The organism is Sphingomonas epibiotica (genome assembly GCF_039615155.1).
Classification (GTDB): Bacteria; Pseudomonadota; Alphaproteobacteria; order Sphingomonadales; family Sphingomonadaceae; genus Sphingomonas.
Map to the genome: position 1 here is coordinate 225,558 of NZ_JBDGHY010000007.1, position 56,527 is coordinate 282,084.

Here is a 56,527-nt window from a genome sequence, read left to right on the forward strand (position 1 = left end):
GCAGGCCGACGATACCGCAGCGAAAACCCACTTGGCGCAATCCCGGTGATGATGGAAAGTTCGCCCCTTAGCGGCTGCGGCCGGGCTTTGCAAAAGCTACCAGCGATAGTTGAAGCTGACGCTGATCCGTTCGCCCTTGCCGGCGTGCGGCATGACCTCATGCCGGAGCCAGCTTTCCCAGAGCAGGAGCGTGCCGGGCTGGGGCGCAACCGTCTCGAACGTGCCGGGGCGGGTGGGGGCGGCCATCAGCAACGGCAGCCGGGGATCCTCGAACCGGATGCCGCCCGCGCCCTCGGGCACGGCGACATAGATGGTGCCCGACACCACGCTGTGCGGGTGAAGATGCCCCGAATGGCCGCCGCCGGGCTTGAGCAGATTTACCCACAGGCTGTCGAGCTTCAGCTTGCGTCCGCCCAGTTCCATGCCGCAGGCAGCAGCGAACTTCGCGACATGGCGGTCGAGCACGCGCTTCAAATCGGTGAAGACCGGGTCGCGGAGCGGCAGGTCGTTCAAGGACGCGTAGGAGGTATAGCCGCGATAGCCATGCTCCTTCGACCAGCGGCGGCCGGCCATGTCTTCTTCCGCCAGCGCGCGGACCGAGGCGTCGAGATCGGCGACCAGCGCTTCGTCGGCAAGGGCGGCTTCGTAGAGCTGGGTCGGGAAGAGGGTGCGGACGGTCATGGGCGCGGCTTGGCCGATCGAACGCGCTTTGGGAAGGGTCAGCGGCGATGCTGCGACAGGAACGTCCAGAGTGCGTCGTTGTCGACGACCCAGCTATGCCCGCCGCCGACGGTCACCCGCCCGACCACGTCCGCGCCGTTCCTGCAGGCGGTGTAGCGTTCCTCATAGATTTTTGCCGCGACCCAGCGGGTTACGGGAGCGGCGATGCAGCGGTTGAGCGCGGCCCAGCGCTGTTCGGCGGCGTGCATGGTGTAGGACCAGTATTTCGCGCCGCCGCCCTGGATCGGGTTGGTGGTGTCGGCGTCGCCGGCAAAGGCGATGACCGGCACGGGGCGCGAGGGTCGGCAGGTGGCCGGATCGGGACGGCTGGGGTCGCTGGTTAGCGGATTGCCGGCGCGCAGGCCGACGACCGGGGCGATGGCGGCGAAGCGGTCGGCGGCGACGCAGCCGAGCCATGACGTCATCCGCCCGCCGCCCGACAGGCCGGTGGCATAGACGCGGCTGGGGTCAATGCAGCCGGCGCTGGCAAGTTGGTCGATCAGGGCCCCCAGGAAGGCGACATCGTCTGGGGCGTCGGGGCCAGGGATGGTGCCGGCGACGGTCGGCACACCGGGGATGTTCCAGACGAAGCCCTGTTCATGCCGGATGCCGGCATCGGGGGCGGCAACGACGAAGCCGTGCCGGTCCGAAGCCGCGGCGAGGTTCGAATCACGCAGCATCGCCGCACCGGTGCCGCCGCTGCCGTGGAGCAGGATGACCAGCGGGGCAGGGCGTGCCGGATCGAAGCCTGGCGGCAGGTGCAGCAGCACCGAACGCACGCCGTCGCCGATCGCAATTGTCTGCGTCGTTCCCGATGGCGCGGCGACGCAGCGCGGCACCGCCTGCGCGACGGTGCCGGTCAGCAGCAAGAACAGGAATGCGAGCCATTGCAACGGTTTGGGCATGGTCCTCCCTTTACTGGACCGACCGGCGACGGGGCAAGTCGGGCCCAAAGTTCACGAAGTTCACACTCGTACCATGTTTCTCGCCTTTCTCTTCCATCTCGTCCGGACGGCAGTGACAGGATGGGCGAAGAGACTGGCGACCGGAAAGCATGACGACCGCAGCGGGTGTAGGAAAGCGGTTTCGCCGGCATCGGTGCGGTCGCTCCGGCGACCCTGCGCGTGCTAGCGTAACGGGAGGAACAGGTCGGTGATCGCTTCGGCCTCCGGCACGTCGGGAAAGAAGCTGACTCGCTGGCAGAATAAGGGGAAGTCGCGCAGTTCCTCTCCGCTGTCCGGCAGCCAGTCGCGGTAGAGGTGGAGGGCGGCGGCCTCCAGATCGTCGCTGCGCCCGGTCACCCGCAGCACCGCGCAGCGGCCGGCGGGTATGATCGAACGGGTCATGCCGTCGCCTTCGGGAAAGGCGCGATCGGTGCCGACGCACAGGTCGATGCGGACCGGCTCCGCCGCCGGGTCGGTGGGATCGCTGTGGAAGATATTGAACGTCGGAGTGTCGGCGGGCGACAGGCGGTTGGCGCGACGCCAGGCGATGAAGCGGCGGATGGTGTCACCGATCAGGGCCATCTCGCCATCGTGGCGCAGGACCGCGACCGGGGTAGCGGGGAAGTCGCGGATGGCAACGGGGGCGAAATGCTGCATCGTTCGGTTCCTCAGATCGTCGAGCGGCAGGAGCGCCGCGCGCCATTGCGCCCAGTCGGGCGCGGAACGGAAATCGGACGGGGACTGGCCGAAGCGCTTGCGAAACGCGCGGGCAAAGGCGTCGGGCGCGTCATATCCCGCGTCGATCGCGACGTCGGTGATCCGATCGGCATCGCGATAGGCGAGTCGATACGAAGCGCGTTTCAACCGGGCGAGCTGGACATAGCGATGCACCGACAGGCCGAAGCAGGCGGCGAACTGCCGGTGGAAATGATATTTGGAGAAGGCCGCGACCGCGCTGACGGTCGCCAGGTCCAGTTCGTCGTCGAGATGCCGTTCGATATGGTCGAGCGCGCGGCGCATGCGGTCGTGATAGTTGCGCTGTGCCGGCGTCATGTCCGTTCCTTGTCTTGGCGGGCCGTGGGTAGCCGGGACTCGGGTGCGGTGCTCGACCGATATTGCGATTTGATGGAGCCTGGCGCTCCCCTCCCGTCCAGGGCGGGGAGTAAGGAATCACCCCATCCGGCGCGCGACCTCGTTCATGAAGCGCACGTCGTCGCTCGCCGCCAACCATGGCGCCTCGGCGGCGACCGCGCCGAGCAGGTCCGTCAGGTCGTCCAGCTCGGCCTTGGCGAAGTTGCCGAGGACATAGGGGCTGACCCGGTCCTTGTGGCCCGGATGGCCGATGCCGAGGCGGATGCGGCGGAAGTCGGGGCCGATATGCGCGTCGGTCGAGCGCAGGCCGTTATGCCCGGCATGCCCGCCGCCGGTCTTCACCTTCAGCTTGAACGGGGCGAGGTCGAGTTCGTCGTGGAAGACGGTGACGTCGGCGGCCGTCAACTTGTAGAAGCGCATCGCTTCGCCGACCGAGCGGCCGCTTTCGTTCATATAGGTGCCGGGTTTCAGCAGCAGGATTTTCTGCGTGCCGATCCGTCCTTCCTGAATCCAGCCTTGGAAGGCGCGCTTCGGCGCGGCGAAGCCATGGACCTCGGCGATCGCGTCCACCGCCATGAATCCGATATTGTGGCGGTGCATCGCATATTGCGGGCCGGGATTGCCGAGGCCGATCCAGAGTTGCATCGCTTGGGTCCTTCGGAATGGGGGTGGCGGCGCTATAAACGTCATTCGGGCGTAGGCGAGACCTCTGCGAAAGTCGCTCGATCGCCTGAAATCTGCCGTACCCCGGCGAAGGCCGGGGTCCAGTTGGGAAGGCTTTTCCATACCTTGCCGACGTCCCCCCAACTGGGCCCCGGCCTTCGCCGGGGCACAAGAAGGGACTTTCGCAGAGGTCTCGCGCATGGGGGAATCCATATGCGCCGGCGTCGGGAAAAGAAGCGCAGGCGTTGCGTCTATGGATCCCCGCCTGCGCGGGGACGACGATGGGGAGGAGCGGGAAAGCCCCCAAACGCAAAGGAGCGGGACGACCTCGGCCATCCCGCTCCTTCGTAACGCCGGACAGGCGGGGCGGATCAGCCCTCGGCCTTGTCCTCGGCTTCGTCGGCCTCGGCAGCGGCTTCGGCCGACTGCGCTTCGGCGACTTCGGCGTCGAGCGCCTCGTCCTCGGCGGTCAGCGTGGTCGGCGGCGTGATGGTCGCGACGGTCACGGCGTCTTCGGCGGTCGCTTCGGCGCCGTTCGGCAGCGTCACGTCCGACAGGTGGATCGATTCGCCGACTTCGCGGCCGGTCAGGTCGACGACGATCTCGGTCGGGATGTTCGACGCTTCGACGGTCAGTTCGATCTCGTGGGTCACGACGTTGAGCACGCCGCCGTCACGCTTGATGCCGGGCGCGTCGTCTTCGTTGGTGAACACCACCGGCACGGCGACGGTCACGGTCGCATCCTTGGCGATGCGCAGGAAGTCGACATGGATCGGCTGGTCGGTGACGACGTCGAAAGCGACGTCCTTGGCCAGCGTGCGCACCTTGGTACCACCGACGTCGACCATGATGACCGAGTTCATGAAGTGGCCGGTCATCAGCTGCTTCATCAGTTCACGGGCGTTCAGGTGGATGCCCTGCGGATCCTGCTTGTTGCCATAGATCACGGCGGGGACGCGGCCATCGCGACGCAGGGCACGGGAGGCTCCCTTGCCTGCCCGATCGCGCGTCTCGGCCGACAGGTGCAGCGTGTCGCTCATCATGTCTTCCTTAGAAACGGTGTTTGTGTGTCTTGCGCGGCCGGGCCTCCAGGGATGACCCCGGCACGAACAAGCGCGGGCCCTTAGGGGAGTTCGGGGGGAAAGGCAAGGTTGGTTGCTCCTGTTCCCCAGCTCCCCGTTTGCTTCGAGCGGAGGTTCGAGCCTGTCGAGAACCGTAGTCTAGAAGGGGGTGCCGCAGGAGACGCCTTCTCGACGGACGCTTCTCGACAAGCTCGAAGCTGCTCGAACCGAACGGGGGGTGGGGAAGCGGGGGGATTACTGCACGCGCTTCACCTCGATCCCCAACCCTTGCAACCTTTGCGGCACGCTGCCCGGCCCGGTCAGATGCCCCGCGCCGACCGCGACGAAGCGCGTGCCCGGCTGGCGCATCCACTTGGCGATCGTCTTCGCCCATGCCGCATTGCGCCGGTCGAGCAGCGCGGTGCGGACCGCCGGGCCGGCTTCGGCCATGTCGCTGGCGAGCAACCGATTGAGCGTGGCGACGTCGCCCTTGCCCCAGGACGCGACCACCCGGTCCATCACCGGCACCGGATCGCGATCGTCGAGGACGCGCGTGAGCATCGTGCGCTGGGCCGGTTGCGGCAGGGCGGCGAAGATGCCGAGCTGGCCGTCGAGCGTTTCCAGCGGCTCGATCGCGGTGCCGCTGCGATCGGCGAGCCGCGCCAGCAGCGTTTCGGGGGCGGGGCCGGGACTGTAACCCGCGCGGGAGAGCGGTTGCGCCGCCAACGTGGTCGCCGCGAACCAGGGATCGGTCGCGTCGAACGCCTGCGCGGGAAAGCCGAGTTCGTGCGCCCGCTTGCGCAGGCGGCGGTCCAGCTCGGGCGGCAACGGGGCCGGTTTGACCGGGGTGACCTTCACCAGCGCTTCCGTCATCGCGTCGGGCGTGGTCGGTGCGATTTCGAGAGTCAGTACGTCGCTGTCGGCGAACGCCTTTGCGACGGGGCCAGTGAGCCATGGCGTACCCCGCCGCAACTGATGCACCGTGCCGAACAGCCAGATCGTCGTATCCCCATCGCGCGCGACCCATAGCGCCGGGGCAAGCGCCGCCGGGGCGGCGACCGGGCTGGCGAGGGAGAGCCAGCACAAAAAGGCGAGGAACGCGCGGACCGACATGCCCCCGGCTTAGCGGGGCGGAGCGCCCGGCGGCAACCTTGACCCGCGCTCCACCCAAGGGCTAGGCGCGGTGGCTCTTGCACCAATAGGCGAAACCATGTCCGCCCCGCTCAGCTTCCAGAAAATGATCCTGACACTCCATGACTATTGGAGCGATCGGGGCTGCGTCATCCTGCAACCCTACGACATGCGGATGGGGGCGGGGACGTTCCACCCAGCGACCACGCTGCGCGCGCTGGGGCCCGACCCGTGGAATGCGGCGTTCGTCCAGCCCTCGCGCCGGCCGACCGACGGGCGCTATGGCGAGAACCCCAACCGGTTGCAGCATTATTATCAGTATCAGGTAATCCTGAAGCCTTCGCCGCCGGATCTGCAGGAACTGTATCTCGGCTCGCTGGCCGCCATCGGCATCGACTTCACGCAGCACGATATCCGCTTCGTCGAGGATGACTGGGAATCGCCGACGCTGGGCGCGTGGGGGCTTGGCTGGGAAGTGTGGTGCGACGGGATGGAAGTCACCCAATTCACCTATTTCCAACAGATGGGCGGGTATGACTGCAAGCCGGTCGCGGGCGAGCTGACCTATGGGTTGGAGCGGCTGGCCATGTATATCCAGGACAAGGACAGTGTGTACGACCTTGCGTTCAATGACGCGGGCGTCACCTATGGCGACGTTTTTCTCGAAAACGAGCGGCAAATGTCGAAATGGAATTTCGAGGTCGCCGATACCGATAGCCTGTTCGATTTGTTCAAGAAGGCGGCGGCCGAGTGCGAGAATGCGCTAGCCAACGACGTGCCGATCGCGGCCTATGAACAGGCGATCGAGGCGAGCCATGTCTTCAACCTGCTGAACGCGCGCGGGGTGATCTCCGTGGCCGAGCGGCAGGCCTATATCGGGCGGGTGCGCGATCTGGCGAAAGCATCGTGCGCGAAGTTCATCGAGACGCAGACGCCGGCCTGGCAGGCCAAGTTTCCGGGGTGGGTGGCATGACCGATTTCCTGCTCGAACTGCGGTCGGAAGAGATTCCCGCGCGGATGCAGGCCAAGGCCCGCGAAGACCTGTCGAAGCTGTTCGTCGGTGAGCTGGGCAAGGCGGGGATCGCGGCGGGGCGGATCTCGACCTATGCGACGCCCCGGCGGCTGGTGCTGATCGCGCACGATCTGCCCGAGCGTACCGAGCCGGTGCACGAAGAGGTGAAGGGGCCGCGTGCCTCCGCCCCGCCCCAGGCGCTGGAAGGGTTTCTGCGCAAGACCGGGCTGACGCGCGAGGCGCTGACCGAACGTGACGGCGTGCTGTTCGCGGTGACCGAGATGCCGGGGCGCGAGACGGCGCAGGTGCTGGCGGCGGCGATCCCGGCGATCGTGCGCGCCTTCCCGTGGCCCAAGTCGATGCGCTGGGGTGCGGCGTCGCTCAGCCCGGAGTCCCCACGTTGGGTACGGCCGTTGCAGGGCATAGTCGCGCTGTTCGGCAGCGAGGTGGTGCCGTGCGAGGTCGCGGGCGTGACGAGCGGGGCGGTGACGCTGGGCCATCGTTTCCACCACCCAGGTGCGATCACCATCGGGTCGGCGGCGGACTATGTCGAGAAGCTGCGTGCGTGCCATGTGATCGTCGATCAGGACGAACGCGCGGCGATCATCGCGGTCGGTGCCAAGATGGCGGCGCAGGGGGCGGGCCTTTCGCTCGTCGAGGATGAAGGGCTGCTGGCGGAAAATGCCGGGCTGACCGAATGGCCGGTGCCGTTGATCGGGCGCTTCGACGAAGCGTTTTTGGCCGTGCCGCCCGAGGTGATCCAGCTGACCGCGCGGGTGAACCAGAAATATTTCGTGTGCCGCGATGGCGACGGCAAGCTGGCGAACGCGTTCGTCTGTACCGCCAATATCGATGCGGCGGATGGCGGCGAGCGGATCGTCGCGGGCAATGCCAAGGTGCTGGCGGCGCGGCTGTCGGATGCGAAGTTCTTCTATGAGACCGATCTGAAGACGCGGCTGGAGGACCAGTTGCCGAAGCTCGACAAGATCGTGTTTCACGAGAAGCTGGGCACGGTTGCCGACAAGGTCGAGCGGGTCGCGAAACTGGCGCGGTGGCTGGTCGAGAGTGGCGTCGTAAAGCCCTCTCCACTTCAGGGGAGAGGGTTGGGAGAGGGCGCTTCCACTGAAGCTCCGTCGCCTGCGGACAGTCCCCTCTCCCCGACCCTCTCCCTTGAAGGGGAGAGGGAGTTGGCCGACATGGCCGAGCGCGCCGCGCGGCTCGCCAAGGCCGATCTGGTCACCGGCATGGTCGGCGAGTTCCCCGAATTGCAGGGGCTGATGGGCGGCTATTACGCCGCCGCGCAGGGCGAACCCCGCCAAGTCGCCGAAGCGGTGCGCGATCATTACAAGCCGGTCGGGCAGGGCGATGACGTTCCGACCGCGCCGGTGACGGTTGCGGTGGCGCTGGCCGACAAGCTCGACAGCATCGTCCAGTTCTTTGCGGTCGGGTTGAAGCCGAGCGGATCGAAGGACCCGTTCGCGCTGCGTCGGTCGGCATTGGGCGTGCTAGCGTTGCTGCTCGACAATGGTGTTCGCGTGTCGCTGTCGAAGGCGACGGCGGCCGCAGGTGCGACCGCGCATGAGGATGTCCTCGACTTCTTCGCCGACCGCCTGAAGGTCCAGCAGCGCGAGGCGGGTGTCCGTCACGACCTGATCGACGCCGTGTTCGCGCTGGGCGGCGAGGACGATCTCGTCCGCCTCCTCGCGCGCGTCCATGCGTTGCAGGCGTTCGTCACGACCGAGGACGGGGCGAACCTGCTTGCCGGGTACAAGCGCGCGGCGAATATCCTGAAGAAGGAAGCGCCGGGGACCAGCAAGCACATCCCCGAAACCGGCGAGGAAGACCCGCTGGCTGAGGTCGAAGATCCCGACTTCGCGCCGATCGTCGCCGAATATGCCCGGACCGAGCGCGAGAAGCGCGACTATGACCGCGAGCCGGCGGAAGCCGCACTGATCGCGGCGCTCGACGCGGCCGAGCCGCGCGCGGAGACGGCGATCGCGGCCGAGGATTTCGCCGGGGCGATGGCGGCGCTGGCGTCGCTGCGCGCGCCGATCGACGCGTTCTTCACCGACGTGACGGTCAACGATGCCGACCCGCACAAGCGCACTGCGCGGCTCGCGCTGCTGGCGCGGGTGCGCGATGCGGTACACCGGGTTGCCGATTTCTCGAAAATTGAGGGCTGACCTGTCGGTTTAACCCGTTTAACGGGACGTAAGGGCGACGCCCGATCGAATCAGATACCCCGACGCGGGACCACCCGCGCGGAGAGCATGGGGAACGAGCAATGACGCAATATGTCTATCGCTTCGGCGGCGGGGTTTCGGACGGCGGATCGGGCGACAAGGTGTTGCTGGGCGGCAAGGGCGCGAACCTCGCCGAAATGGCGTCGATCGGGCTGCCGGTGCCGCCGGGCTTCACCATCGCGACGACGATGTGCACGCGCTATTACGAGGAAGGGCAGACCTTTCCGGAAAGCGTACAGGACGAGGTGAAGACCGGCATCGCCCATATCGAGGGTGTGACGGGCAAGCGGTTCGGTGACGCTGCCGACCCGCTGCTGGTCTCGGTCCGCTCGGGCGCCCGCATTTCGATGCCGGGCATGATGGACACCGTGCTGAACCTAGGCCTGAACGACGAGACGGTCGAAGGGCTGGCGACCGTGTCCGACGACGCGCGCTTCGCATGGGACAGCTATCGCCGCTTCATCCAGATGTATTCGGACGTGGTGCTCGAACTCGACCATGGCCGGTTCGAGGAAGCGCTGGAAATCGCGAAGGAAGATCGCGGTTACTATCTCGACACCGACCTGACCGCCGATGACTGGCGCGCATTGGTCGCGCAGTACAAGGACATCGTCGTCGAACTGTGGGGCAAGCCGTTCCCGCAGGACGTGCATGACCAGCTATGGGGCGCGATCGGCGCGGTGTTCGGGTCGTGGCAGGCGGACCGGGCGAAGGTCTATCGCCGGTTGAACGACATTCCGGGCGACTGGGGCACGGCGGTCAACGTGCAGGCGATGGTGTTCGGCAATATGGGCGATACGTCGGCGACCGGCGTCGCCTTCACCCGCGACCCTTCGACCGGCGACAATGCCTATTATGGCGAATTCCTCATCAACGCGCAGGGCGAGGACGTGGTCGCGGGCATCCGCACGCCGCAGTACCTGACCACCGCCGCCCGCGCGGCAGCGAACGCCAAGCCGCTGTCGATGGAAGAGGCGATGCCCGACGCCTATGCCGAACTGGCGGCAGTGTTCGACCGGCTGGAGCGGCATTACCGCGACATGCAGGACATCGAATTCACGGTGCAGCAGGGCAAGCTGTGGATGCTGCAGACCCGGTCGGGCAAGCGCACCGCGAAGGCGGCGCTGAAGATCGCGGTCGACATGGCCGAGGAAGGGTTGATCTCGCGCGAGGAAGCGATCGCGCGCGTCGACCCGCAGGCGCTCGACCAGCTACTCCACCCGACGCTTGATCCGAAGGCGGCACGCGACGTGCTGACCAAGGGGCTGCCGGCCTCGCCCGGTGCGGCGAGCGGCATCGCGGTGTTCGACAGCGACACGGCGGAACGGCGCGCCAATGCCGGTGATGCGGTGATCCTGATCCGCACCGAAACTTCGCCGGAAGACATTCACGGCATGCACGCGGCGCGCGGCATCCTGACGGCGCGCGGCGGCATGACCAGCCACGCGGCGGTCGTCGCACGCGGCATGGGTCGGCCGTGCGTGTCGGGCGCAGGCAGCATCTCGATCGATGCCAAGGCGGGGGTGATGAAGGTCGCCGGCCGCGAGATTCGCGAGGGCGATATCGTCACCATCGACGGCGCGACCGGCGAAGTGATGGCGGGTGCCGTCGCAACCGTACAGCCCGAACTGGCCGGCGATTTTGGCACGCTGATGGAATGGGCCGATGGCGTCCGTCGCCTGAAGGTGCGTACCAACGCCGAAACCCCGCTTGATTGCCGCACCGCGCGCGATTTCGGTGCCGAAGGCATCGGGCTGTGCCGCACCGAGCACATGTTCTTCGAACAGTCGCGGATCACCGCCGTGCGGCAGATGATCCTGGCGGAGGATGAGGCCGGGCGGCGTGTGGCGCTCGACAAGCTGCTGCCCGAACAGCGCAGCGATTTCGTCGAGATTTTCGAGGTGATGGTCGGGCTGCCCTGCACCATCCGCCTGCTCGATCCGCCGCTCCACGAATTCCTGCCGCATGCCGAAGCCGAGTTCGCCGAAGTGGCGCAGGCGGCGGGAATCGAGGTCGAGCAGTTGAAGCGCCGTGCCGCCGAACTGCACGAGTTCAACCCGATGCTCGGCCATCGCGGCTGCCGGCTGGGCGTTACATACCCTGAAATCTACGAAATGCAGGCCCGCGCGATCTTCGAAGCGGCGGTGATCGTCGCGGAGAAGTCGGGTGAGGCGCCGATCCCAGAGGTCATGATCCCGCTGGTCGGTACCAAGCGCGAGCTGGAACTGATGAAGACGGTCGTCGACAAGGCGGCGCAGGCGGTGTTCGCCGACAAGGGGCGGACGATCGAATATCTGGTCGGTACGATGATCGAACTGCCGCGCGCCGCGCTGAAGGCCGGAGAAATCGCCGAGGCCGGGCAGTTCTTCTCGTTCGGGACCAACGACCTGACGCAGACGACGCTGGGCGTGAGCCGCGACGATGCCAGCCGCTTCCTCGGCGCCTATGTCGAAAAGGGCATCTATGCGCGCGACCCGTTCGTCTCGATCGATGTCGAGGGCGTGGGTGAGCTGATCGAACTGGCCGCCGAGCGCGGGCGCAAGACGCGGCCCGAGATCAAGCTGGGCATCTGCGGCGAACATGGCGGCGATCCGGCGTCGATCGCCTTCTGCGAAAAGGTCGGGTTGGACTATGTGTCGGCCAGCCCCTATCGCGTGCCGATCGCCCGATTGGCGGCGGCACAGGCCGCGTTGCAGAAGTGAGAAGCATATGACGAACGATGCGGCACGGGTGACGAAGGACGGCTATGACCGTATCGGCCCGTTCCATCCGGCGTTCGTCTGGGGCGCGGTGATCGTGTTCGACCTGCTCGTCGTGCTGGCGCTGCTGCTGGCAGTGACCAAGATCGGCGACAAGGTCGAGGATGTGGTGTTCCCCGGCGGTCCGGAGTGGGTGACGTTCTGATCGCTACCCGCCCCGGCCGGAACCGGGGCGGGTGGCAACATCAATAGGCGGCGGTAAAGCGGGCGCGGGGGTGGCGATGCGCCTCCAGTTCGTCGACCATCGCGATGGCATAGTCCGCGAAGCTGATCCGGCTGACCCCGGCATCGTCAGTGAGGAGGGTATCGGTACCGAGCCGGTACTGGCCGGTGCGCTCGCCAGCCTCGAACAGCGCGGCGGGCGAGAAGAAGGTCCAGTCGATATCCTCGACCGAGCGCAGCGCGTCGAGAAAGGCGATGCCGCCCATCGCGAACGCGCGCCATTCGGCCGGGAAGTCGGGCGAGTCGATCAAGCGAACGCCGGGCGCGACTTCGAGGCTGGCGGCGCCGCCGGTGACGAGCAGTCGACCGACCCCCGCCTGCCGCAATGCCGTGAGCAGGGTGTCGGCGGTGACGTCGAAATGCAGCGCGCTGATGACAGCATCGGTGCCCAAGATCAGCGTCGCGAGCGCGGCGGGATCGTGTGCGTCACCCGCGATCCGGGACACCCGCGGCAGATCGGGGATCGCGTCCGGCTTGCGCGCGATTGCGTACACGTCATGCCCCCGACGCGCCAGTTCGCGGACGATTTCGGATCCCGCATTGCCGCTCGCGCCCAGTACCGCAACTTTCATCCTCGGTCTCCTATGGTAACCATTGGTGACTAGGTGCTATGTCGGTACCGGTGACGCAAGACGGTACTTTTCCGATACCCGGTATCCTGATGGAAACCGCATCTCCGAGGGGCGACGTGTTCGCTGCCGATTGTCCGACGCGACTGTTGCTTGACCGGATCGGCGACAAATGGAGCGTGCTGATACTGTTGCTGCTGGGCGAACGGCCGTGGCGGTTCAACGACCTGAAGCGGCGCATCGCGGGGGTTTCGCAGAAGATGCTGAGCGAGACGTTGCGGACATTGGAACGCGACGGGCTGGTGACGCGGCAGGTCGTCGCCACCAAGCCGGTCAGTGTCAGCTATGCGATCGCGCCGCTGGGTGGCGAACTGATCGATGCGTTGCGGGCGTTGATGACCTGGTCCGAACAACGCATCGACGCGGTGACGGCTGCCCAGCAGGCCTATGACGCGCGTGAGGCGATTGCCGCGCAAAACTGCTCGGCACCGGACCAGTCGTAAAGGTACCGATGAATTCGGGTCGCTGGGCCTCAGCCCCAGCGGCCATGGTGATCGTCGTCGCGCCCTTCGCGCAGCATCGCCGCCTGCTCGCGCCAATGTTCGGCATCGATGGTGCCGGGCCGGAGACGCAGATCATCCTCCAGCGCGCGTTCGTCGGCTTCGCTCAATCCCTCGATGGCGCGATAGGTCTTGATGCCACGCTGGCCGAGGGCGTGTTCGAGATCGGCGTCGATGCCGCGGATACGCGACAGATTGTCGCGGCCCCAGCCGAAGAAGCCGCTGCCGTGGCCGGTGCTCGCCGCCACCCCGCTGGCCGCTGCGGCGGTGGAGGGGGTCGTCGCGGTGGTGCGTTCCTTCAGAAGACGGTCGCGTTCCGCCTCGACCTCCTGCAACCGCGCATCGCGGGTCTTCACGTCGTTCGCGACTTCGGCGCGATACGCCTTGTGCGCGGCTTCCTCATCACGGAACCGCTGCTTCCATTTCTTGCCGCCCGAAGAGGAGGCAAGGCCGAAGAACCAGCCGGCGAGGAGGACGAGCGCGAGAACCGCGAATTGGGTCGGCGTCTGGAACAGCATGTGCGGGCCCCTTCGGTGATTACGGGGCGACAACGGTCGGGCGGGAGCGGCGTTCCGCCGCCGCCCGGCCGCGCTATTTGCTGAACGCGTCGCTGATGCTGCAGGCGGCGGGGCCAAGGATGACGACGAACAGCGTCGGCAGGATGAACAGGATCAGTGGAACGGTCATGATCGCGGGCAGCCGAGCCGCCTTCTCCTCGGCGCGCATCATGCGTTCGTTGCGGAATTCGGCGGAGAGGACGCGCAGTGCGCTGGCGAGCGGGGTGCCGTATTTTTCGGTCTGGATCATGGTCGTCACCACACCCTTCACCGCATCCAGATTGATACGCAGCGCAAGGTTTTCGAACGCCTGACGCCGTTCGGTCAGGAACCCCAGCTCGATCGCGGTCAGCGAGAATTCCTCGCCCAGTTCGGGATAGGCGCGGCCCAGTTCGCGCGCGACGCGGGTGAAGGCGGCATCGACGGTCAAGCCTGCCTCGGCACAGATGACCAGCAGGTCGAGCGCGTCTGGCAGCCCTTTGCGGATCGCATCCGAACGTTTGGTGATACGGTTCTTGAGATAGATATCCGGCGCCTTGTAGCTCAGGATCAGCGTGCCGGCGACGAGGGCATAGGCCTTGAGCGGCGACCAGTCGGCGAAACTGTCGGTGCCATAGACGATGTAGATCATCGGCAGGCCGAACAGGATCGGCAGCATCAGCCGGCCGAAGATGACCGCGACCGCCCAGTCCTTCGACCGGATGCCGGCCTGCATCAGTTTCAGCTGCGCGGCCTTGAGCTGCGAATCCTGCAACACCTTCATCGAGACGAGCAGGTCGCGGATGCGATCGGTCGCCTCGTTCTTCTGCACCAGCTTGGCGCGACGCTTGCTGGTCGAGGCGGTGATGCCGGCCTTGAGCTGTTCGCGGCGGTCGTTCAGCGCCTTGACCCGGCGCGCCATCGGATCGCGGACCGATGTCGCGACATAGAGGGCGACCAGCATCGACAGGACGGCGATACCCGACAGGATCGTCGCGACGCTGGCGGCGTCGAAACCGAATATGGACGAGGCGGGGCCAGTCAGCATCGCATCAAATCTCGAAATTGACCATTCTGGACATGATGAACGCGCCGATCACCATCCACAGCACGCCGCCCGCGCCGATCATCATCAGCCGCGGATCGACGAAAAAACTCTGCATGTAGCGGCCGTTGATGGTCCAGATCAGCGCGAAGACGATGAACGGCAGCGACCCGACGATATAGGCCGACGCCTTGGATTCGGACGACATCGCCTTGATCTTCAGCTTCATCTGCGCGCGCTTGCGCAGCACGTCGGCGAGATTGGCGAGCGTTTCGGCGAGGTTGCCGCCGGTTTCGCGCTGGATGGCGATGGTTATCATGAAGAACTGGAATTCGGGCGTGCCGAGCCGATCGGCGGTTTCCTGTAACGCGGCGTCGAGCGTGCGGCCAATCTTCATCCGGTCGCTGACCATGCGGAATTCCTCGCCGACCGGACCATCGATCTCCTGACCGACGACGGTGATCGTCTCGGTGATCGGCAGGCCGGAGCGGAGGCCGCGGACCAGCAATTCTATCGCGTCGGGAAACTTTGCGGTGAAGCGGGCGATGCGGCGCTTGATGAAATAGCTGACGACCAGATGCGGCAGGCCGAGCCCGACCGACAGCGCCATCAGCAGCGCCATCAGGACCGGCAGTCCCTGGAACCACAGATATCCGAACAGGACGATGGTCACGCCCAGCGTCGCCTGTCCATATTGGGCGAGGGTCCAGTTGCGGCCGGTGCGTTGCAGCCGCAGTTGCAGCCGTTCGACATTGGGGAGCAGTCGGGCTGCGGCGCGGTCGCCGCGCGTCGCGTTGCGGTTGCCGATCCGGCGCATCTGCGCCTCCATCGCCGTCGTGCTGGCAGAGGAGGAATGGCGTTCGCGCACGGCGAGCAGCCGGCGGTTGCGGGCGCGTTCGCCCGATGGACCGGAAAAGGCGAGCGCGAGCATCCCCAGCGCGAGCAGCGCGCCCATGCCCAAGAGCAGGATCGGCAGGATCGCCATCGCCGCGCCCGCGCCCCTACTTCTTCGCCTTGACCGGCAGGCGCGCGCGCAACTTAGCGAGCTTGCCGACCAGCGACGTACCACCCTTGCCCGAATCGGCGGCGTCGTCGTCCTGGTCCTCGGTCAGGCGGCAGAGATGTCGCGCCAGATCGACCAGTGGTGCGATGGCGCGATTGCCCTTTGCCGCCTCGGCCAGCGGCTTGCCGAGCTTTGCCGACTGTGCCGCCAGCCTGCCGTCGAACGCCATGGCGAAGTCGAGCTTGCGTTCGATCGACCCCTCGAAATCCTTGCGGCTGATCTCCTGCGCGCCCACCGGATGGACGCGGTTGGCGAACAGCACGACCTTTACGTGCGGGGCGTTGGAGCGGAACCAGGACAGCAGCCGGATGGTGTCGCGTGCCGCCGCCAGCGTCATTTCGGTAACGATGACCGCGGTCTGCACTTCCTCGATCAGATGCGGATGATTGACCAGCATCGTCCGCGGCAGATCGACGATCGTGCATTCGAACGCGTTCCGCATCTCCTCCTGCAACTGGTAGAAGGCGCTGCCGTCGGTTTCGATCGGGGCGTTGATCGGCGCTTCGGCCGACAGCACCGACAGCCGTTCGCCCGCGCGCACCATCGCGCGTTCGATGAACAACCCGTCGATGCGGCTGGGATTTTCGATCGCGTCGGTAAGACCCCGACCGGGTTCGAGGTCGAGCGCCAGCGCGCCGGTACCGAAATGGACGTCGAGGTCGAGGAGCGCGGTGCTCCGCTTTTCCTGTTCGCCCATTAGCCACGCGAGCGAGGTCGCCACGGTCGATGCGCCCGCGCCGCCGCGCGTGCCGATGACCGCCGTCGCGCAGTGCGGGCGTTCGACGGTCGTCTCCACCGCCTTCGGCGCGTTGAGAAGCGCATGCGCCTGCAGGATCGAATCGCGCACCATGTCGGGATGCAGCGGTTTCAGCAGATAATCATGGATGCCGCTGGCGATGAGGTCGCGGTACAGGCGGACGTCGTTGACCTGTCCGGTGGCGATCACGATCGTGCCGGGTTCGCACACCTCGGCCAGGCCGTTGATGTCGTTGAGAGGATCGCCCGATTCGGACAGGTCGACGAACAGGACGTTGGGGCTGGTCGAGACCGCCAGCGTCTGCACCGCATTGCGCAGCCCGCCCTTGAGGACCTTTTCGATCGGCCAGCCATGTTCGGTGGCAACGGAGCGCAGCGTGTCGGCGGAGAATTCGTCGCAGACAAAGGCGACGAACGGTTCGCGCTGTGTCGTCTTGCCGAGGGAGAAGGGTGCGTTCATCAGTTGCTGCTCCCGCCCGATCCGCCGCTGCCGCCGCTGCCGCCAGCGCTGTTGGCGTTGCCGACGCTGTTGGTGACCTGTCCGCCATTGCCGCTGGGCGCGGCGCGACGCAGCGCGCCGACCGCCTTGCTGTTGACCATCGTGTCGGTGGTGCCCTGTGCCGACTGGCCGAGGACAAGATCGCCGGGGCGGGCGACCATCGCGGCGAGGTTCGCATTGGTGGCGCAGCCGAAATCGGACGAGGTATGCGCGTCGAAATTCGGCTGATAGGTGCGCGAGTTGTCGGGGCAGCCCGGTACCGATGCCGTCATGCGCGATACGACGACGCGCACCGTGCCCGGCGCGATCGCGCCAGGCGTCGGGGGAACGCTGTCGGCCAGCAACAGCCCGACCCGTGCGGCTTCCGCCGCGACGTCGGCCTGTACCGCGCCGTCGCCGCCATCGATGCCAATCTCGTCGCCATAGCGTAGCCGCATCGCTTCGAGCCAGCCGGCGAGGCGGGCACGTTCGCCAGGGGCAAGGCCGTCGGGACCGGCGGCGACGTCGAAGGCAAAGGCGGCGCGCGTCACCACCGGCTGATGCACCGATTCGACGCCGCGATTGACGGTGCCGGAACAGCCGGCGACGGCGATGGCGGAGCCGAGTGCGAGGATGCGGAAGAGGGTCATCGAAGCGTGCCTCACTGGATGCTGAAGCCGGGGGCGACCGGTTCGGCCTTGCGGCTGCCCTTGCGCGGGGCGGGCGGGACGGTGTCGCCGGTCTCGGCGGCGGGCGCGACCGGTACCGGTGCGGTCAGGCCGATCGCCGGACGCGCGGGGGCCTGTGGCGCCATGGTCGGCACCGGACGCGGATCCGGGCGGCGCTGCCCCTGCAACTGTCCCAACAGCACGCGTTCGATATCGCCGGGGGCGGAATAAGCATCGGTCGGCAGCGCGATGCGCGACTGGCTGTCGACCGGCTTCACCAGGTAGGGAGTGATGACGATGACAAGTTCGGTTTCGTTGCGACTGAAGCCGTTCGAACGGAACAGCGAACCGAGGATCGGCAGATCGCCGAGGCCCGGCGCCTTCTCAATCGAATTGTCATGGCTGTTCGACAGCAGGCCGCCGATCATCATGCTCTGTCCCGACCCCAGTTCGACCGTGGTTTCGGCGCGGCGGGTGCTGAGCGCCGGGATAGTCGTACCGTTCAGCTGCACCGATCCGGCGGCCGAGAGCTGCGACACTTCGGGCCGGACGCGCAGCGAGATGCGGCCATCGGACAGGACGGTCGGGGTGTAGGCGAGGCTGACGCCATATTGCTTGTATTCGACCGATACCGCACCCAGTCCCTGCGCGATCGGGATAGGGATTTCCCCGCCGGCGAGGAACGATCCGGTTTCCCCCGACAGGGCGGTCAGGTTCGGATTGGCGAGCGTCGTCACCTGTCCGATCCGTTCGCCGAGGTCGAGCGCGCCGAGTAGTTCGAGACCGAGAAGCCGGCCGGCGAGGTTTAGGGTGGTGCCGGTCGCGCTCTTGGCCGGGAAGCCGAACAGCGTGCTGCCTGGACGCGCGCCGTTGACGTCAACCGGTCCGGCGTTGGTCGGGGTGCCCGGCACGGTCGTGATCGTCCCTTGCCGCCCTTGGGCAATGCCGAACAGGAACCCGCCCGAATTGTCGCGCGAGGTCAGGTTGACGCCGATGTTCTTGACGAAGCTGCGGCTGACCTCGGCGATGCGGACCTGCAGATTGACCTGCAACGGGGTAGCCAGCTTCAGCCGGTTGACGACGCCGACCTTCAGCGCCGCGTTCGGATCGGAGGTCGATACGCCCGGGTTGAGCAGGGTCAGCACCAGCCGCTCGGCCTGTGCGCTGTCGGCGGGCGAGGCGATGGTGCCGTTCAGCACCGCAAGCTGGCCAACGGTGGTCACGCGGATATCGGCCTCGGGCATCGCGGCCTTCAGCATCCGGTCAAGCGAGGTCAGGTTCTGGCCGACTCGGACATTGGCCGAATAGACGACCGCACCGCTGGCGTTGGTGGCGAAGACCGTCGCCTCCCCATCGGCCTTGCCGAACAGGTGGATCTGGCGCGGATTGCCGACATACACGTCGGCGACGGTTGGGTTCGAGACCCAGACATCGACGACGCTACCGGGAAGGGTAATGAGTTCACCCTGACCGATCGAGAGCTGCACGTCGGTGGTCGGGCGCTGCGTGCCGGCGGCGGGGGTGCCGATGCGGGCGGCGCGGACGCTGCGCGCATCGGGTGCCGGAGCGGCAGCGGCGGGTAGCGCGGGTCCGGCGACCAGCGCGATCGACAGCGTCGCCGCCAGCGATCGCTGGAGCAGGCAGATGGCAGGCATTATTTGTTCCCCCCGACCGACACGTCGGTCACATCGTTGCCGCGGGTGATCCGCACCGTGGGACCGCGCGATATCGGCGCCGCGGCTGGAGCGCCGGATGCGGGGCCGGCCGCAAGCGTCATGGCGCCGCCGCCGGACCGGTCGACATTGTCGGTGCCCTTGCCGGGGATCGAGCTGCGCTGGAACCGCGATACGTCGGCACCGGTCGAGAAGGTCGACGGGCCGTCGAGCGGACGGCTGGCGATGCGGTCGAGCGCGGCCTTTTCCGCCTTCGCATCCCCGTTCGCCGGCAGTTGCACGTCGCCGCTGGCGATCGCTTCCTCGAGTTCGGACTTGTTGTCGGCGATCGAGCGCAGCGACAGCGACAGCGTGCCAACGGTCTGCGCGACCGCGATCTTTTCGGCGATGCGCGGCGTCGCCTCGACGGTGACGGTCGAATAGGTCGATACGACGGTTTGCCCCTGATCGTCGCTGTTCTTGTCGGTGCGCTGGTCGGTCGCGAGTACGCGCAGGTTGCGCAGGAACGTCTCCGACGCCTTCAGCGGCGGACCGTCGCCGCCGCCCTCCACGGTCTGGGTCAGCACGAGGTCGACCCGGTCGCCTGGAAAGACGAAGCCCGCGACCGCGCTTTGCGCCGATACCGGGACGGTCACCGCGCGCATGCCCGGCCCGAGCGCCGCCGCGAGGAACCCGCGGTCGCCGGGCTTTACCAGCGAGCCTTGGGTAATCGGTTGTCCGGCGGGGATCGCGAAGCGGACGACCGTTCCGACCAGGCTGCGCGAATCGGGCGAGGATTCAAGGAAATAGGCGTTCTCGACCAGTTCCTTCGGCCAAGGCTGGAACCGCAACGCGGCGGCGTCGATGATCGTGCCGACCGGCAGCGCCTTGGTCGCGACCAGCACGCGGGGACCATCGACCGGCGCTTCGGCAGGTATGCTCGCAACCGCGACCGGCGCCGCTGCCCCGGCCATCAGGCTGCGCGCCATCAACGCCGTCATCGCGGCGATGACCAGTGCGCCGGCCAACAGGAACAATTTGCGTGAGTCCATGACCTCGTTGGCCTTTCCGTTCGTCTGGCCGGTTTGATTCGTGGTCAAATATGACCGGAATGGGTTAAGATCGGGTTCGCAACTGCCAGCATGCCTGCAAGGGCGATGGCGATACCGTAGGGAATTTCCGGTACTTGCCGGTCGCGACGCCACCAGCGATCGATCAGGAACAGGATCGTCAACGCACCGCCGAGCAGCGACATGACCAGCAGCATCGACAGCACGGCGCCCGGCGGCAGCCACAGCGCCAGCGCGCCGATCAGCTTCACATCGCCGCCGCCCATCTGTCCGGCGGCATAGGCGGCGACGAACAGGGCGAACACGGCGAGCGCAACGCCCGCCTGCCACGCCATGTCGATGCCCGACAGGTCATTGGCCCACCACCACAGGGGTGCCAGCAGCGCGATCGCCGCATTCTTCCAATTGGCGATTTCGCGGGTGCGCGCATCCTCGATCCCCGCCGCTGCCAGCAGCAGGACGAGCGCGAAGGCCAGCCACGGAACGAGATTTCCCTCCATGTCGTTAAGACTAGACGTAAGGGGTTGCGAAACCGTAACCGAACCCATGGCCGCTCACGCCCTGTATCGTCGCGCGATTCCCGCCGCCGCCGCCATCACGACCTGGCATGCCCCCGATGGCTGGGCGCATCGCCGGTTCGACTGGGGCGCGCCGACCAATGTCCGCCCGCGCGGGTCGCTGCTGTTCCAGACCGGACGCGGCGATGTGTTCGAGAAATATCTGGAGGCCTTCGCGCATTGGCATGTCCGCGGGTGGAGCATCACCGCCTTCGACTGGCGCGGGCAGGGCGGGTCGGGCCGCTGCACGCCGGCGGGCGATTGCGGCGATATCGACCGGTTCGAAACCTATCTCGACGATCTGACTGCCTTCTGGAACCAGTGGGATGCGGTCGGGCCGCGTGCGATCATCGGCCATTCGATGGGCGGGCATCTGGCGCTGCGCGCGGTGGTCGAGCGGCGGATCGATCCCGCCGCCTGCGTGCTGGTTGCGCCGATGCTGGGGCTGCGCTCCCCAGTCGGGCCGCGTTTCGGCGAGCGGATGGCGCGGGTGCTGGGCGCGATGGGCAGCCCGCTGAGACCCGCATGGAAGGGAAACGAACGCCCGCACACCATGCGCCCGCGTGAGGCGATGCTGACGCACGACCCGGCGCGCTATGCCGACGAATTATGGTGGCACAGCGCCAATCCGTCGCACCATACCGGCCCGCCCAGCTGGCGCTGGGTGATCGATGCGTTCCGGTCGACCCGCGAACTGCGCGGCGATCCGCGGCTGGCGGAGACGCGGGTGCCGGTGCAGATGCTGGTCGCCGACACCGATGCGCTGGTCGATCCGCGCGCGGCGATCGAGATTGCCGGGCGACTGCCCGATATCGAACTGCTGCGCTTCGGTGCGGAGTCGGCGCACGAGATTTTGCGCGAGGCCGATCCGGTGCGCAGCAAAGCCATTGCGGCGATCGACACCTTCCTCGACGCCCGTGCGCCGGCGCCGCACCGGACGCACGCGTGACGCGGCGGCGGGTCGCGATCATCGGCGCGGGGATGGCCGGGGCGAGCCTCGCTGCCGAACTGGCGCCGCACGATGATGTGGTGCTGTGCGAGGCCGAGTCGCAGCCGGGCTATCACGCGACCGGTCGTTCGGCGGCATTCTGGTCGGAAACCTATGGCGGTCCGCTGGTCCAGCCGCTGACGACGGCGTCGGGGCCGCTGCTACACGCCCCGCCCGCCGATTTCGCCGAACGAGGTTTCCTACGAACGCGCGGCGAGTTGTTGTTGGCGCGTGACCCGGCGGTGCTGGACGCTCTGGCGCAGAATTTTGCGAACAGCGGCGTGCCGATCGAACGGCGCGATCCACATGGCGTGGTGCCGGGACTGCGCGGCGAATGGCATGCGCTGTGGTCGCCTGGTTGTGCCGATATCGATGTCGGAGCGCTGCATGCCGCCTATCTCGCCAAGGCCCGGCGCAGCGGCGTGCAGCTAAGGTGCGATGCGCGGCTGGCCGGCGTGCGGCGTGTCGGTGACGGCTGGCAGCTGGACACGGCGGCGGGGACCATCATGGCCGATATCGTCGTCAACGCCGCGGGGGCATGGGCGGATGACGTCGCCGCGTTGTTCGGGGCAGTACCGTTCGGCATTCGACCCTATCGGCGGACGGTGGTGCAGGTACGGGTCGATCCGCCGGCATCGCCCGACCTGCCGTTGGTGATCGACGCGGCGGGGGGTTTCTATTTCAAGCCCGAGCCGGGCGGGCGGCTGTGGCTGTCGCCGCACGACGAAACGCCCGACCGGCCACACGACGTAGCACCCGAGGAGATCGACGTCGCACTGGCAATCGACCGGTTCGAGGCAGCGGTCGACTGGCGGGTCGAGGTGGTCGAGCGGCGCTGGGCTGGCTTGCGCAGCTTTGCGCCCGACCGGTTGCCGGTCTACGGTTTCGACAAGGACATCCCCGGCCTTTTCTGGTGCGCAGGGCAGGGTGGCTTCGGCATTCAGACCGCGCCGGCCGCCGCACAGCTCTGCGCGGCACTGCTCGGGCACGGCGATGTGCCGCAAGGGGTCGACCCGGCCGCCTATTCGCCGCATAGATTGTCGGAGTAATATTCGAGTCGACTTTACGTTAGCGCTATCAATCCCTATCTCCCGCGCCAACGCTATTAGCCCAAGAGGATGCACATGACGATCACCGGCGAACTGTTCCTGGGGTCCAAGCGGGTTGCCCGCGACGATCTGTTCCAGGCCTATGACCCCGCGACCGGCGCGCTGTTCGGCGAAGGTTTCTCGAAGGGCACCAAGGAAGATGCGGAAGAGGCCTGCGCCCGTGCCGCCGAGGCTTTCCCGATCTATGCCGCGCTTCCGCTCGAGCAGCGTGCCGGTTTCCTCGACGCGATCGCCGACGAGATCGAGGCGCTGGGCGACGAACTGATCGAACGCGGCAGCCGCGAAACCGGCCTGCCGACCGCGCGCCTGACCGGCGAGCGCGGCCGTACCTGTGGCCAGCTCCGCCTGTTCGCCAAGGAAGTGCGCGACGGCGCATGGCAGCAGCTGCGTATCGACCATGCCGATCCGGCGCGTGCTCCGGTGCCCAAGCCCGACCTGCGGCTGCGCACGATCCCGGTCGGTCCGGTCGTGGTGTTCGGTGCGTCGAACTTCCCGCTCGCCTTCTCGACCGCCGGTGGCGATACCGCGTCGGCACTGGCGGCCGGCTGCCCGGTGATCGTCAAGGCGCATCAGGCGCATCCGGGCACCGCCGAACTGGTCGCGCTGGCGATCATCCGCGCGGCGGAAAAGACCGGCATGCCCGACGGCGTCTTCTCGATGGTGTCGGGATCGGGTCAGGTGATCGGCACCGCGCTGGTCGCCGATCCGCGTATCCAAGCGGTCGGCTTCACCGGTTCGCGCAGCGGCGGCACCGCGTTGATGAAGGTCGCGCAGGAACGCCCGCAGCCGATTCCGGTCTATGCCGAAATGTCGTCGATCAACCCGGTCGTGCTGATGCCCGAAGCGCTCAAGAACCGCGGCGAAGCGCTGGCCAAGGGCTATGTCGGGTCGCTGAGCATGGGGGCGGGCCAGTTCTGCACCAATCCGGGTCTGGTGCTCGGCATCGACGGGCTGGAACTGGACGCGTTCCTTGACATCGCGGGTGACGCGCTGCTCGGCACGCCGGCACAGGTGATGCTGAGCGACGGCATCCACAAGGCGTTCGAGGAAGGCCGCGCCAAGCTGGCGTCGAGCCCGGCGGTGACGCTGGTCGGCGAGGGACAGGAGCCGGAAGGTCCGACCCGTGGCCGCGCGGCGATCTTCGCCGTGTCGGGCAAGGACTTCATCGCCGATCCGGCGCATGCGCACGAAGTGTTCGGTATGTCGTCGATGGTCGTGAAGTGCACCGATGCCGACGAACTGGTCGAAGTGCTGTCGAAGCTGGAAGGGCAGCTTACCGCTACGCTGCAGATCGACGAGGGCGATTATGAGGATGCCCGCAAGCTGATCCCGGTGCTGGAACGCACCGTCGGCCGCATCCTGTGCAATGGCTGGCCGACCGGCGTCGAAGTGGGGCATGCGATGGTCCATGGCGGGCCGTTCCCGGCGACCTCGGACGGGCGCACGACCTCGGTCGGCACGCTCGCCATCCACCGCTTCCTGCGCCCGGTGTCGTATCAGGACTTCCCGGAAGCGCTGCTCCCGGAAACCCTGCGCGAAGGGAACCAGCAGGGTGCGCTGGCGCGGATCGACGGGGCTTGGACGGTCGGCTGATAGCCGTTTAATCCGCTAACGCGGATGCGGTACCGGCCCGCTCCCCCTCCCGACCACCCACAGCGTATCCTGAATGGGTGGTCGGGAGGGGGAGCGGGCCGGTACCGTGCGCAAGGACATAAGCGGGCGGCGGGTCGTTGATCCGCCGCCCCTTTTCGTTTTGGATGGCGCGCATGGACGACGATACGATTATCGATACCCCCGAAGGCCCGAAGCGCTGGGGGGACTGGAAGAGGAAGAACCCGGTGCAGGTGCCGTCGCGGCGGACCAAGGGGAAGGATCTGCCCAACAGGGTGAAGATCCGGACGGATGAATAGCCGTTTGGCTGGCACTGGTGGTGGGAGAAGGGTGCGGACCGCCTCCGATCCGTTCGTCCTGAGTAGCCGCTGAGCTTTGTCGAAGCGGCGTATCGAAGGACCGCCTGCGGCGGATTGCTTCGATACGGGCCTTCGACTTCGCTCAGTCCCTACTCAGCATGAACGGTCGGGGCTCTTAGTCTCTCCCCGCCCGCTCCGTTTGGTTCGAGCAGCTTCGAGCTTGCCGAGAAGCGTCCGTCGAGAACGAGCTGTTTGGGGCAGGCAGGTTCTCGACCGGCTAGAACCGAACGGAGTTAAGGGTTCGAGATGAACGGAGGTGAGTTACCGCCGCCCGGCCAGCCAGATCACATGCCGCGCGCCCTTGGTCCCTCTTGCCCGCACCACCTGTTCGTCGACCGCATAGCCGCTGTCCTTCAGCCGCTTGGTGAACGCCGCATCGGCATAGGCCGACCAGATCGCCAGCACGCCCCCGACCCTGAGCGCGCGCTTCGTCACCTGAAGCCCCCGCGCCGAATAGAGCTTGTCGTTGCCGGCATGGGTCAGCCCATCCGGCCCATTGTCGACGTCGAGCAGGATCGCGTCCCAGCCGCCATCCTCGATCGACCACGCCACATCGCCCACCGCGATCCGCACGCGCGGATCGTCGAGGCAGCCGTCGAAGAGTTGCGCCAGGGGACCTCGCGCCCATTCGACGATCTTGGGGACCAGCTCGGCGACCACTATCTCGGCATCGGCTGGTAGAATCTTCAGCGCTCGGCGGAGCGTGAACCCCATGCCGAGGCCGCCGATCAGCACCCTTGCACCCTTGCGTCCGGTCAGGTGTGCGCAGCCGAGATCGGCCAGCGCCTCTTCCGACGCCGACATGCGGCTGCTCATCAATTCGTTGCGGTCGAGGACGATCATGAAATCGTCGCCGCGCTGGACGAGGCGCAGTTCGACATTGTCGCCGGGCACCTGTGCGGTGTCGATCAGAACGCGTGGGATCATTGGGTCAAGGCCGCGTCGCTGGCGAGCTTGTCGGCCCGCTCGTTATCGGGGTGGCCGGCATGGCCCTTTACCCACACCCATTCGATGCGGTGGGGCTTGGCGGCGGCGAGCAGTTCCTGCCACAGTTCGGCGTTCTTGACCGGCTGTTTCGCGGCGGTCTTCCAGCCATTCTTCTGCCAGCCTTTGATCCATTTGGTCAGGCCGTCCATCACATAGCGGCTGTCGGTCGACAGGATCACGCGGCACGGGCGCTTGAGAGCCTTCAGCCCCTCGATCGAGGCCATCAATTCCATGCGGTTGTTGGTGGTGACCTTTTCCCCGCCCGACAATTCGCGTTCGCGGCCATCGGCGGCGCGCAGCACCGCGCCCCAGCCGCCGCGCCCGGGATTGCCCTTGCACGCGCCATCGGTCGCGATTTCCACGCGGGGGAGTTCGGGGGTGTCGGTCATGCGAAGGCGGTCGGGTTCGCGTCGTACCAGTCGAGCCGGCGCAGATAGGCGAGCGGGTCCTTGCGCGTCACCAGCGCGTCGGCGGGCGTGTTGATCCAGTCCCATGCGCGGGTCAGCAGGAAGCGGATGCAGGCGCCCTTCGCCAGCAGCGGCAACGCGGCGACCTCTGCTTCGGTAAGCGACGCCTGCGTGCGATAGCCGGCGAGCAGCGCCTGCCCGATGGCGGGGTCGAGCGGCGCGCCCTTCGCGTCGAAGCTCCATGCCGAATGGGTGATCGCGACGTCATAGGCGACGATGTCGGTGCAGGCGAAATAGAAGTCGATCAGCCCGGTCACCCGGTCGCCGAGCATCAGCACGTTGTCGGGAAACAGATCGGCATGGATCGCGCCGGTCGGAAGGTCGGTGGGCCATGCAGCGACGACCGCGTCGAGCGCCGAGCCGACCCGCGCGCGCAGGCCCGGCTGGATCGAATCGAGCTGCTGCGCGCAGTCGGCGAACAGCTTCGGCCATGCCGCCACACCCATCGAGTTGACGCGCTTCGGTGCGAAGCCGGTCAGGCTGCGATGCATCGCGCCGAGCGCCGCGCCGGCGGCATGCGCCTGTTCGACCGTCGGATGGCTGACCGACACGCCCGACAAGAATTCGATCAGGCAGGCGGGGCGACCCTGCAGCCTCTGGATCACCTGTCCCGTACGATCGGGCAGCGCGCGCGGCACCGGGTTGCCCGCGTCGGCCAGCGCATCGATCATCGCGAAGAAGAAGGGCAGGTCGGCCAGATCGACCCGCTTCTCATACAGCGTCAGGATGAAGCGACCGGTGGTAGTGTCGACCAGATAGTTGCTGTTCTCGACCCCTTCCGCGATCCCCTTGGCCGAGATCAGTTCGCCATGGTCGTAAGCGGACAGGAAGCGCGCGAGCGCCTCCGCCGACACCTGCGTATAAACGGCCATCAGGCGGCTTCGAGACCGCGCGGCAGCTTGAACGCGATCGTCTCGCGCGTCATCTCGACCTCGCGCTCGGTCACCTCGAACCGCTCGGCGATACGGTCGACCAGTTCGCGGACCAGCACCTCGGGGGCCGAGGCGCCGGCGGTGATGCCGAGCGTGCCGACACCCTCGAGCCATGCGAAATCGAGTTCGGCGGCGCGCTGGATCAGGCGGGCGCGCGTGCCCTCGCGCTCGGCGACCTCAACCAATCGTACCGAATTGGACGAATTGGGTGCGCCGATTACCAGCATCATGTCACAGCTTTGCGCGATCGCCTTCACCGCATTCTGCCGGTTCGACGTGGCGTAGCAGATGTCGTCGGCCTTGGGCGCGACGATGGTCGGGAAGCGGGCGATCGTCGCCTCGACGATGGCGCGGGTGTCGTCGACCGACAGCGTCGTCTGCGTCAGGAAGGCAAGGTTGTCGGGGTCGGCAGGCTGGAGCGCGGCGACGTCCTCGACCGTTTCGATCAGCGTCATCTGGCCGGCGGGAACCTGACCGAAGGTGCCGATGACTTCGGGGTGGCCGGCATGCCCGACGAACAGGATGTGGCGGCCGCTGGCGACCAGCCGTTCGGCCTGGCGATGGACCTTCGACACCAGGGGGCAGGTGGCGTCGAGATATTCGAGCCCGCGTTGGCTGGCGGCGGCGGGGACCGATTTGGGCACGCCGTGTGCGGAGAAGACGACCGGCACGCCATCGGGCACCTGATCCAGTTCCTCGACGAACACCGCTCCCTTGGCGCGCAGCGAGTCGACCACGAACTTGTTATGGACGATCTCGTGCCGGACATAGACCGGCGCGCCGTGCTTCTGGATCGCCAGCTCGACGATCTGGATCGCGCGGTCGACGCCGGCGCAGAAGCCGCGGGGGGCGGCGATCAGCAGTTCGATGACGGGGCGGTGGGTGTCGGTCATAGCCCAAGCGCTTACAGCTTGTTGGCGGGCGCGCCAAGCCGTGCGCGGTTTGAGGAGCGGGCTGTTGCCCCCTACCTCGAAAGCGACTCGATTGCTTGCGCGCGCGAAAGCCGGTTCCTATGAAGCGTGCGATCAGGAGGCGCGGCATCGCCGCACCCGTGCATAAGGTATCGTGTTCCCGTGACCCTCCGCAAAACTGCCGCCATCGCCGCCGTCGCCGTCCTGGCCTTGAGCGGCTGCAAGCGTACCGGCGAACTCGACGTAACGCAGGGCGTCGGCATTTCGGCGGTGCGATCTGCCTGTCCGGTGGCGGGCGTCCCGGCGGGGACCGGTGACATCACCCTGTTCGACCCGCCCGCCAGCCGCGAGGCGAAGGCGATCGACGTCGTCGCGACGTTGACCAATGTCCGCGCCAACTGCGCCGAGGGCACCGACACCATCAACAGCACGCTGACCTTCGACGTGCAGGCGCGCCGCAACAACACGCAGGGCGCGCGGACGGTCACGCTCCCCTATTTCGTGTCGGTGGTGCGCGGCGGCACGCAGGTCGTATCGAAGCGGGTCGGGCAGGTGACGCTGAACTTCGCCGATGGGCAGCCGCGCGCGCAGGCACAAGGGCAGGGGAGTGCGATCGTCGACCGCGCCGCCGCGACGCTGCCGCAGGAGACCCGCGACCAGATCAACCGCCGTCGCAAGCCCGGAGATCAGGACGCGGCGGTCGATCCGCTGTCCGATCCGGCAGTGCGGCAGGCGGTGCTCGCCGCGACCTTCGAGGCATTGGTCGGCTTTCAGCTGACCGATGAGCAGCTGAAGTATAACGTTACGCGGTGAAGCCGGCGCGGGCGGGCAGCGGCTTCGCCTCTGTCGTTCCCGCCTGCGCGATAATCACGGGGGCAAGGTTTGAAGCGCCAGGTGCCGATAGCGCACCATCCCCGCTTTCCCGATTGACTAATCCCGGCCCCCGAGCCAGAGCTTGGGCCATCCAAAGGCTTACAGCCGACGCCATGCGCGGGAGAGTGCGGAGCAGTCCGCCGCCGAAGGAGCAACCGCCCCGGAATCTCTCAGGCAACAGGGACCGCGCAACTGGCACAAGATACTCTGGAAAGCGTCGCGGCCGTAACGGCCGGACCACCGAAGGGGTAAGCCGGGCCAATCGCCCGTGCGAAAGCTCTCAGGTTCCGTGACAGAGGGGGCGGCGACCGAACCGGCACCATCGTGCCGTCGGCCGTCGTTGAACCGATTCACGAAGGACTTGGCGCATATGAGCGATACCGCCCCGAACAGCGAACCCGCCCACGAACTGCGCGCCGACGGCAGCGATCCCGTCGAGGAACTGCCGCCGCAGTCTCTGCCGCTCGACGCATGGCACCGGGCGAAGGGCGGGCGGATGGTCCCGTTCGCGGGCTATACGATGCCCGTCCAGTATGAAGGCATCATGGCCGAGCATCTGTGGACGCGGGACAGCGCCGGGTTGTTCGACGTCAGCCATATGGGCCAGTTGCTGATCCACGGACCCGATGCGACCGCCGCACTCGAAGCGCTGCTGCCCGGCGACCTGAAGATCCTGAAGCCCGCCAAGATGCGCTATTCGCTGCTGCTCGATGATCAGGGCGGCATCCTCGACGATCTGATGGTCACCCGGCTGGGCAGTGAGCAGCCGTTCGGTGAGGTCGAGGGCGACGATGCCTTCTACATGGTCGTCAACGGCGCGACGAAGTATGATGATATCGGTCATCTGCGCGAAAACCTCGCTGACGAGATCACGCTCAACCATCTCGACGACCGCGCGCTGCTGGCGTTGCAGGGGCCGAAGGCGGTCGATGCGCTCGACCGCATCCTGCCGGGCGTGGCCGCGCTGACCTTCATGACCGCGGGTGCGTTCGAGTGGCAGGGCCATGCGCTCTGGGTTAGCCGCTCGGGCTATACCGGTGAGGACGGTTTTGAAATTTCGTTGCCCGAAGACGCTGCCACTGCCTTCGCCGATGCGATCTGCGCCGAGCCGGAGGTGAAGCCGATCGGTCTGGGCGCGCGCGACTCGTTGCGGCTGGAGGCTGGATTGCCGCTCTATGGCCATGACCTCGGCCTCGACACCACGCCGGTCGCTGCCGACCTCGGCTTCGCACTGTCAAAGCGCCGTCGCGAAGAGGGTGGCTTCCCCGGTGCCGAGCGCATCCTTGCTGAGCGCGCCGCCGGACCGGAGACGAAGCGGATCGGCCTGATCGTCGAAGGTCGCCAGCCGGTGCGCGAGGGTGCCGAGGTGATCGATGCCGATGACAACGTCGTCGGTCGGGTCACGTCGGGCGGGTTCGCGCCGAGCGTACAGGCGCCGATCGCCATGGCCTATTGCCCGCCGGCGCTGGCCGGAACCGGAACCGTCCTGCTGCGCCAGCGTGGCAAGGTGCATGCGGCACGCGTCGTGCCGATGCCGTTCGTCCCCCATCGTTACGTCCGCTAAAGGGAGCTTGTCGGATGAGCCGTTATTTCACGCAGGAACATGAATGGATCGAGGTCGACGGTGAAGTCGCGACCGTCGGCATCACCGAATATGCCGCGGGGCAGCTCGGCGACATCGTGTTCGTCGACGTGCCCGAAGAGGGCAAGCAGCTGACCAAGGGTGACGACGCGGCCGTCGTCGAATCGGTCAAGGCCGCATCGGACGTCTATACTCCCGCATCGGGCACGGTCCTCGAGGGCAATGCCGCGCTGGCCGACAACCCTGCGCTGGTCAACGAGGACCCCGAGGGCGAGGGCTGGTTCTTCAAGCTGACGCTGCGCGACGACAGCGAGCTCGAAGAACTGATGGATGAGGACAAATACGCCGCCTACGTCGCGCGGCTGTAAGGACTAAGGCCTTTCCCGTTCGTGCTGAGTAGGGATTGAGCCTGTCGAAAGCCCGTATCGAAGCACCGGTGGCGGTCCTTCGATACGCCGCTTCGACAAGCTCAGCGGCTACTCAGGACGAACGGATGGGCTGTGATCGGTGCCGCCCCGGCGGACCAACAAGGACCATCATGCGCTATCTTCCCCTGACCCCGACCGACCGCGCCGAGATGCTGGCCACGATCGGTGCCGACAGCATCGACGACCTGTTCGTCGACGTCCCTGTATCCGCGCGGCTCGACGGGCCGGTGCCGGGCCTGCCCAACCATACCAGCGAATTGGCGGTCGAGCGGCATCTGTCGGCGCTGGCGGCGAAGAATGTCGCGGCGGGGTCGGTGCCGTTCTTCCTCGGCTGCGGCGCGTATCGCCACCATGTGCCGGCCAGCGTCGATCACCTGATCCAGCGTGGCGAGTATCTGACCGCCTATACCCCGTACCAGCCGGAAATCGCGCAGGGCACGCTGCAGATGCTCTTCGAATTCCAGAGCCAGGTCGCGCGGTTGCTCGGCTGCGACGTGGCGAATGCGTCGATGTACGACGGCTCGACCGCCTGCTGGGAAGCGGTGACGATGGCCAGGCGGGTGACGCGCAAGGCGAAGGCGGTGTTTTCGGGCGGCGTGCATCCGCATTATGTCTCGGTCGCCAAGACCATGGCGAAGTTCACCGGCGACGTGCTCGACACGACCCAGCCGTGGCTGGTCGCCGAGACCGATGACGACCGGCTGATCGAGAAGATCGATGCCGATACGTCGTGCGTCGTCGTGCAATATCCCGATATCCTCGGCCGCATCCCTGACCTGCAACGCATCGCCGATGCCGCGCATGCGGTGAAGGCACTGCTGATCGCGGTGGTGACCGAGCCGGTCGCGCTGGGCGCGATCGAGGCACCGGGCAATCTGGGTGCCGACATCGTCGTCGGCGAAGGCCAGTCGCTCGGCGTCGGCCTCCAGTTCGGCGGTCCCTATGTCGGGCTGTTTGCGTGCTCGGAAAAGCTGGTGCGGCAGATGCCGGGCCGGCTGTGCGGCGAGACGGTCGATGCCGAGGGCAAGCGCGGCTTCGTGCTGACGCTGTCGACGCGCGAACAGCATATCCGCCGTGAAAAGGCGACGTCGAACATCTGCACCAATTCGGGGCTGTGCGCGCTCGCCTTCTCGATCCACCTGACGTTGTTGGGGGAAAAGGGGCTGCGGCAACTGGCCGAGGTCAACCATGCCAAGGCATGTGCGGCCGCCGAGCGGCTGGCCCAGGTACCGGGCGTCGAGCTGGTCAACGACAGCTTCTTCAACGAATTCACGCTGAAGCTGCCGGTCGAGGCGCGGCCGGTGGTGCGCGAACTCGCTGATCGCGGTGTGCTGGCGGGCGTGTCGCTGGGGCGGCTCTATCCGGGCGAGGATGCGCTGGCGAACGGTCTGGTCGTGGCGGTGACCGAAACGGTGACCGAGGAAGATATCGAAGCGCTCGCCGCAGCGCTGACGGAGGTATTGGCATGAGCATGAACCAGAGCGGCTGGCGTCCGGCCATGGGCGAAGCGACGGGCGGTGCACAAGCGACCTTCACCGGCAACCGTGCGCTGATGCTCGAAGAGGCGCTGATCTTCGAGATAGGGTCGAGCGAGACGACCGGCGTCGATATCGACGAAGCGCCCAAGGTCGCCTCGCGCCTCGGCAACCACGCCCGCAAGAGCGCGATCGGCCTGCCCGGCCTGTCGGAGCCGGAGGCGGTGCGGCATTATACGCGCCTGTCGCGGCAGAATTACGCGATCGACCTCGGCCTGTTTCCGCTTGGATCGTGCACGATGAAGCACAATCCCCGCCTCAACGAGCGGATGGCGCGGCTGCCGGGGTTCGCCGATCTTCACCCGCTGGGTCCGATCGACACGGTGCAGGGCGCGCTGGAGGTGATCCATCAGCTCGCCCACTGGCTGGTCACGCTGACCAACATGGATTCGGTCGCGATGAGCCCCAAGGCCGGCGCGCATGGCGAGCTGTGCGGCATCCTCGCGATCAAGGCGGCGCTGGAGAAGCGCGGCGAGGGGCATCGTAAGGTTATCCTCGTCCCCGAGAGCGCGCACGGCACCAACCCCGCCACGGCGGCGTTCGCGGGCTTCACGGTCAACGATATTCCGGCGACCGCCGACGGCCGCGTCGATACGCAGGCGCTGAAGGACCGGCTGGGGCCCGACGTCGCGGGGGTGATGATCACCAACCCGAACACCTGCGGGCTGTTCGAGCGTGACCTGAAGGAAATTTCCGACGCGGTCCATGCGGCGGGCGGTTACGTCTATTGCGACGGCGCGAACTTCAACGCGATCGTTGGGCGGGTCCGGCCGGGCGATCTCGGCGTCGATGCGATGCACATCAACCTGCATAAGACCTTCTCGACCCCGCATGGCGGCGGCGGTCCGGGGTCGGGGCCGGTGGTGTTCTCCAAGGCGCTGACCCCGTTCGCGCCGCTGCCCTTCGTCGAGAAGCAGGGCGACCGCTTCGTCCTCGTCGAAGAGGAAACCGCAGGTGAGCACCATGCCGACAGCTTCGGCCGGATGGTGGCGTTCCATGGTCAGATGGGCATGTTCACCCGCGCTCTGTCGTACATCCTCAGCCACGGCGCGGACGGACTGAAGCAGGTGTCGGAGGACGCGGTGCTCAACGCCAACTATGTCCTCCGCAGCCTCGACGACACGCTCGACGCGCCGTTCGGCAAGAGCGGGCCGTGCATGCATGAGGCGCTGTTCAGCGATGCGAATCTGGCTGACGGCTTCTCGACGCTCGACGTGGCCAAGGGGCTGATCGACGAGGGCTATCACCCCATGACGGTCTATTTCCCGCTGGTCGTGCACGGCGCGATGCTGGTTGAACCGACCGAGACCGAGAGCAAGGCGGCGCTCGACCAGTTCATCGGCGCGCTGAAGTCGGTCGGTGAACGTGCCAAGGCCGGTGACGCTGCGCTCAAGTCCGCGCCGCACTTCGCCCCGCGCCGTCGCCTCGACGAGACGCTGGCCGCGCGCAAGCCGGTCCTGGCGTGGAAGGAACCGGTGGCACCGGTCGCGGAAGCGGCGGAGTAACAGACCAGGTCACGGAACTGCGGTGCTGGCGGGCGGTTGCAATCGGCTATGGCCGACCCGCAACCGCCCGCCCCCGATACCGACGACGAAGAGCAAAAGGTCGCGTTGAATCCGAAGCAGGAGGAGGTGGTCGACGACCGCCGCGCCGCCTCCGCGCTGATCGTCCATGAAGTCGTGCGGCGACAGGGGATCGAGGAACTCGAACGTCCGGCCGCGTCGCTGATGTGGTCGGGCATCACCGCCGGGATCGCGATCGGCCTGTCGTTGCTGGGCAAGGCGGTGATGGATACCGCGGTGCCCGCCGGGCCCTGGACGCCGTTGTTGCAGTCGCTCGGCTATTCGCTCGGGTTCGTCGTCGTCATCCTCGGACGGATGCAGTTGTTCACCGAAAGTACGCTGTCGGCGGTCTTGCCACTCGCGACCGAACCGTCGGCGCGCAATCTGCTGCGGACGCTGCGGCTATGGGCGATCGTGCTGGCGGCGAATCTGGTCGGCACCTTCGCCTTTGCCGGGTTCGCGATGCTCGGTGGGCTGGGCGTCGAACAGGCGGCCGAACTGGTCCGCGTCAGCGGGGCGGTCCTGCATCATCAGGGGTTGGACGGGTTTCTCGCCGGCATCCCGTCGGGCATCCTGCTGGCGAGCGTCGTTTGGACGCTGCCGAGTGCGGAGGGGCAGAAGATCACCCTGATCGTGCTGCTGACCGGGCTGATCGATCTGGGCGGCTTCGCGCATATCGTGGCCGGGGCGGCGGAAATGTGGGTGCTGGTCATCCATGGCGACATGGGCGCGGGGCAGGCGTTCGGCTTCTTCGTGCCGGTCCTGTTCGGCAACATCGTCGGCGGCAGCCTGTTGTTCGCGCTGCTCGCCCATGCGCAGGTCCGGGGCGAGATCGTGGATTAATCCTCCTCGACCATTGCCCGCACCTTTTGCCGGCCGAGGCGATGTTCGCGCCATACGATAAACAGCCCGCTCATGATGATGATCGGCGCGCCGGCCCATGTCATCGGCGTCGGCAGCACGCCGAACAGCAGCCAGCCATAGACCGTCGCCCAGAGCAGTCCCGAATAGTCCATCGGCACCACCGCCGCGACGGGGGCCGATCGCGACGCGGCGGTCAGCGCGATCTGTCCCATGCCGCCGACCATACCGATCGCGATCAGGTTCGCCCAGGTCAGCCAGTCGTGCGAACGGATGTTGAAGGCATAGGCGGTGGCGATGAACGGTAGCGTCAACGTCGAGAACCAGAACACCGTGGTTCCCGCCGGTTCGTCGCGCAACTGGCGCAGCGCGATCGCGACCAGCGCGACGAACAGCGCCGCCATCAACCCGACGAACGCCCCGAACAGCGGCACATGGGTGCTGCCCGGCTGCGCCACGACCAGCACGCCGACAAAGCCCAGCAGCACCGCGCTCCACCGCTGCCACCCCGTCGGTTCGCGCAGGACCAGCGCCCCCAGCAGCGTCGCGAAGATCGGCACGGTGAACTGGAACGTCGTCGCTTCGGCAAGCGGCAGCAGCAGCACTGCACCGAAGGTGAAGACCATGCCGACCAGCCCGATCATCGACCGGGTCAGATGCCCCTTGATCCGCGTCGTGCGCAGCGATCGCAACCCCGGTCCGGCGGCGACGAAGCCCAGCACGATCGGCAACGCGCATAGCTGACGATAGAACATCGTCTCAGGCAGCGACGCGCCGCGCGTTTCGGCCAGCTTCACCAGTGCGGACATGGTGGACAGGAAGAAGATTGCGAGCAGGCGGAGCGCCAGCCCCTTCAGGATGCGGTCGCCGGGCATGAACGGGCACGTACAGACTGTGTCGCGCCGACGCCACCCCATGCGCCTGCCCATGAAGTTTGCAGGCTTGTCGCCTTCGCGCAGCGAGAGACTTCGCTAACCATGGTGCCCATGCGGAGGAGCCGACGCCTGTCCGCCGTCACCGGCGGTTGCGGCGGCCACGCGATTTGGCCGGCGGGTCCGTGCGCGCAGTGGCAAGGAAAGCGGCGGTACATGGATGCGACAGGACTGGATCGTTGGAGCGTAAGGCATGAAGTACGAGAAGAATATCGATCGTTTTGCGGAAATCGAAGTCTTCCCGATCGAACGGATCGTGCGCCGCGCCGGTCGCGATCGCCTGCAACCGCGAACGACCTTGCTGTTCTGGCTGGCGATCGCCGTCGTGCCGTGGATCGTCATCGTCGCCCTCGCATTGCGCCGCGGCTGAGCCGCGTATCGCCGCTTGGCGAACGGCCCCCTTTGCCGCTATCGCGCGCTCCATGAAGCACGCTCTCAACGTCACGCGCGAACAGGATTTCGCCGCTTGGTATCAAGCCGTCATCACCGAGGCCGATCTGGCCGAGGAATCCGGGGTACGCGGGTGCATGGTCATCCGGCCATGGGGCTATGGCATCTGGGAGCGGATCCAGCGGCTGCTCGACGACCGGATCAAGGCGACGGGGCATGAGAATTGCTACTTCCCGCTCTTCATCCCCTTGAGCTACTTCGAAAAGGAGGCCGAACATGTCGACGGCTTCGCCAAGGAAATGGCGGTCGTCACCCACCATCGGCTGGTCGCGGACGGCAAGGGCGGGCTGGTACCCGATCCCGAGGCGAAGCTCGAGGAACCGCTGGTCGTGCGTCCGACCAGCGAGACAGTGATTGGCACCGCCTTTTCGCGCTGGGTCCAGTCGTGGCGTGACCTGCCGGTGCTCATCAACCAATGGGCGAACGTCGTCCGCTGGGAAATGCGCACCCGCATGTTCCTGCGCACCGCCGAATTCCTGTGGCAGGAGGGGCATACCGCCCATGCGACCGCCGAGGAAGCGCGCGACGAGACGCTCAAGATGCTCGAAGTCTATCGCGAGTTCGCCGAAACCTGTCTCGGCCTGCACGTTATCGCGGGCGAGAAGCCGGAGAATGAACGCTTCCCCGGCGCGGTCGCGACCTACAGCATCGAAGCGATGATGCAGGACGGCAAGGCACTGCAGGCGGGCACCTCGCACTTCCTCGGCACCAATTTCGCCCATGCCCAGAACATCCGGTTCCAGAATGCCGAAGGGCAGTTCGAGCACGCCAACACGACCAGCTGGGGCGTGTCGACACGGATGATCGGCGGCGTCATCATGGTCCATGGCGACGATGACGGCCTGCGCGTGCCGCCGGCGATCGCGCCGTGGCAGGTGGTGATCGTGCCGATGCTGCGCGACGCGCCGGAGGACGAGCCGCTGATCGCCTATTGCCGCGAGTTGCAGGCTTCGCTGGCGAAGCAGTCTGCCTTGGGCGAACCGGTCCGGGCGTTGCTCGACCTGAAGCCTGCCAAGGCCGCGACAAAGCGGTGGGGCTGGGTCAAGAAGGGCGCGCCGGTGATCGTTGAGGTCGGCGGACGCGACATGGCGGGCGGCAATGTCTCGGTTGTGCGCCGCGACCGGCTGTACCGTGCCGATGGCAAGCTGGATTCACAGATCGTAGCCAAGGCTGACTTCGCGGCCGCGATCGGTGAGACGCTTGCCGACGTGCAGGCCACGTTGCTGGCACAGTCGACCGAGAAACTGCGGGGCGGAATCGTGCCGATCGACGATTGGGCCGGCGTCGAGGCGCATTTCGCCGACGGCAACAAGAACCCCGGCTGGGTCGATGTCCGCTGGGCGAAGCCCACTGGCGACGCGCTGGAAGCAGTTGTGCAACGGCTCAAGGCGTTGAAGCTCACGATCCGCAATGCGCCGCTCGGGCAGACTGGATGCGACGACGGCCCGTGCGTGTTCACCGGTGAGCCGGCGGTCGAGCGCGTGCTGATCGGCAGAGCGTATTGAGAATATCGCTCCCTCTCCCCCGGAAGGGAGAGGGATGCGGAGACTTGGTCTTTGCGCAGCAAAGCCTTGGTCGTAGCTGGGAGAGGGGTGGAGCTCGCTTGCGAATGCGCGGGCGGTCAGGCTCGCCTTGCCTCTCCTCCGTGAAGGGTCAGTCCTTCAACGACCCCGGCACCTGCCCACCGGCCTTGCCGAGTTCCTGCAACACCGCGCGGTGCAGCCAGATGTTCATCTCTGCGCTGCCGTCCTTCGCGCCGGTATAGCCCAGTTCGGTTGCCAGTTCCTTGCGGTTCTCGAGGCTGGAATCGAGGTCGAGCAGCTTCATCAGATCGACGATCGACGTCCGCCAGTTGAGCGCGGGATTGCCCTTCTGCTGCGCGATCCGCTCGATCGCGGTCATCGGATCGACCGGCTGCGGCGCGGCGGGCGCAGCGGGTGCCGGAGCGGCGGGGGCTGCCGGGGCAGGGGCGGGGGCATGCTGCACCGGCGTCGGGGCAGGAGCAGGCGCTGGCTGCGGCGCGGGCGCTTCCTTCTTCTTGCCCAGATAGTTGTCGCCGAACGGGCCACCATCCTTGCCGAAGATCTGCGTTTTGATGCGTTCGAAGATTCCCATGTCCGTCTCCTCCTGTCCGATAGGGTTGGCGGCCCAACGGACGGCGGGCGGTTCGGGTCCGCCGACGATACGCCATTGGTCTGACGCGCCACACGCCCTATGTCGTTGGCGATGGTACGCACCAAAACGCCGCCCGGCCTGCCCACTCGCGAGCAGATCCTCGATTTCATTCAGACCTCCGACACCCCGGCGGGCAAGCGCGAGATCGCGCGCGCCTTTGGGCTGTCGGCGCAGCAGAAGATATCGTTGAAGGCACTGCTGAAGGACATGGCCGACGAAGGGCTGATCGACAGCGCGCCGGGCCGCGCCTTTCACAAGATGGGCGGGCTGCCCAAGGTGACCGTGCTGCGCGTCGCCGATGTCGACGACGGCGGTAATGTCTGGGCGGTGCCCGAACGATGGGATGCGGATACGCAACCGCCGCGTGTCCGGGTGCGCGAACGCGGGCGGCGCAGCGCGCTGGGCGTCGGCGATCGCATTCTTGCGCGGACCGAGGAGGCCGGCAGCGGCTGGGCCGCCTATCCGATGAAGAAGCTCGACCGCGCCGCCGAAGCGGTACTGGGCGTGCTGCGTGCCGAGGGCGACAAGCTGTGGCTGCAGGGTGTCGACAAGAAGGAGCGCCGCGAGGTGCCGGTGACCGATGCCGGCGGTGCCGCGCCCGGCGATCTGGTGCTGGCGGCGCTTGGCGGCCGCCCCCCGCGCATCACCGCGCGCGTGGTCGAGCGGCTGGGCGATCCGTTCGAGGCGCGCAGCTTCTCGCTGATCGCGATCCATAAGCACGGCATTCCGGACGTGTTTGCGGAAGAAGTGCTCGCCGAGGCGGAAAAGGTTGCCGGGTATCCGCTCGGTGATGACCGCGAGGACCTGCGGCACCTGCCGATCGTCGCGATCGACCCGATCGACGCGCGCGACCATGACGATGCGGTCTGGGCCACTCGCGACGACAGCAGCGATAACGAAGGCGGCTGGCAGGCGATCGTCGCGATCGCCGACGTGTCCTTTTATGTCCGTCCCGGGTCGGAGCTCGACAAATCGGCGCGCTCGCGCGGCAACAGCGTCTATTTCCCCGACCGGGTCGTGCCGATGCTGCCCGAGATCCTGTCGGCCGATGTGTGTTCGCTGAAGGCCGGGCAGGATCGCGCGGCGTTGGTCTGCCACCTGACCATCGCCAAGGACGGCCGGCTGAAGGATTGGCGCTTCACCCGCGCGGTGATCCGCGTCGCGGCCAACATCGCCTATGAACATGCGCAGGCAGCGATCGACGGCGTCGCAGACGCGCCGGTGGCGCGCGAACTGATCGATGGCGCGCTGAAACCGTTGTGGGGCTGCTGGGCGGCACTGGCCAATGCGCGCGCGCATCGCGAGCCGCTCGACCTCGACCTGCCCGAACGGCGGATCGTGCTGGACGAGAAGGGTCGCATCCTGTCGGTTGCGCCGCGGGAGCGACTGGATTCGATGCGGCTGATCGAGGATTTCATGATTGCCGCCAACGTCGCCGCGGCGAAAGCGCTGGAGGCGAAGAAGGCGCCCGTCATGTACCGGGTCCACGAACCGCCGACGCGCGAGAAGCTGGTGGCGCTGAAGGACTATCTCGAGACCTTCGACGTGCCGTTCGCGCTGGGACAGGTGATCCGCCCGGCGACGTTCAACCATGTGCTCGAACGCATCGGCGAGGCCGACTTCAAACCGCAGGTGATGGAACAGATCCTCCGCACCCAGACGCAGGCATTCTACGGCCCGCAAAACCACGGCCATTTCGGCCTGAGCCTCGGCAGCTATGCGCATTTCACCTCGCCGATCCGCCGCTACGCCGATCTGATCGTCCACCGTTCGCTGGTCGGCAGCTATGGATTGGGTGACGGCGCGCTGCCCGCCGACGATGCCGCGAACATGGAGCGCGTCGGCGAGGCGATCAGCGGCCTCGAACGCCGCGCGATGGAGGCGGAGCGCGAGACGGTCGACCGCTATGTCGCCGCTTATCTGGCCGAACATGTCGGCACGGTGATGGAGGCGCGGATCACCGGCGTCGCCAGCTTCGGCTTCTTCGCCACGGTCGAGGGAGTGGGCGGCGACGGGCTGGTCCCGGCCCGCGACCTCGGCACCGAATATTTCCGCTTCGACGAAGCGTCGCAGTCGTTGATCGGCGACCATAGCGGCGAGACGTTCAGCGCCGGCCAGCGCCTGTCGCTCCGCCTTGCCGAAGCGAACCCGGTATCGGGTGCGCTCCGCTTCGAATTGCCCGATGGCAAGGGATCGGCGACCGGCAGCGGCCACGACCGGCGCAAGGGACCGCCGCCGCGCGTGCTCAAGCGCCGCGGCCGCCCCGCCAATATCCGGCATCAGGGGCGCAAGCGCTGACGCGCGTCGAATTGCAAGAAAACCGGGCGTGTCATCGCACTGTCACGCCCGGTTAGCCACCGGTTTACCCTGTGGCCCCTAGGTCGGGCGAGCGATGACCCGTCACTCCCGCCTCGACCCCGGCATCACTGCCGACTACCTGACGATCGGGCAGGATGCGACGCTGACCGCAGTGGTCGAACGGTTTCGGGCGCATCACGACCTGCGGCTGCTGGCGGTGCTCGATCCGCAGCGCCGGCCGGTGGGAGTGCTGCGCGAGATCGACGTTCGCGAACTGCTATTCAATCCGTTCGGTCACGCGCTGCTCGGCAATCCCAGCTTCGGCAACGGTATCGGGCGGTTGCTCCGCCGGGCGACGATCGCCGATTTCGATACGACGGTCCCCGAACTGGTCGAGTTGCACAGCGATGATGGCGTCGTGCTGGTACGCGGCGGCCAATTCGCCGGACTGCTCGACGCGACGCGACTGTTGCGGTTGGCGGCGGGCTGGCATGGGGATATGGCGGTGGCGGCGCGCCGCCGCGCTGAGCGGGTCGGGCAGGCGGCCCATGCCTTCGAAACCGGGATTACCCGGCTGTCGGGCGATATCGGCGCGGCTTGTACCGCGATCGGGCGGATGGCGGGCGACCTCGACCAGCGTGCCGCGGCGGCGCGTGGCGGGGCGATGTCGGTCGCGGCCGCCGCGCATCAGACCGCGCAGGGTATGGTCGATATCGAACAGCGTGGCCACGCGCTTGCCGCGTCGTTCGAACGCATCACCCGCGATACCGAGCGCGCCGATCGGCTGCGCCGCGACGCCGATGATCTGGTCGACCGCAATCGCGACCATGTCCAGTCGCTGTCCGACGTCGCCACGACGATCGAAGCGATGCTCGACCTGATCCGTGGCCTTGCCAAACGGACCAACCTGCTGGCGCTCAACGCCGGGATCGAGGCGGCACGGGCGGGCGCGGCGGGGCAGGGTTTCGCCGTCGTCGCGGGCGAGGTGAAGTCCCTCGCGCGGCAGACCGAGCACGCGGCAAGCGATATCGCCGGTCGCGTCGACGCCGTCCGGGCGCTGCTGGACGACGTGGCCGGCGGCCAGCGTGCGGTCCAGTCAGCCATCGCTGCGATCGGATCGATCACCACGACCATCGCCACCGCCATCGCCGCCGAACGCGACACGATCCACGCCGTCGCGATCCGGGTCGAGGAGGCCCGCAGCGCCGGCGCCGATATCGATGCGCGCGCCAGCGGCATCGCGACGGCCGCCGACGGCATCGGCGATCAGGCGGGCGCGCTGGCCCGGCTGGTCGATGGATTGGGTGCCCTCAACGCGCAGTTACAGGGGCGGGCGGCCGAACTGGTCGCAGCGGTGGCGTAGGTTAGGGGCGCCGACCCCATAGCATGATAACAGCAGTAGAACCGTTCGTGCCGAGTAGGGGCTGCGCTTGTCGAAGACCCGTATCGAAGCACATCGGCGAGAACGCCCCGTTTACGGCACCCCGTTCTCGACTTCGGTTCTCGACAAGTTCGAACCTGCGCTCGAACCGAACGAATGGGAAATCCCCCTCAACCCGCCTCGTGAAACTGCAAATTGGCCAGCCGCGCATACAGCCCGCCCTGCGCGATCAACTCGCCGTGCCGCCCGGTCTCGACGATCCGGCCATGGTCCATGACGATGATCCGCGACGCCGCGCGCACCGTCGCCAGCCGGTGAGCGATCACCAGCGTCGTCCGATCGGCCATCAACCGGTCGAGCGCGTCCTGTACCAGCCGCTCGCTCTCGGCATCCAGTGCCGAGGTCGCCTCGTCGAGCAGCAGGATCGGCGCGTCGCGCAATAGCGCACGCGCGATCGCCACCCGCTGCCGCTGCCCGCCCGACAGCCGCGCCCCGCCTTCGCCCAGAAACGTGTCCAGCCCGTCGGGCAGCGCGCGAAGGAAGCTGGTGGCATTGGCCGCCTCGGCCGCCGCCCATAGCTGTTCGTCACTCGCGTCCCAGCGGCCATAGCGCAGGTTGTCGCGGGCCGAGGCGGCGAAGATCACCGTTTCCTGCGGCACCATCGCGATCCGCGCCCGCACCGCTTCGGGATCGGCTTCGCGGACATCGACGCCGTCGACCGCGACCACACCCGCTGCCGGGTCGTAGAAACGCTCGACCAACTGGAACAGCGTCGACTTGCCCGCCCCCGACGGCCCGACCACCGCCACTGTCTCGCCCGGCGTGACGTCGAGCGTGAAGTCGGCGAGCGCCGCTACCTCTGGCCGTGTCGGATAATGGAAGGTGACGTCCCGGAACGACACCGCGCCGCGTGCCGGTTCGGGCAGCGCCACCGGCCGGGCCGGCGCGGCGATCACCGGCCGCTGTGCCAGCAATTCGGCCAGCCGCCCGGCGGCGCCGCTGGCGCGGATCAGGTCGCCATAGACTTCGGTCAGCGCGCCGAACGACCCGGTGACCAGCGCGGCGGTCAGGACGAAGGCGGTGATCGCCCCGCCGGTCGTCCGTCCCGCCGCCACGTCGCTGACCGCGTCCCACATGATGAGGGTGATCGCGGCGAACAGCATGCCGATGACGAATGCGGTCATGATCGCGCGGGTGGCGAAGCGTTTCTTGGCGGTTTCGAAGCCGCGATCGACGGCGGCCTCGAACCGGTCGCCTTCGCGGCCCTGCTGTCCGAACGCCTGCACGATCTTCATCGCGCCCAGCGTTTCCGATGCGACCGATCCGATATCGGCGATGCGGTCCTGGCTCGACCGCGACAATTTGCGCACCCGCCCGCCCAGCCACATGATCGGCAGCACGATCACCGGAATGCCGACGATCAGGTACAGTGTCAGCTTGGGCTGCAGCGTGAACAGGTACAGCACCCCGCCGACCCCGACCAGCAGGTTGCGCAAAGCGACCGATACCGTCGTGCTCACGATCCCCTCGACGATCGCGGTATCGGCGGTCAGCCGCGACGCGATTTCCGACGGGCGGTTTTCCTCGAAATAGCCTGGCGACAGCGTCAACAGGTTGCGATGCACTGCCAGCCGTAGATCGGCGACCGTCCGTTCGCCCAGCCACGATACGAAGTAGAAGCGCCCGGCGGTTGCGATCGCCAGGATGACGACCACGCCCAGCAGCCCTTCGAAATAGGTGCCGATCCGATCGGGGGTCGCGCCCATGGCGAAGCCGTTGTCGACGACCTTCTGAAAGGTTCGCGGAATCCACAGCGTCGCGATCGCTGCGGTAATCAGCGACACCAACGCGCCGACCAGTTGCAGCTTGTAGCGAATGGTGAATCGCCAGACCAGCCGGAGCGCCGGCAGCATCTTCGAACGGTCGGGGGCGGGGGCCGGATCTGCCATGGCGCGCGGCTTAGCGGTTGTGCGAACCGACCGCAAAGGGAACCTCCGCCCCGCTTCGTTGCTTACACGTATCGAAGGATGCGGTGCTCCGTATCGTCCATGCGCTTTCAGCGTACGGTAAGCTATGGCGTACGACGTTCGGAGCGTTGCTGATGGCAACGAATCGCTATATTTTTGCTGGTACGGGTGTTCCCCGTCAGACCAGGTTCGGGGTGCCCATGTTGTACGACGCTTATGAATGGCAACGCTCGTTGCTCGCCGGTGCCAGCGCTATGGCAAATTTCGGCGCAGGCCTGCTGCAGAACCCGAGCAACCCCTTCGCCTATTTCGGCGGCGGACCGGTGCTCGGATCGGCGCTGGCGGTGTTCGCCCATGCTGCCGCCCCACGCGGCAAGCCGGCCTTCGGCCTGACCAGCACGACAGTCGATGGCAGGCAGGTGGCGGTGCGCGAGGAGATCGTGCTGCGGCGGCCCTTCGGACAACTCAAGCGCTTCGTTCGTGAAGGCGTCGAAGGCGGGCCGAAGCTACTGATCGTCGCGCCGATGAGCGGCCATTATGCGACGCTGTTGCGCGGTACCGTCGAACGGATGTTGCCGACCGCCGACGTCTATATCACCGACTGGCGCGATGCGAAGCTGGTGCCGCTGTCGGCGGGCCGCTTCGATCTCGACGATTATATCGACTATGTCACGGCCTTCCTTGAAAAGATCGGCGAGGACGGCGATGCGCGCGCCCATGTGCTGGCGGTGTGCCAGCCCTCGGTCCCGGTCTATGCCGCGACCGCGCTGATGGGGGCGGACCGCCATCCCAACCGTCCGCGCACCCTCACCATGATGGGCGGACCGATCGATACGCGCGAGGCTCCGACCGCGGTCAACACGCTGGCGACCGAACGGCCGCATGCGTGGTTCGAACAGAATGTCATCGCGACCGTGCCGATGACCTATCCCGGTGCCGGCCGCCGCGTCTATCCGGGCTTCCTGCAACTTGCCGGTTTCATGAGCATGAACCTCGGCAGCCACATGATTTCCCACTGGGAAATGTTCAAGCATCTGGTGCAGGGCGACGGCGAGGGGGCGGGGACGACCCAGCGCTTCTACGAAGAATATCGCGCGGTGTGCGACATGACCGCCGAATTCTATCTGCAGACGATCGATCTGGTGTTCCAGACCCACGCTCTGCCCGAAGGCACGATGCGCCATCGCGGACGTCCGGTCGATCCGGGTGCGATCACCGACACGGCGATTCTCGCGATCGAAGGGGAACGCGACGATATTTCGGGGCTGGGCCAGACCCGTGCCGCGCTGACGCTGGCGACCGGTTTGTCGGACGAGCTGAAGCAGTATCACATGGCGCCCGAAGTCGGCCATTACGGCATCTTCAACGGGTCAAAATGGCGCAACCGCATCGCGCCGGTGCTGGAGGAATGGATCGCGCGCCACGACGGTTGACCGACGGATAGCGAAAGGAAGCGGGGCGGGGGCGCGAATCCCCGCCCTTTTTTCTGTCAGACGTCGACCTTGGCGTGGCTGCCGGCTTCGTCACCGCCCTTGATCGTCTGGCCGGTAAACATCTTCAGCTTGCCGAGCAGCGACTGGTCGGTTTCCCAGATTTCGGCGCTGTCGAGGTCGAAACGCAGCATCAGCAGCGACGGGTCCTGACGGCCCTGTTCGTACCATGCTTCGACCTGCTTCGACCAATATTTGTCGATAATGGCAGGGTCGCTTTCCTCGGTCAGCTTGCCGGCGATGCAGGCGAACAGGTCGTGACCCTTGGCGACGAACTGTACCATCGCCGGACCGCCTTCGGCCGCGCGGTTGTCGCGCTTGGTATAGAACCAGAATTCGCTGTGGGCGTCTTCGTCCAGCACCGCATACATCGGTTCGGAATGCTGGTGCTTGCCGGTCAGCCCGAGCATCACATAGGGGCTGGCCGCCATCGCCTTCCACATGGCTTCGCGGATTTCGGCGGGGCTCTTTGTCGACATGAATGTTCCTTCCTGCAGAGGTCGATGCGACAACGACCCAAAGCGCGCAGGTTTCCCGTCAAACACCTTGACCAAACCCCATTGCGCAACGCGACGGACTTCCCTAGTGCCACCCCACCGCGCAGGCCGCGGTCGCTGGGGCGTCGCCAAGCGGTAAGGCACCGGTTTTTGGTACCGGCATTCGTAGGTTCGAATCCTGCCGCCCCAGCCAATTTACTATCTAAGTCATTGTTCTAGCGGCAGAAAATCGGTCGCAACCACTGGATTGGGCCGGTGGGTGTGACGGCTCCTTGTGGAGATGCCGTGCCCGCAATCCAGAACGTCGAGCGCAGAGGCGCCGTCTACTACTGGCGCCGTACCGTCCGTTTTCAGGATGGTAAGCCTCTCACCCTACGCCTAAGCCTCCGAACTACCGCCCAGGCGGTGGCGCGCAGCATGGGGTGCGCGATGACCGCGAAGAGCGAGACTTTGAAGATGACCTTGGGCCAGGACGGCGGAGCCGCAAGCCTGACAACGACCCAAAAGGCCGGGATCTTCCGTAGGGCGATGGAGGAGATGCGCGACCATCTCGAGCTGGTCCACGTCGGTTTCCAGCGCACTGATCCGAACGCCACCTTTTTGATCGAGGGCCTCGTCGGCATCTACGAAGCGATGCTGAGGGATTTCGTCGTGCATGGCGTCCCGACGAACGTCGGTAGTCGCGAGCATGTCGAAGCGCGATTCCCAAGCCTGACGGACGAACAGAAGGAGACGCTGATCGACTTCTTTGCCGATCGACCAGACTGGCGTGACCGGTCCCTCGACAAGGCCGCGTGTGACCTTCGCGCGGCAGGCGTATGTAAAACCGCTGATAATCTCGACATTGCCCGGAAGGTCAATCTGGAAGGACGGCTCGCCGCCGCTCTTGAATATCGGCGGCGACTGGTCGATCCCGCAACGATGTGGACTGCCATGATCGACGATCGCGCCGCGTCCGGGCCAATGCCCTTCGCTGCGGTTGCCGCTGTACCCGCGGCCGTTCCTGCCACGGCGCCGCCGCCGGAGCCCCAGGTCGCCGAGCCATGGGCATCGATGACGCCGACCCAGGCGGCGGAACGTTTTATTGCCGACAATCCCAAGATCGTCGGTGACGCGAGGCGCAAGGCGCGTTGGACGGCGAAGACCCGGACCCAATTCCTGTCGGCGGCGCGCCTGCTTGAGAAGAGCTATGGTGCCCGCCCGATACGGCTCGTCGTGCGAAAGGATGTGGCGCGGCTTAATGAGCATTTCTCTCGGTTGCCCGTTAGCCACCACAAATCGCGGCGCCACGATGCAATGTCGCTCGAGGAAATTTGCCGCGAGGCAGAGGCGGAGATCAAGACTGGTGCCCGCGACCCGGAGACTATCGGTCTCCAATCGACCAGCACGAACCGGCATTTCCTTTTCCTGAAAGAGTTGATGGCATGGGTCGGCAAGCAGGTCGACGGTGTTACGACCATCGACTGGTCGGACTTCCTGTACGAGGATGATCGCGACGCGCGCGAACAGCGAGACGCGTATACCGAGGAGGAAGGGCGGCAACTGTTTCGTCTGCCGATCTGGACCGGTTCGCGATCGCTTGGGCGTCGGCTCGAACAGGGGACCGAAATCTGGCACGACGCGGGTTTTTGGGTGCTGCCCATCGCATGGTACACCGGTTGCCGGCGCGAGGAAATCTGTCAGCTGACGCTCGACGACATCGGTCAGGAGGATGGGGTCTGGTTCTTTACGATCACCGACGAGAACGGCGGGCACGTCAAGAACAGGGCGGCGGTTCGGTTGGTGCCATTCGCCGACGAACTGATGCGGCTCGGGCTGCCGGACTACGTCAAGGCGCTACGCGCCGCGGGTGAGACAATGCTGTTCCCGGAGCTTCGGACCGCGTCGGGCAAGCGGAGCTATGGCGACGTCTACTACAAGAACTGGTGGACGAAGATCGCGAGGAAACTCGACTTCATCGAGCCGGGGCAGGCAATTCACTCGTTCCGGCATATGGTTACGACGGAACTAAAGTATCGCGAGGTCTTCCTTGAAACCCGTGCCGACCTCGTAGGACATACGATGAGCGGGGAGACTGCCGGTCGCTATTCCAAGGCGGCGCGCCTAACTCGTTTGAAGGAGGCCGTGGACCAGATCCCCAAGGTGACCGATCGCCTCCGTCCTTTGGCGATGCGTCTGCTGCCAGCCGCCAGTCGGCAGCCTCGCCCTGCTCGTTCGGGCAAGGCATCAGGCGATGAAACGTCACCTCTTGCGCGGACGGCTCGTGCCCCGATCACCGGACGGGTAAGCCGAGGCGCTTCGCCTTCCCGATGACCGCGTTGCGGCTGACCCCGCCAAGCGCGATACCGATCTCCCGCTAAAATGCCAGTCGGCCAAAGCGTTCGCAGCCTGGTTACGCGGTCGTCCGGCCATGCGCTCGCGTGAGACGGTGAGGCATTGCGAAGCGTCTTTGTGCGTACGTGTCTTGCGTCGGACGTCGGTTGATCGGTTTCCGTAGGCGAAAGTTCGCCCAGTGCTGGAAGCCTTGGCATCGACACCGGTCCCAGCTCTGCGACGATATGTCATCGCGTTCCGGTGGACGGATGACGAAGCCTCCCTTGGCTGGCAAGATGTCAAAGTCACGACGGCTGGCAGCCCACCGGGCTATGCGATCGACGTTGCAGGTGGAAAAGAAGGCCGGCGCCAGTAGATACTCGGCGATAGTGTCCGCCGCTGCCTGATGATCCGCTTCGACAGTCACCACCAGCTTCGTCAATGCGTCGGTTTCAGGCGTATTGTTGTTGCCAAGTCTTGTCGCGACAGCCTTCGACATGGATGTTCGCAACGCAATTACGCGATCTCGGCAGTCGTGATGAGTCCGCATGAGCGCGCCGCCTTCGATTATGCCGATGCGCTGCCGCTCGCTGCGCCAGGTTGGCATCTGCGGATCACGGTTGCCTAAGCAACTGCATGTCCTGCATTGCATGCCGTTTCAATTTGACGGGCGCAAATACCCACTACGGGATATATCGGGAAAGACGCAGAAGCCGATTGCCGGCTTGCACCGAAGCATGAACGTTCCGGACGCATACAATCCTGTTCGCTACGAACGTCCGCCGCTCTTGTCGCAAATGGCAGAACGCATCGACGGAGATGAACGATGGCGCGGCGATAAGCCAATACGACCACCAAGGCCAACGGCTACGAAGCTCGATGTCGGAGATCGTCCGGGTCGTGACCTCGTTGCCGTCAGCATAGTCGATCGTTGCGTGCCGACATTCGAGGAGTTCGCCAAGCCGGCAGCGGCGCATGGCGGTGTTTCGAACTGCGATAGATTGGGCATCGGACGGCATGGCCCCATGGCAATTGGCCAAGACGACGGTGGACAGCTCGCCGAAATGACGGGTCGCTGCAACCCGAGCCGGTCCGCGATCCTCGAAGTACCTATTACGGTTCCATTTTAGAATAGCTCTCAAGAGCACCGGCTCGCGATATACTTCGCGTAGGATCCACCACATGGCTTCACGTGGATGATGTTGACCTCCTCGGCGATATAAGTTGGAAAGTAGGCCGATCGTGTAGGACCGCACGGACAGCAATTCGTTCGCTGTTTCAAAACCGAGCAGGCCGTCAGGTGGCATGTCGCCGATCAGATAGCGGGAAGCGATCAATTGCGCATCGGTCGCGCATTCACCGACTGGACGGAGAGATGCCATCTCCCAAAGGCTGAATACAGTCATGGCGAAAGCTGTTCCATTTGATATGCCCCGTCGGGTGACGCATCGAACGTCGCGTTGCGCTCAGCGAGTGCGTGGCGTCGCGCAACTTCCCGTCGGTTCGGCTCACGCTCGACCAATGCCGAAGCCAGCGCTGCTTTTGACGCACATATAAAGAAGCGCATTGCGATGGGTCGACGTGACGCCTTGGCCGCGGTTCACTGCTAGCAGGGCTAAGCTCAGAAGGGATCGGCAGGTACCAGCCAAGCATAGGGAACCGGCTCCGTCTGAGCGGGTGTGCTGCGCCAACGGCGATGTTCCGTATGCCGGCTTGGCGGCCTGTCGCCGTCTCGCTCCGGGTGAATACCGCGCGCATTCAGAACGTCCGTCAGTTCTTCAATCACCCTATCTCGCTCTCGAACGAAGCGTGAGGCGAAGCAGCGCCACACGGTCCAGCCAGCGCGTTCCAGCATCCTCTGGCGCGCCATGTCATCGGGCCATTGCTCCGGGCCATGATAACGATCGCCATCGCATTCGATCGCCAGCCGGCAATCTTCGCTTCCCTCAACGACCATGTCGATCCGCTTCGTTCCGACCGACACCTGGGTATCGACCCGATAGCCACGTTCCACGAGAAGATCGTACATTTCTCGCTCGAAGGGCGATTCACAGCGCGACCGGCGATCCTCGACGACATGGGATTCAGCCGCGAAAGGGGCCTGAAAATGCTCGATCAGACTGCGGCGGAGCTTATCGGTTGGCCGGAGATCCTCCAGCTCGACAGAACGCACCAGCACCATCCGGTCGCGCGCACGCGAGGCGGCGACGTTGAAGCGCTGCTCGAACGCGAGCCCAGACAGCGGGCTGCTGCCGCGTTCGGCGACCATCGAAAGGAACATGATGTCGCGCTCGTCGCCTTGGAACGCGGCTGGTTCGCCAACTCGAATGTCATGCCGAAGCATGATTTCCGACCCGAGCACTTGTTCGATCGCTGTCAGGATCGACATCGCCTGCTCCTGCCCGAGCAACGTGGTTACGCCAATCGAACGTTTTGCCAAGGCCGGGTCGTCGGCGATGCGGCCGATGGCGTCGACGATGCAGTCCACTTCCGGTGGGTTTATCTTGCCCTTTCGATAACCATCCTCGACGAGGATGTCGACCAGTGGCGGGTCCAGACGTTCGGAAGCGGACGGCAGACGCAGCGGTACCAGTTGGTGCGCATAGAATTGCGCCTTGGAATATTCGATTACCGGTGCGACGCAGCGGAAATGCTCTTTTAACAAGATCGCGCCGCCAGCGAACACGACGGTGCCGAGATCGTAAAGGGACTTCTCCTCGCGCAGGGCGGAGCGATAGTCACCAATCTGGCCTCCGAGGTGACGGTCGGCGAGCAGGTTCATCCGCGCTTCTTCGCGGAAGCCCGCATCCGGGCTGACCTGACGGTCGTCACCGACGATCAGGACTTGTTTCGCCCGCAGCAGCGCGGGAAGGGCGGCAACTGTCGATTGTGACGCTTCATCGATGACGACCAGGTCGAACAACCCAAGTTCGGCCGGCAAAGATTCGGACACGCGGTAGTGCGGCATGATCCAGCACGGCAGCGCATTCTTCGCACGATCGGCGGCGGCGCGGGCATCGCTACGGTAACGGCCCGCGCGGATACCGGTGCCGCGACCAATTCTGCGCATCGCCTGAGCATAGGCGGCGAGGGCAGCGCGAACCTGATCGCTCGCCTTCTCCGCGAGGCGGCACCACGTCCGAAGTTCAATCGCTTCTTCGTAGGCGCGGCGCAACTGGTCCTCCGCCTCGGTGCGTTCTTTTCCAAGTGCCGCCAGCCGGTCATGGCGATCGATCCGTCGCACCCAAGTCGACAGCCGGCGGAGTGTCCATCGTTCGCGCCAGTCGCCCGGCGTCAGCGGATCCTCAAGCCCCGTGACTGCTTCGTTCCGCAAGCGTTGAGCCCAAAGCGACGCCCCACTTTCCTCGACCAACGAGGAAAGGTGACGGATGTCGGCGAAATGCGGCGCAAGTGAGCGCAGGATTGCCGCCTCGGCCAGCGCGGCGGTCCAGCGCCCGACCAGTATCTCCTCGTCCGTCGACGCCTGGCCGATCATTGTCGCCACGATGGTCCGCAGTTCGTCGCCGATCGCACCCTGCACGTTGGCCACACTCGCGGTCAGGCTTCGCAAATCATTTTCCGCCGCAGCTAAGCGCAATCGCCGCAGATGAAGTTCGAGAAGCGTCGCCAGACGGTCGTACGACTGAGCGTCTCCGGCAATCTGGGTCTGGAAGCCCGGAAACAGCGCCTTTACCGATCCCTGAAGTCGCCGCTCTTCCACCGCAATCGCGCGCAGCGCCGCGAGGTGCTGAAGCTGTCGCCGCATGGGCTCGGCGATGCCTAGCGTGTCGCCGCTGATCGGATCCAGCCCCGCGGCCGCGCTTGCATGGTTCCAAACCGCAGCGAGCCGCACCGCTTCGTCCTGGGCCCGAAGATAGCGGTCGACTTCGCGCCAGTCGTCACCGTTGGAAGGCGCTCGGCCCGACAGGCGAATGACGCCGATGCGCGCTTTCAGCTGCCTTGCGAACAACGACTGGAACAAGCCCAGATCCTCGCCGGCCGCAAGTTGCACGACGGTGTCACGAAGTGCCGGATCAACGGTCGCGCCATCCGGCAGGACGACAGGTTGAACAAGGAAATGCCGTGCTTCGGCTGCCAATGCTGCGATAGCCGGCTCCTGTCCGGCCAGTGCTGCGAGCGCTGCGTCATCATCGTCCGCCCGACATCGATGAAGCGTGGCTGCCGTCCAGCCGAACGATGCTCCCTGCGCCGTCGCAAGCTGCATGCGCGTTGCGTCCAGCGCGCTCGCCACCGCTGCGATGTCGTCGGCCATGGCCCCTTCGCGTGGGGCCTCGGTCGCGGCGATAGACTGCTCGATCTGGTCCGCTTCAACCATATCGCGGTGCATCGCCACCAGCGTCATGCTGTCGGGGAAGGAGTCCGACGGTGGCGCAACGTTGAGCATCGCCAGCCTGTCGCCGACTGCCTTTCGCGCGGCGCGCAGGCGTGCGATGCCGCCGTCGTCGATGCCGGGATCGTGCGAGGCGATGACGTCGATCGGATCGGTCAGCCATTCCGCCAGCTGGCCGGAGGCCACGACCCGGCGCGCAGCCTCTGCAGGTTCGACTGGGCGGCCGTCGATCGTCGCCCCGCTCATCGCGGCGCGGCCGATGTCTTCGACCTGCCGATCAATCATTGCCAGACCGCGGTGCAGCGCCTCGATACGCACGTCGAGCGCCGCGATCTGCCTCCCGACTTCGACCGGGCGGGTGCGGTGGAGGCGATCCGCGATGATGTCGACCGACTCCTGGAACTGTTTCAAGCCGTCACGGTCGCTTTCGACCAGGCTTACCGCCAATGGGCGGACTGCCGCCGGCAGCTTCTCTCGCAGTACCTTCAACGGCGGCGCCTTTTGGGACGTCACCAGCACGCGCTTCCCCTGCGCCAGATAGTGGCTGATGATGTTCGCGATCGTATGGGTCTTGCCGGTGCCCGGCGGTCCTTGCACGACCACGCCGGGGCGGGTGGCGAGCCGCTGGATTACCTCCACCTGTTCGCGGTTGAAGGGCTTCGGAAAGAACAGGTCCTCGCCCGACCCGTCGGACGACGTAATCCCCGGGATCGTCGAGACGCCGCGGTAGTCGGGATACTCTGGCGCGACCGTCGTATCCGCTGGAGTTTCCAGTAGAACGCGAACCGCCGGCGGCAGGTCTTCGACCCTCTCAATCCGCGCGATCTCAGCACGGAAGCGATGCAAATCGTCCATAAGCTGCGTTGCACGGCGCGTGCGCTGAAGCAGTACCCATCTATCGTCGACCTGCAGAGTGTCGCCGCTCGGTGCTCGCCGCTCGCCCAGGTCGGGTAGGTAATGACCATCAGGGTCGAGCAGAGCGACCGCACGCCTCAGAATGGGTGCGAATGATTCGTTGTCGAACGGGTTGAGGCCATCGCCCTCCAGGGCATCGAGATGACGCTGCGCGCCTTGCCGCCATTCGTCAACAGACGGCGCTTCCAGCGCGTCGAGCGGATCGCTTTCGATGGCAGGCGGGCGTTCGACGCGCGGACGGACCTGGATCGTGTGGCTCGGCTCGGTAATCGCCAATTCAACGCCCACGGTCAGCAAAGGGTGGTGCACCATGGCGCCGCGATGCTTCCAGCGCGCAATGCCAATCCCCCAAGCCAGTTCGATCGGTTGCTCCGATCCGCCGTCGAGAAGTTGCCGGAGCGAGAAAAGGCCGTTGTAGAGGTCGATCGCATGACGCCGGGGCCGCTCCTCCAACACCCAAGGCGACCAGATTTCGCAGATGTATCCATTCAGCAACGTGTCGATCCGCCCGCGGTCGTCCTGGTCGTCAAGCCGCAGCGTCGGCGCGCCATCGGGATCATTGTTCGGAATTTCACTGCGCAGGCGCGGCTGCACTGTCACGTCGTCTTCCAGATCGATCCAAGTCAGCAATGTCGGCTCGGCGGGCGGCGGCGGCGGGCGCCGAACCAGCCGGTCGACGCTCAACCAGACGTGATCGTCGCCGTCGCGGACGTTGACGAGCACGCCCGGCAGCTTGATTACGTCCTCACCCATCTTTCGGAAGCCGCGATAGTCGGCCATGTCGAGAACAGTGGGCAGCCGATCCCGCTCGGTCGCCTCGACATAATCCAGCAGAGACAGCAGGCGCTCAATTTCGACAGCCATTTTATTGGAGCACTCGGAAATAATGGAGATAGGCTTTATCGAACGGAGCGGTTGCGCCAGTCAAATGCCGTAAGAACGAAAAGAACCAAAATCGAACATATCGCTTGAAGGCCCATTGCAGCGTCAGTCGAAAATGCCCTAGCCTTTGCAAATTATGCCGTTCACGGCGAGCGAGAGGGGAATCGCGTGGTCAGCCTGCAAAAGGGACAAACGGTAAGATTGGAAAAGTCGGGCGGGGGCACGCTGACACGCGTCGCGATGGGCCTCGGCTGGGATGTGCGCAAGGCCAAGGGCCTGCTCGGCATGTTCGGCAGCGGCGGCGGAGACATTGATCTCGACGCATCCTGCCTGCTGTTCGATGCCGATCGTCGCCTGCTCGATCAGGTCTGGTTTCGGCAGCTTGCCAGTTCGGACGGCAGCATAGTGCATAGCGGCGACAATCGGACAGGCGACGGCGACGGCGACGACGAGACCATCAGTGTTGACTTGACCCGGCTTCCCGGCAACGTCCGCACCCTCGTCTTCACGGTCAACAGCTTCACCGGCGACACCTTCGACCGGATCGAGAATGCCTATTGCCGCGTCGTCGATTCGACCAATCGGCAGGAGCTGGCGCGCTACGACCTTACGGGTGCCGGTTCGCACACCGGGCAGGTCATGGCCAAGCTGGTCCGATCGGGCGACGGTTGGGAGATGAAAGCGCTGGGCGAACGCACTACCGGGCGCACGTTCCAACAGATGATGGGCGCGATCACCGCAGCGCTTTGACGCTCGCCTTCCCGAACCGACCTTACCACAGGATCATTCAATGGAGCTGCAACAAGGCGGCAACGCCCCCGTTCCCGGTGACGCGCTGAGCGTAGGCTTCGACTGGCCCACGCAGGAACGGAACGTCGACGCCGATGCCTCCGCGTATCTGCTGACCGCTTCGGGCAAGGTCCGCTCGGATGCAGACATGATCTTCTACAACCAGCCCAAGGACGCTGGCGGCGCGATCCGATTCATTCCGACGGGAAATGGTCTGTTCGAGATCGATCTGGCTCGCTTTCCCGACGAGATTGAGAAGATCGTCTTCTGCCTGACGATCCACGAGGCACAGGCGAAGAATCAGACGCTGGAATTGCTGTCGGGCGCGGCCGTGCGGGTCGCGGCGACCGATGGGGCAGATGCGCTTCGGTTTGCTCCGACGCTCGCCGGCGCGAGGGAGGCGGCGATGGTGTTCGGCGAGTTGTATCGCCGCCAAGGGCAGTGGAAGTTCCGTGCCGTGGGCCAAGGATTCCACGGTGGTCTTGCCCCGCTCGCGCGATCGTTCGGCATTGATGTGGCAGAGGACGCAGCCGGGTCGGTACCGCCACCTCCACCGCCGCCGCCGGTCAATCTCAGCAAGGTGACGCTGGTAAAACCGGGGCAGACTGTCAGTCTGGAAAAACGGGGTGCCAGCTTCGGCGAGATCACGATCAACCTGAACTGGTCACGCGGACGCAAGGGGTTCTTCGGCGGCGGGACTGCGATTGACCTCGACCTCGGTTGCCTGTTCGAGCTCGCGGACGGGAGAAAGGGTGTCGTTCAGGCCCTCGGCAACGTCTTCGGATCGTTCGCGCAGCCCCCGTTTATCGCCCTTTCCGGTGACGATCGGACCGGCGACGTTTCCCAAGGTGAGACGATGAAGGTGAACGGCGTTCATTGGACAGCCATCCGACGCATCGCGGTCTTTGCGAACATCTATGACGGCGTTCCCAACTGGCGACAGACTGATGGCGTCGTGCTGGTGACGATGCCCGACCAGCCGCCGATCGAAGTGCGGCTGACCGAAGGACGCGACGATCGCCGCCTGTGCGGCATCGTCCTGATCGAGAACGATGGGGGACGCGTCAAGCTGACGCGAATC

50 protein-coding genes, 1 tRNA gene and 2 riboswitches (2 of these 53 only partly in view) are annotated in these 56,527 nt (G+C 66.1%); of the genes, 25 read left to right on the forward strand and 26 right to left on the reverse strand.

What is annotated here, in order from left to right; translation table 11 throughout:
- The 7 genes from ychF to AAIO73_RS15330 all read right to left on the reverse strand — a co-directional run.
- A protein-coding gene (ychF, locus tag AAIO73_RS15300; protein WP_345879058.1) for a redox-regulated ATPase YchF crosses the window boundary here: on the reverse strand, nucleotides 1–31 show its beginning. 1,070 nt of this gene lie to the left of the window's left edge; 31 of the gene's 1,101 nt are visible here — the first part of the coding sequence; the start codon lies at nucleotides 29–31; its stop codon lies beyond the left edge, outside the window.
- A 65-nt stretch (nucleotides 32–96) separates the two neighbouring features.
- Nucleotides 97–681 (reverse strand): TIGR02466 family protein, encoded by a 585-nt coding sequence (locus tag AAIO73_RS15305; RefSeq protein WP_345879059.1) that lies wholly within the window; start codon nucleotides 679–681, stop codon nucleotides 97–99.
- 38 nt (nucleotides 682–719) lie between these two features.
- A complete protein-coding gene (locus tag AAIO73_RS15310) occupies nucleotides 720–1,625 on the reverse strand; it encodes a CE1 family esterase (RefSeq protein WP_345879060.1) in 906 nt (301 codons plus the stop codon).
- Nucleotides 1,626–1,847: 222 nt separating this feature from the next.
- Nucleotides 1,848–2,717 carry an AraC family transcriptional regulator gene (locus tag AAIO73_RS15315; protein WP_345879061.1) on the reverse strand — a complete coding sequence of 290 codons (870 nt, stop codon included), beginning with the start codon at nucleotides 2,715–2,717 and terminating at the stop codon, nucleotides 1,848–1,850.
- 117 nt (nucleotides 2,718–2,834) lie between these two features.
- Entirely contained in the window at nucleotides 2,835–3,401 is a 567-nt protein-coding gene (pth, locus tag AAIO73_RS15320) for an aminoacyl-tRNA hydrolase (RefSeq protein WP_345879062.1), read from the reverse strand.
- Between the two features lie 389 nt (nucleotides 3,402–3,790).
- Entirely contained in the window at nucleotides 3,791–4,459 is a 669-nt protein-coding gene (locus AAIO73_RS15325) for a 50S ribosomal protein L25/general stress protein Ctc (RefSeq protein ID WP_345879171.1), read from the reverse strand.
- A 276-nt stretch (nucleotides 4,460–4,735) separates the two neighbouring features.
- Nucleotides 4,736–5,593: a TraB/GumN family protein gene (locus AAIO73_RS15330; RefSeq protein ID WP_345879063.1), complete on the reverse strand. Its 858-nt coding sequence runs from the start codon at nucleotides 5,591–5,593 to the stop codon at nucleotides 4,736–4,738.
- A 124-nt stretch (nucleotides 5,594–5,717) separates the two neighbouring features.
- Between AAIO73_RS15330 and AAIO73_RS15335 the strand changes: the two genes are divergently transcribed.
- From AAIO73_RS15335 to AAIO73_RS15350, 4 genes are all read left to right on the forward strand, one after another.
- Nucleotides 5,718–6,584, forward strand: coding sequence for a glycine--tRNA ligase subunit alpha (locus AAIO73_RS15335; RefSeq protein ID WP_345879173.1), 867 nt, complete (start codon nucleotides 5,718–5,720; stop codon nucleotides 6,582–6,584).
- Nucleotides 6,581–8,806 carry a glycine--tRNA ligase subunit beta gene (gene glyS, locus AAIO73_RS15340; RefSeq protein ID WP_345879064.1) on the forward strand — a complete coding sequence of 742 codons (2,226 nt, stop codon included), beginning with the start codon at nucleotides 6,581–6,583 and terminating at the stop codon, nucleotides 8,804–8,806. The genes AAIO73_RS15335 and glyS overlap by 4 nt, the downstream gene beginning before the upstream one ends.
- A 101-nt stretch (nucleotides 8,807–8,907) precedes the next feature.
- A complete protein-coding gene (gene ppdK / locus AAIO73_RS15345; RefSeq protein ID WP_345879065.1) occupies nucleotides 8,908–11,568 on the forward strand; it encodes a pyruvate, phosphate dikinase in 2,661 nt (886 codons plus the stop codon).
- Between the two features lie 7 nt (nucleotides 11,569–11,575).
- Nucleotides 11,576–11,770, forward strand: coding sequence for a hypothetical protein (locus AAIO73_RS15350; protein WP_345879066.1), 195 nt, complete (start codon nucleotides 11,576–11,578; stop codon nucleotides 11,768–11,770).
- A gap of 40 nt (nucleotides 11,771–11,810) precedes the next feature.
- Here the strand turns inward: AAIO73_RS15350 and AAIO73_RS15355 are convergent, their stop codons facing one another.
- Complete coding sequence (locus AAIO73_RS15355) at nucleotides 11,811–12,419, reverse strand: NAD(P)-dependent oxidoreductase (protein WP_345879067.1); 609 nt, start codon at nucleotides 12,417–12,419, stop codon at nucleotides 11,811–11,813.
- Nucleotides 12,420–12,508: 89 nt separating this feature from the next.
- On the opposite strand from AAIO73_RS15355, the gene AAIO73_RS15360 reads away from it, so the two are divergent.
- Nucleotides 12,509–12,919 carry a winged helix-turn-helix transcriptional regulator gene (locus AAIO73_RS15360; RefSeq protein ID WP_345879068.1) on the forward strand — a complete coding sequence of 137 codons (411 nt, stop codon included), beginning with the start codon at nucleotides 12,509–12,511 and terminating at the stop codon, nucleotides 12,917–12,919.
- Between the two features lie 29 nt (nucleotides 12,920–12,948).
- On the opposite strand, the gene AAIO73_RS15365 is transcribed toward AAIO73_RS15360, so the two are convergent.
- From AAIO73_RS15365 to AAIO73_RS15400, 8 genes are all read right to left on the reverse strand, one after another.
- Entirely contained in the window at nucleotides 12,949–13,494 is a 546-nt protein-coding gene (locus tag AAIO73_RS15365) for a helix-hairpin-helix domain-containing protein (protein WP_345879069.1), read from the reverse strand.
- Nucleotides 13,495–13,567: 73 nt separating this feature from the next.
- A complete protein-coding gene (locus tag AAIO73_RS15370; protein WP_345879070.1) occupies nucleotides 13,568–14,560 on the reverse strand; it encodes a type II secretion system F family protein in 993 nt (330 codons plus the stop codon).
- A 4-nt stretch (nucleotides 14,561–14,564) separates the two neighbouring features.
- On the reverse strand, nucleotides 14,565–15,542 hold the full coding sequence (locus AAIO73_RS15375) for a type II secretion system F family protein (protein ID WP_345879071.1): 978 nt from the start codon (nucleotides 15,540–15,542) through the stop codon (nucleotides 14,565–14,567).
- Between the two features lie 16 nt (nucleotides 15,543–15,558).
- On the reverse strand, nucleotides 15,559–16,836 hold the full coding sequence (locus AAIO73_RS15380) for a pilus assembly protein CpaE (protein ID WP_345879072.1): 1,278 nt from the start codon (nucleotides 16,834–16,836) through the stop codon (nucleotides 15,559–15,561).
- Nucleotides 16,836–17,504, reverse strand: coding sequence for a CpaD family pilus assembly lipoprotein (locus AAIO73_RS15385; RefSeq protein ID WP_345879073.1), 669 nt, complete (start codon nucleotides 17,502–17,504; stop codon nucleotides 16,836–16,838). The genes AAIO73_RS15380 and AAIO73_RS15385 overlap by 1 nt, the downstream gene beginning before the upstream one ends.
- An 11-nt stretch (nucleotides 17,505–17,515) precedes the next feature.
- Nucleotides 17,516–19,177 (reverse strand): type II and III secretion system protein family protein, encoded by a 1,662-nt coding sequence (locus tag AAIO73_RS15390; RefSeq protein WP_345879074.1) that lies wholly within the window; start codon nucleotides 19,175–19,177, stop codon nucleotides 17,516–17,518.
- Entirely contained in the window at nucleotides 19,177–20,226 is a 1,050-nt protein-coding gene (gene cpaB / locus AAIO73_RS15395; protein ID WP_345879175.1) for a Flp pilus assembly protein CpaB, read from the reverse strand. The genes AAIO73_RS15390 and cpaB overlap by 1 nt, the downstream gene beginning before the upstream one ends.
- A 44-nt stretch (nucleotides 20,227–20,270) precedes the next feature.
- Nucleotides 20,271–20,744 (reverse strand): A24 family peptidase, encoded by a 474-nt coding sequence (locus AAIO73_RS15400; RefSeq protein ID WP_345879075.1) that lies wholly within the window; start codon nucleotides 20,742–20,744, stop codon nucleotides 20,271–20,273.
- Nucleotides 20,745–20,790: 46 nt separating this feature from the next.
- On the opposite strand from AAIO73_RS15400, the gene AAIO73_RS15405 reads away from it, so the two are divergent.
- From AAIO73_RS15405 to AAIO73_RS15420, 4 genes are all read left to right on the forward strand, one after another.
- The gene (locus tag AAIO73_RS15405; RefSeq protein WP_345879076.1) at nucleotides 20,791–21,750 is read left to right on the forward strand and encodes an alpha/beta fold hydrolase; all 960 of its coding nucleotides are present in this window, start codon (nucleotides 20,791–20,793) and stop codon (nucleotides 21,748–21,750) included.
- Entirely contained in the window at nucleotides 21,747–22,838 is a 1,092-nt protein-coding gene (locus AAIO73_RS15410; protein WP_345879077.1) for an NAD(P)/FAD-dependent oxidoreductase, read from the forward strand. The genes AAIO73_RS15405 and AAIO73_RS15410 overlap by 4 nt, the downstream gene beginning before the upstream one ends.
- A 75-nt stretch (nucleotides 22,839–22,913) precedes the next feature.
- Nucleotides 22,914–24,491 carry an aldehyde dehydrogenase (NADP(+)) gene (locus AAIO73_RS15415; protein ID WP_345879078.1) on the forward strand — a complete coding sequence of 526 codons (1,578 nt, stop codon included), beginning with the start codon at nucleotides 22,914–22,916 and terminating at the stop codon, nucleotides 24,489–24,491.
- A gap of 173 nt (nucleotides 24,492–24,664) precedes the next feature.
- Nucleotides 24,665–24,808 carry a hypothetical protein gene (locus tag AAIO73_RS15420; protein WP_345879079.1) on the forward strand — a complete coding sequence of 48 codons (144 nt, stop codon included), beginning with the start codon at nucleotides 24,665–24,667 and terminating at the stop codon, nucleotides 24,806–24,808.
- Between the two features lie 321 nt (nucleotides 24,809–25,129).
- On the opposite strand, the gene AAIO73_RS15425 is transcribed toward AAIO73_RS15420, so the two are convergent.
- From AAIO73_RS15425 to ispH, 4 genes are read right to left on the reverse strand one after another with little or no spacing between them, the layout of a single operon-like run.
- The gene (locus AAIO73_RS15425; protein ID WP_345879080.1) at nucleotides 25,130–25,795 is read right to left on the reverse strand and encodes a spermidine synthase family protein; all 666 of its coding nucleotides are present in this window, start codon (nucleotides 25,793–25,795) and stop codon (nucleotides 25,130–25,132) included.
- Nucleotides 25,792–26,244 (reverse strand): ribonuclease HI, encoded by a 453-nt coding sequence (gene rnhA / locus AAIO73_RS15430; protein ID WP_345879081.1) that lies wholly within the window; start codon nucleotides 26,242–26,244, stop codon nucleotides 25,792–25,794. Before rnhA ends, AAIO73_RS15425 begins: the two co-directional genes overlap by 4 nt.
- Nucleotides 26,241–27,194, reverse strand: a complete 954-nt coding sequence (gene thrB, locus AAIO73_RS15435; RefSeq protein ID WP_345879082.1) for a homoserine kinase — start codon at nucleotides 27,192–27,194, stop codon at nucleotides 26,241–26,243. Before thrB ends, rnhA begins: the two co-directional genes overlap by 4 nt.
- Entirely contained in the window at nucleotides 27,194–28,147 is a 954-nt protein-coding gene (gene ispH / locus AAIO73_RS15440) for a 4-hydroxy-3-methylbut-2-enyl diphosphate reductase (RefSeq protein WP_345879083.1), read from the reverse strand. Before ispH ends, thrB begins: the two co-directional genes overlap by 1 nt.
- A 180-nt stretch (nucleotides 28,148–28,327) precedes the next feature.
- Here ispH and AAIO73_RS15445 point away from each other — a divergent pair, with 180 nt between their 5' ends.
- The 6 genes from AAIO73_RS15445 (at nucleotide 28,328) to AAIO73_RS15470 (ending at nucleotide 34,988) form a co-directional block, all read left to right on the forward strand.
- Nucleotides 28,328–28,978, forward strand: a complete 651-nt coding sequence (locus tag AAIO73_RS15445) for a hypothetical protein (RefSeq protein ID WP_345879084.1) — start codon at nucleotides 28,328–28,330, stop codon at nucleotides 28,976–28,978.
- A gap of 168 nt (nucleotides 28,979–29,146) precedes the next feature.
- A riboswitch (glycine riboswitch) is annotated at nucleotides 29,147–29,235 on the forward strand.
- Nucleotides 29,236–29,344, forward strand: a riboswitch (glycine riboswitch).
- Nucleotides 29,345–29,408: 64 nt separating this feature from the next.
- Nucleotides 29,409–30,602 (forward strand): glycine cleavage system aminomethyltransferase GcvT, encoded by a 1,194-nt coding sequence (gene gcvT, locus AAIO73_RS15450; protein ID WP_345879085.1) that lies wholly within the window; start codon nucleotides 29,409–29,411, stop codon nucleotides 30,600–30,602.
- 14 nt (nucleotides 30,603–30,616) lie between these two features.
- Nucleotides 30,617–30,988, forward strand: coding sequence for a glycine cleavage system protein GcvH (gene gcvH, locus AAIO73_RS15455; protein WP_242118005.1), 372 nt, complete (start codon nucleotides 30,617–30,619; stop codon nucleotides 30,986–30,988).
- A gap of 170 nt (nucleotides 30,989–31,158) precedes the next feature.
- A complete protein-coding gene (gene gcvPA, locus AAIO73_RS15460) occupies nucleotides 31,159–32,517 on the forward strand; it encodes an aminomethyl-transferring glycine dehydrogenase subunit GcvPA (protein ID WP_345879086.1) in 1,359 nt (452 codons plus the stop codon).
- The gene (gcvPB, locus tag AAIO73_RS15465) at nucleotides 32,514–34,088 is read left to right on the forward strand and encodes an aminomethyl-transferring glycine dehydrogenase subunit GcvPB (protein ID WP_345879087.1); all 1,575 of its coding nucleotides are present in this window, start codon (nucleotides 32,514–32,516) and stop codon (nucleotides 34,086–34,088) included. Before gcvPA ends, gcvPB begins: the two co-directional genes overlap by 4 nt.
- Nucleotides 34,089–34,136: 48 nt before the next feature.
- Entirely contained in the window at nucleotides 34,137–34,988 is an 852-nt protein-coding gene (locus tag AAIO73_RS15470; RefSeq protein WP_345879088.1) for a formate/nitrite transporter family protein, read from the forward strand.
- Here AAIO73_RS15470 and AAIO73_RS15475 read toward each other — a convergent pair.
- Nucleotides 34,985–35,881 carry a DMT family transporter gene (locus tag AAIO73_RS15475; RefSeq protein WP_345879089.1) on the reverse strand — a complete coding sequence of 299 codons (897 nt, stop codon included), beginning with the start codon at nucleotides 35,879–35,881 and terminating at the stop codon, nucleotides 34,985–34,987. The genes AAIO73_RS15470 and AAIO73_RS15475 overlap by 4 nt on opposite strands.
- Nucleotides 35,882–36,131: 250 nt before the next feature.
- Here AAIO73_RS15475 and AAIO73_RS15480 point away from each other — a divergent pair, with 250 nt between their 5' ends.
- Both AAIO73_RS15480 and AAIO73_RS15485 read left to right on the forward strand, forming a co-directional pair.
- Nucleotides 36,132–36,308 carry a hypothetical protein gene (locus AAIO73_RS15480; protein ID WP_345879090.1) on the forward strand — a complete coding sequence of 59 codons (177 nt, stop codon included), beginning with the start codon at nucleotides 36,132–36,134 and terminating at the stop codon, nucleotides 36,306–36,308.
- A 319-nt stretch (nucleotides 36,309–36,627) separates the two neighbouring features.
- Nucleotides 36,628–37,893, forward strand: coding sequence for an aminoacyl--tRNA ligase-related protein (locus AAIO73_RS15485; protein ID WP_526023816.1), 1,266 nt, complete (start codon nucleotides 36,628–36,630; stop codon nucleotides 37,891–37,893).
- Between the two features lie 148 nt (nucleotides 37,894–38,041).
- On the opposite strand, the gene AAIO73_RS15490 is transcribed toward AAIO73_RS15485, so the two are convergent.
- Complete coding sequence (locus AAIO73_RS15490) at nucleotides 38,042–38,503, reverse strand: DUF3597 domain-containing protein (protein WP_345879092.1); 462 nt, start codon at nucleotides 38,501–38,503, stop codon at nucleotides 38,042–38,044.
- A gap of 111 nt (nucleotides 38,504–38,614) precedes the next feature.
- On the opposite strand from AAIO73_RS15490, the gene AAIO73_RS15495 reads away from it, so the two are divergent.
- Nucleotides 38,615–40,861, forward strand: a complete 2,247-nt coding sequence (locus AAIO73_RS15495; RefSeq protein WP_345879093.1) for a ribonuclease R family protein — start codon at nucleotides 38,615–38,617, stop codon at nucleotides 40,859–40,861.
- Nucleotides 40,862–40,955: 94 nt separating this feature from the next.
- On the forward strand, nucleotides 40,956–42,224 hold the full coding sequence (locus AAIO73_RS15500; RefSeq protein ID WP_345879094.1) for a methyl-accepting chemotaxis protein: 1,269 nt from the start codon (nucleotides 40,956–40,958) through the stop codon (nucleotides 42,222–42,224).
- A 188-nt stretch (nucleotides 42,225–42,412) separates the two neighbouring features.
- Here the strand turns inward: AAIO73_RS15500 and AAIO73_RS15505 are convergent, their stop codons facing one another.
- On the reverse strand, nucleotides 42,413–44,191 hold the full coding sequence (locus AAIO73_RS15505) for an ABC transporter transmembrane domain-containing protein (protein WP_345879095.1): 1,779 nt from the start codon (nucleotides 44,189–44,191) through the stop codon (nucleotides 42,413–42,415).
- A 218-nt stretch (nucleotides 44,192–44,409) separates the two neighbouring features.
- On the opposite strand from AAIO73_RS15505, the gene AAIO73_RS15510 reads away from it, so the two are divergent.
- Nucleotides 44,410–45,642, forward strand: a complete 1,233-nt coding sequence (locus AAIO73_RS15510; RefSeq protein ID WP_345879096.1) for a polyhydroxyalkanoate depolymerase — start codon at nucleotides 44,410–44,412, stop codon at nucleotides 45,640–45,642.
- A 56-nt stretch (nucleotides 45,643–45,698) separates the two neighbouring features.
- On the opposite strand, the gene AAIO73_RS15515 is transcribed toward AAIO73_RS15510, so the two are convergent.
- Nucleotides 45,699–46,178: a pyridoxamine 5'-phosphate oxidase family protein gene (locus AAIO73_RS15515; protein ID WP_345879097.1), complete on the reverse strand. Its 480-nt coding sequence runs from the start codon at nucleotides 46,176–46,178 to the stop codon at nucleotides 45,699–45,701.
- 136 nt (nucleotides 46,179–46,314) lie between these two features.
- Between AAIO73_RS15515 and AAIO73_RS15520 the strand changes: the two genes are divergently transcribed.
- From AAIO73_RS15520 to AAIO73_RS15530, 3 genes are all read left to right on the forward strand, one after another.
- Nucleotides 46,315–46,389: transfer RNA gene (locus AAIO73_RS15520), tRNA-Gln, on the forward strand.
- Between the two features lie 1,226 nt (nucleotides 46,390–47,615).
- A complete protein-coding gene (locus tag AAIO73_RS20310) occupies nucleotides 47,616–48,509 on the forward strand; it encodes a site-specific integrase (RefSeq protein ID WP_526023817.1) in 894 nt (297 codons plus the stop codon).
- A gap of 406 nt (nucleotides 48,510–48,915) precedes the next feature.
- Nucleotides 48,916–49,137: a hypothetical protein gene (locus tag AAIO73_RS15530; protein WP_345879099.1), complete on the forward strand. Its 222-nt coding sequence runs from the start codon at nucleotides 48,916–48,918 to the stop codon at nucleotides 49,135–49,137.
- A 55-nt stretch (nucleotides 49,138–49,192) separates the two neighbouring features.
- Here the strand turns inward: AAIO73_RS15530 and AAIO73_RS15535 are convergent, their stop codons facing one another.
- Nucleotides 49,193–49,915, reverse strand: coding sequence for a hypothetical protein (locus AAIO73_RS15535; RefSeq protein WP_345879100.1), 723 nt, complete (start codon nucleotides 49,913–49,915; stop codon nucleotides 49,193–49,195).
- A gap of 215 nt (nucleotides 49,916–50,130) precedes the next feature.
- Complete coding sequence (locus AAIO73_RS15540) at nucleotides 50,131–54,639, reverse strand: PDDEXK-like endonuclease domain-containing protein (RefSeq protein WP_345879101.1); 4,509 nt, start codon at nucleotides 54,637–54,639, stop codon at nucleotides 50,131–50,133.
- A gap of 186 nt (nucleotides 54,640–54,825) precedes the next feature.
- Between AAIO73_RS15540 and AAIO73_RS15545 the strand changes: the two genes are divergently transcribed.
- Together AAIO73_RS15545 and AAIO73_RS15550 are read left to right on the forward strand one after the other, a co-directional pair.
- Nucleotides 54,826–55,407, forward strand: coding sequence for a TerD family protein (locus AAIO73_RS15545; RefSeq protein ID WP_345879102.1), 582 nt, complete (start codon nucleotides 54,826–54,828; stop codon nucleotides 55,405–55,407).
- 40 nt (nucleotides 55,408–55,447) lie between these two features.
- Nucleotides 55,448–56,527: the 5' portion of a TerD family protein gene (locus AAIO73_RS15550; protein ID WP_345879103.1), read on the forward strand. Its footprint extends 81 nt past the window's final position; only the first 1,080 of its 1,161 coding nucleotides appear in the window; the start codon lies at nucleotides 55,448–55,450; its stop codon lies beyond the right edge, outside the window.

Bases quoted from the DNA above. Each gene is read 5' to 3' on its own strand.
- AAIO73_RS15305 (WP_345879059.1), bottom strand. From the start codon at position 681: ATGACCGTCCGCACCCTCTTCCCGACCCAGCTCTACGAAGCCGCCCTT.
- AAIO73_RS15310 (WP_345879060.1), bottom strand. From the start codon at position 1,625: ATGCCCAAACCGTTGCAATGGCTCGCATTCCTGTTCTTGCTGCTGACC.
- AAIO73_RS15315 (WP_345879061.1), bottom strand. From the start codon at position 2,717: ATGACGCCGGCACAGCGCAACTATCACGACCGCATGCGCCGCGCGCTC.
- pth (WP_345879062.1), bottom strand. From the start codon at position 3,401: ATGCAACTCTGGATCGGCCTCGGCAATCCCGGCCCGCAATATGCGATG.
- AAIO73_RS15325 (WP_345879171.1), bottom strand. From the start codon at position 4,459: ATGAGCGACACGCTGCACCTGTCGGCCGAGACGCGCGATCGGGCAGGC.
- AAIO73_RS15330 (WP_345879063.1), bottom strand. From the start codon at position 5,593: ATGTCGGTCCGCGCGTTCCTCGCCTTTTTGTGCTGGCTCTCCCTCGCC.
- AAIO73_RS15335 (WP_345879173.1), top strand. From the start codon at position 5,718: ATGATCCTGACACTCCATGACTATTGGAGCGATCGGGGCTGCGTCATC.
- glyS (WP_345879064.1), top strand. From the start codon at position 6,581: ATGACCGATTTCCTGCTCGAACTGCGGTCGGAAGAGATTCCCGCGCGG.
- ppdK (WP_345879065.1), top strand. From the start codon at position 8,908: ATGACGCAATATGTCTATCGCTTCGGCGGCGGGGTTTCGGACGGCGGA.
- AAIO73_RS15350 (WP_345879066.1), top strand. From the start codon at position 11,576: ATGACGAACGATGCGGCACGGGTGACGAAGGACGGCTATGACCGTATC.
- AAIO73_RS15355 (WP_345879067.1), bottom strand. From the start codon at position 12,419: ATGAAAGTTGCGGTACTGGGCGCGAGCGGCAATGCGGGATCCGAAATC.
- AAIO73_RS15360 (WP_345879068.1), top strand. From the start codon at position 12,509: ATGGAAACCGCATCTCCGAGGGGCGACGTGTTCGCTGCCGATTGTCCG.
- AAIO73_RS15365 (WP_345879069.1), bottom strand. From the start codon at position 13,494: ATGCTGTTCCAGACGCCGACCCAATTCGCGGTTCTCGCGCTCGTCCTC.
- AAIO73_RS15370 (WP_345879070.1), bottom strand. From the start codon at position 14,560: ATGCTGACTGGCCCCGCCTCGTCCATATTCGGTTTCGACGCCGCCAGC.
- AAIO73_RS15375 (WP_345879071.1), bottom strand. From the start codon at position 15,542: ATGGCGATCCTGCCGATCCTGCTCTTGGGCATGGGCGCGCTGCTCGCG.
- AAIO73_RS15380 (WP_345879072.1), bottom strand. From the start codon at position 16,836: ATGAACGCACCCTTCTCCCTCGGCAAGACGACACAGCGCGAACCGTTC.
- AAIO73_RS15385 (WP_345879073.1), bottom strand. From the start codon at position 17,504: ATGACCCTCTTCCGCATCCTCGCACTCGGCTCCGCCATCGCCGTCGCC.
- AAIO73_RS15390 (WP_345879074.1), bottom strand. From the start codon at position 19,177: ATGCCTGCCATCTGCCTGCTCCAGCGATCGCTGGCGGCGACGCTGTCG.
- cpaB (WP_345879175.1), bottom strand. From the start codon at position 20,226: ATGGACTCACGCAAATTGTTCCTGTTGGCCGGCGCACTGGTCATCGCC.
- AAIO73_RS15400 (WP_345879075.1), bottom strand. From the start codon at position 20,744: ATGGAGGGAAATCTCGTTCCGTGGCTGGCCTTCGCGCTCGTCCTGCTG.
- AAIO73_RS15405 (WP_345879076.1), top strand. From the start codon at position 20,791: ATGGCCGCTCACGCCCTGTATCGTCGCGCGATTCCCGCCGCCGCCGCC.
- AAIO73_RS15415 (WP_345879078.1), top strand. From the start codon at position 22,914: ATGACGATCACCGGCGAACTGTTCCTGGGGTCCAAGCGGGTTGCCCGC.
- AAIO73_RS15420 (WP_345879079.1), top strand. From the start codon at position 24,665: ATGGACGACGATACGATTATCGATACCCCCGAAGGCCCGAAGCGCTGG.
- AAIO73_RS15425 (WP_345879080.1), bottom strand. From the start codon at position 25,795: ATGATCCCACGCGTTCTGATCGACACCGCACAGGTGCCCGGCGACAAT.
- rnhA (WP_345879081.1), bottom strand. From the start codon at position 26,244: ATGACCGACACCCCCGAACTCCCCCGCGTGGAAATCGCGACCGATGGC.
- thrB (WP_345879082.1), bottom strand. From the start codon at position 27,194: ATGGCCGTTTATACGCAGGTGTCGGCGGAGGCGCTCGCGCGCTTCCTG.
- ispH (WP_345879083.1), bottom strand. From the start codon at position 28,147: ATGACCGACACCCACCGCCCCGTCATCGAACTGCTGATCGCCGCCCCC.
- gcvT (WP_345879085.1), top strand. From the start codon at position 29,409: ATGAGCGATACCGCCCCGAACAGCGAACCCGCCCACGAACTGCGCGCC.
- gcvH (WP_242118005.1), top strand. From the start codon at position 30,617: ATGAGCCGTTATTTCACGCAGGAACATGAATGGATCGAGGTCGACGGT.
- gcvPA (WP_345879086.1), top strand. From the start codon at position 31,159: ATGCGCTATCTTCCCCTGACCCCGACCGACCGCGCCGAGATGCTGGCC.
- gcvPB (WP_345879087.1), top strand. From the start codon at position 32,514: ATGAGCATGAACCAGAGCGGCTGGCGTCCGGCCATGGGCGAAGCGACG.
- AAIO73_RS15470 (WP_345879088.1), top strand. From the start codon at position 34,137: ATGGCCGACCCGCAACCGCCCGCCCCCGATACCGACGACGAAGAGCAA.
- AAIO73_RS15475 (WP_345879089.1), bottom strand. From the start codon at position 35,881: ATGCCCGGCGACCGCATCCTGAAGGGGCTGGCGCTCCGCCTGCTCGCA.
- AAIO73_RS15480 (WP_345879090.1), top strand. From the start codon at position 36,132: ATGAAGTACGAGAAGAATATCGATCGTTTTGCGGAAATCGAAGTCTTC.
- AAIO73_RS15485 (WP_526023816.1), top strand. From the start codon at position 36,628: ATGGCGGTCGTCACCCACCATCGGCTGGTCGCGGACGGCAAGGGCGGG.
- AAIO73_RS15490 (WP_345879092.1), bottom strand. From the start codon at position 38,503: ATGGGAATCTTCGAACGCATCAAAACGCAGATCTTCGGCAAGGATGGT.
- AAIO73_RS15495 (WP_345879093.1), top strand. From the start codon at position 38,615: ATGGTACGCACCAAAACGCCGCCCGGCCTGCCCACTCGCGAGCAGATC.
- AAIO73_RS15500 (WP_345879094.1), top strand. From the start codon at position 40,956: ATGACCCGTCACTCCCGCCTCGACCCCGGCATCACTGCCGACTACCTG.
- AAIO73_RS15505 (WP_345879095.1), bottom strand. From the start codon at position 44,191: ATGGCAGATCCGGCCCCCGCCCCCGACCGTTCGAAGATGCTGCCGGCG.
- AAIO73_RS15510 (WP_345879096.1), top strand. From the start codon at position 44,410: ATGTTGTACGACGCTTATGAATGGCAACGCTCGTTGCTCGCCGGTGCC.
- AAIO73_RS15515 (WP_345879097.1), bottom strand. From the start codon at position 46,178: ATGTCGACAAAGAGCCCCGCCGAAATCCGCGAAGCCATGTGGAAGGCG.
- AAIO73_RS20310 (WP_526023817.1), top strand. From the start codon at position 47,616: ATGGCATGGGTCGGCAAGCAGGTCGACGGTGTTACGACCATCGACTGG.
- AAIO73_RS15530 (WP_345879099.1), top strand. From the start codon at position 48,916: ATGATCCGCTTCGACAGTCACCACCAGCTTCGTCAATGCGTCGGTTTC.
- AAIO73_RS15535 (WP_345879100.1), bottom strand. From the start codon at position 49,915: ATGACTGTATTCAGCCTTTGGGAGATGGCATCTCTCCGTCCAGTCGGT.
- AAIO73_RS15540 (WP_345879101.1), bottom strand. From the start codon at position 54,639: ATGGCTGTCGAAATTGAGCGCCTGCTGTCTCTGCTGGATTATGTCGAG.